This window comes from Cystobacter fuscus DSM 2262, assembly GCF_000335475.2.
GTDB lineage: Bacteria > Myxococcota > Myxococcia > Myxococcales > Myxococcaceae > Cystobacter > Cystobacter fuscus.
Genome location: NZ_ANAH02000018.1, coordinates 172,863 through 229,926, shown reverse-complemented (window position 1 = coordinate 229,926; position 57,064 = coordinate 172,863). Strand labels below are relative to the sequence as shown.

General features: G+C 68.4%; 47 protein-coding genes and 1 pseudogene (1 of these 48 running past the window's edge). 28 read left to right on the top strand and 20 right to left on the bottom strand.

The features are described from left to right. Positions 1–10: 10 nt before the first annotated feature. Complete coding sequence (locus tag D187_RS29290; protein WP_155893658.1) at positions 11–502, top strand: hypothetical protein; 492 nt, start codon at positions 11–13, stop codon at positions 500–502. Here D187_RS29290 and D187_RS29285 read toward each other — a convergent pair. Further along, positions 489–1,748: a peptidoglycan recognition protein family protein gene (locus D187_RS29285; RefSeq protein ID WP_002643347.1), complete on the bottom strand. Its 1,260-nt coding sequence runs from the start codon at positions 1,746–1,748 to the stop codon at positions 489–491. The two genes, D187_RS29290 and D187_RS29285, sit on opposite strands and share 14 nt — an antisense overlap. 165 nt (positions 1,749–1,913) lie before the next feature. Then, complete coding sequence (gene sitI6, locus D187_RS52765) at positions 1,914–2,255, bottom strand: SitI6 family double-CXXCG motif immunity protein (protein ID WP_245591857.1); 342 nt, start codon at positions 2,253–2,255, stop codon at positions 1,914–1,916. A 331-nt stretch (positions 2,256–2,586) separates the two neighbouring features. Between sitI6 and D187_RS29280 the strand changes: the two genes are divergently transcribed. Continuing rightward, a complete protein-coding gene (locus D187_RS29280) occupies positions 2,587–3,468 on the top strand; it encodes a LytR/AlgR family response regulator transcription factor (protein ID WP_002643345.1) in 882 nt (293 codons plus the stop codon). On the opposite strand, the gene D187_RS29275 is transcribed toward D187_RS29280, so the two are convergent. Then, entirely contained in the window at positions 3,469–4,005 is a 537-nt protein-coding gene (locus D187_RS29275) for a hypothetical protein (protein WP_043431952.1), read from the bottom strand. Positions 4,006–4,277: 272 nt separating this feature from the next. On the opposite strand from D187_RS29275, the gene D187_RS29270 reads away from it, so the two are divergent. The 9 genes from D187_RS29270 to D187_RS29230 all read left to right on the top strand — a co-directional run bounded on the left by D187_RS29270 (position 4,278) and on the right by D187_RS29230 (position 14,044). After that, positions 4,278–5,000 (top strand): RNA polymerase sigma factor, encoded by a 723-nt coding sequence (locus tag D187_RS29270; protein WP_002643343.1) that lies wholly within the window; start codon positions 4,278–4,280, stop codon positions 4,998–5,000. Next, a complete protein-coding gene (locus D187_RS50545) occupies positions 4,997–6,442 on the top strand; it encodes a serine/threonine-protein kinase (RefSeq protein ID WP_162159708.1) in 1,446 nt (481 codons plus the stop codon). Before D187_RS29270 ends, D187_RS50545 begins: the two co-directional genes overlap by 4 nt. Positions 6,443–6,567: 125 nt before the next feature. Further along, positions 6,568–7,014: a hypothetical protein gene (locus D187_RS29260; protein ID WP_002643341.1), complete on the top strand. Its 447-nt coding sequence runs from the start codon at positions 6,568–6,570 to the stop codon at positions 7,012–7,014. Positions 7,015–7,022: 8 nt separating this feature from the next. Beyond that, on the top strand, positions 7,023–7,565 hold the full coding sequence (locus D187_RS29255) for a thiol-disulfide oxidoreductase DCC family protein (protein ID WP_051256601.1): 543 nt from the start codon (positions 7,023–7,025) through the stop codon (positions 7,563–7,565). 47 nt (positions 7,566–7,612) lie between these two features. Beyond that, positions 7,613–8,737, top strand: coding sequence for an ABC transporter substrate-binding protein (locus D187_RS29250; protein WP_002643339.1), 1,125 nt, complete (start codon positions 7,613–7,615; stop codon positions 8,735–8,737). A 275-nt stretch (positions 8,738–9,012) separates the two neighbouring features. After that, positions 9,013–10,440 (top strand): DUF4832 domain-containing protein, encoded by a 1,428-nt coding sequence (locus D187_RS29245; RefSeq protein ID WP_002643338.1) that lies wholly within the window; start codon positions 9,013–9,015, stop codon positions 10,438–10,440. Positions 10,441–10,603: 163 nt separating this feature from the next. Next, a complete protein-coding gene (locus tag D187_RS29240) occupies positions 10,604–10,897 on the top strand; it encodes a hypothetical protein (RefSeq protein WP_002643337.1) in 294 nt (97 codons plus the stop codon). A gap of 124 nt (positions 10,898–11,021) precedes the next feature. Further along, positions 11,022–12,032, top strand: a complete 1,011-nt coding sequence (locus D187_RS29235; RefSeq protein WP_043431940.1) for an NADP-dependent oxidoreductase — start codon at positions 11,022–11,024, stop codon at positions 12,030–12,032. An 89-nt stretch (positions 12,033–12,121) separates the two neighbouring features. Continuing rightward, positions 12,122–14,044, top strand: a complete 1,923-nt coding sequence (locus tag D187_RS29230) for a hypothetical protein (RefSeq protein WP_002643335.1) — start codon at positions 12,122–12,124, stop codon at positions 14,042–14,044. A 56-nt stretch (positions 14,045–14,100) separates the two neighbouring features. On the opposite strand, the gene D187_RS29225 is transcribed toward D187_RS29230, so the two are convergent. Next, entirely contained in the window at positions 14,101–15,468 is a 1,368-nt protein-coding gene (locus tag D187_RS29225) for a class II 3-deoxy-7-phosphoheptulonate synthase (RefSeq protein ID WP_002643334.1), read from the bottom strand. A gap of 364 nt (positions 15,469–15,832) precedes the next feature. On the opposite strand from D187_RS29225, the gene D187_RS29220 reads away from it, so the two are divergent. Next, positions 15,833–17,533, top strand: a complete 1,701-nt coding sequence (locus D187_RS29220) for a VWA domain-containing protein (protein ID WP_002643333.1) — start codon at positions 15,833–15,835, stop codon at positions 17,531–17,533. 43 nt (positions 17,534–17,576) lie between these two features. Here D187_RS29220 and D187_RS29215 read toward each other — a convergent pair whose 3' ends face one another. Then, positions 17,577–20,105 (bottom strand): ABC transporter permease, encoded by a 2,529-nt coding sequence (locus tag D187_RS29215; protein ID WP_002643332.1) that lies wholly within the window; start codon positions 20,103–20,105, stop codon positions 17,577–17,579. Next, on the bottom strand, positions 20,102–20,833 hold the full coding sequence (locus D187_RS29210) for an ABC transporter ATP-binding protein (RefSeq protein WP_002643331.1): 732 nt from the start codon (positions 20,831–20,833) through the stop codon (positions 20,102–20,104). Before D187_RS29210 ends, D187_RS29215 begins: the two co-directional genes overlap by 4 nt. A gap of 74 nt (positions 20,834–20,907) precedes the next feature. Between D187_RS29210 and D187_RS29205 the strand changes: the two genes are divergently transcribed. Together D187_RS29205 and D187_RS29200 are read left to right on the top strand one after the other, a co-directional pair. Next, entirely contained in the window at positions 20,908–21,573 is a 666-nt protein-coding gene (locus tag D187_RS29205) for an arylesterase (RefSeq protein ID WP_002643330.1), read from the top strand. Positions 21,574–21,694: 121 nt separating this feature from the next. Next, positions 21,695–24,337: a PQQ-dependent sugar dehydrogenase gene (locus D187_RS29200; protein WP_002643329.1), complete on the top strand. Its 2,643-nt coding sequence runs from the start codon at positions 21,695–21,697 to the stop codon at positions 24,335–24,337. A gap of 82 nt (positions 24,338–24,419) precedes the next feature. Here D187_RS29200 and D187_RS29195 read toward each other — a convergent pair whose 3' ends face one another. From D187_RS29195 to D187_RS29170, 6 genes are all read right to left on the bottom strand, one after another. Further along, entirely contained in the window at positions 24,420–26,471 is a 2,052-nt protein-coding gene (locus tag D187_RS29195; protein ID WP_002643328.1) for a B12-binding domain-containing radical SAM protein, read from the bottom strand. A 141-nt stretch (positions 26,472–26,612) separates the two neighbouring features. Next, a complete protein-coding gene (locus D187_RS29190) occupies positions 26,613–26,876 on the bottom strand; it encodes a hypothetical protein (RefSeq protein ID WP_002643327.1) in 264 nt (87 codons plus the stop codon). A gap of 353 nt (positions 26,877–27,229) precedes the next feature. Continuing rightward, on the bottom strand, positions 27,230–28,273 hold the full coding sequence (locus D187_RS50540; protein ID WP_002643326.1) for a PKD domain-containing protein: 1,044 nt from the start codon (positions 28,271–28,273) through the stop codon (positions 27,230–27,232). Positions 28,274–28,439: 166 nt separating this feature from the next. Next, positions 28,440–30,851, bottom strand: a complete 2,412-nt coding sequence (locus D187_RS29180; protein ID WP_002622267.1) for a glycosyl hydrolase family 18 protein — start codon at positions 30,849–30,851, stop codon at positions 28,440–28,442. A gap of 106 nt (positions 30,852–30,957) precedes the next feature. After that, complete coding sequence (locus tag D187_RS29175; protein WP_002622266.1) at positions 30,958–32,430, bottom strand: putative metal-binding motif-containing protein; 1,473 nt, start codon at positions 32,428–32,430, stop codon at positions 30,958–30,960. After that, the gene (locus D187_RS29170; protein WP_002622264.1) at positions 32,427–33,185 is read right to left on the bottom strand and encodes a hypothetical protein; all 759 of its coding nucleotides are present in this window, start codon (positions 33,183–33,185) and stop codon (positions 32,427–32,429) included. The genes D187_RS29175 and D187_RS29170 overlap by 4 nt, the downstream gene beginning before the upstream one ends. A 168-nt stretch (positions 33,186–33,353) precedes the next feature. On the opposite strand from D187_RS29170, the gene tauA reads away from it, so the two are divergent. Genes tauA through tauD form a run of 4 tightly spaced genes read left to right on the top strand, consistent with a single transcriptional unit; the run spans position 33,354 to position 36,836 of the window. Next, positions 33,354–34,334, top strand: coding sequence for a taurine ABC transporter substrate-binding protein (tauA, locus tag D187_RS29165; protein ID WP_002622261.1), 981 nt, complete (start codon positions 33,354–33,356; stop codon positions 34,332–34,334). A 33-nt stretch (positions 34,335–34,367) separates the two neighbouring features. Continuing rightward, a complete protein-coding gene (gene tauB, locus D187_RS29160; RefSeq protein WP_043431829.1) occupies positions 34,368–35,150 on the top strand; it encodes a taurine ABC transporter ATP-binding subunit in 783 nt (260 codons plus the stop codon). Next, on the top strand, positions 35,147–35,980 hold the full coding sequence (gene tauC, locus D187_RS29155) for a taurine ABC transporter permease TauC (RefSeq protein ID WP_002622256.1): 834 nt from the start codon (positions 35,147–35,149) through the stop codon (positions 35,978–35,980). The genes tauB and tauC overlap by 4 nt, the downstream gene beginning before the upstream one ends. Positions 35,981–36,002: 22 nt before the next feature. Beyond that, positions 36,003–36,836, top strand: coding sequence for a taurine dioxygenase (tauD, locus tag D187_RS29150; protein ID WP_002622254.1), 834 nt, complete (start codon positions 36,003–36,005; stop codon positions 36,834–36,836). 10 nt (positions 36,837–36,846) lie between these two features. Here tauD and D187_RS50535 read toward each other — a convergent pair whose 3' ends face one another. The 3 genes from D187_RS50535 to D187_RS29135 form a co-directional block, all read right to left on the bottom strand. Beyond that, positions 36,847–37,983 (bottom strand): toll/interleukin-1 receptor domain-containing protein, encoded by a 1,137-nt coding sequence (locus tag D187_RS50535; protein WP_020918357.1) that lies wholly within the window; start codon positions 37,981–37,983, stop codon positions 36,847–36,849. A 14-nt stretch (positions 37,984–37,997) separates the two neighbouring features. Beyond that, on the bottom strand, positions 37,998–39,740 hold the full coding sequence (locus D187_RS50530) for a DUF4231 domain-containing protein (RefSeq protein ID WP_051256600.1): 1,743 nt from the start codon (positions 39,738–39,740) through the stop codon (positions 37,998–38,000). A 560-nt stretch (positions 39,741–40,300) separates the two neighbouring features. Next, positions 40,301–40,711, bottom strand: a complete 411-nt coding sequence (locus D187_RS29135) for a hypothetical protein (RefSeq protein WP_043431828.1) — start codon at positions 40,709–40,711, stop codon at positions 40,301–40,303. A 371-nt stretch (positions 40,712–41,082) separates the two neighbouring features. On the opposite strand from D187_RS29135, the gene D187_RS29130 reads away from it, so the two are divergent. Together D187_RS29130 and D187_RS29125 are read left to right on the top strand one after the other, a co-directional pair. Beyond that, entirely contained in the window at positions 41,083–44,379 is a 3,297-nt protein-coding gene (locus tag D187_RS29130) for a GH92 family glycosyl hydrolase (protein ID WP_002623781.1), read from the top strand. A 153-nt stretch (positions 44,380–44,532) separates the two neighbouring features. After that, a complete protein-coding gene (locus D187_RS29125; protein WP_002623779.1) occupies positions 44,533–44,826 on the top strand; it encodes a hypothetical protein in 294 nt (97 codons plus the stop codon). Between the two features lie 134 nt (positions 44,827–44,960). Here the strand turns inward: D187_RS29125 and D187_RS29120 are convergent, their stop codons facing one another. Further along, entirely contained in the window at positions 44,961–45,410 is a 450-nt protein-coding gene (locus tag D187_RS29120; protein ID WP_002623778.1) for a DoxX family protein, read from the bottom strand. A 25-nt stretch (positions 45,411–45,435) separates the two neighbouring features. Continuing rightward, entirely contained in the window at positions 45,436–46,368 is a 933-nt protein-coding gene (locus D187_RS29115; RefSeq protein WP_002623777.1) for an oxygenase MpaB family protein, read from the bottom strand. A 170-nt stretch (positions 46,369–46,538) separates the two neighbouring features. Here D187_RS29115 and D187_RS29110 point away from each other — a divergent pair, with 170 nt between their 5' ends. Further along, complete coding sequence (locus D187_RS29110) at positions 46,539–47,204, top strand: TetR/AcrR family transcriptional regulator (protein ID WP_002623776.1); 666 nt, start codon at positions 46,539–46,541, stop codon at positions 47,202–47,204. 199 nt (positions 47,205–47,403) lie between these two features. Continuing rightward, positions 47,404–47,610, top strand: a pseudogene (locus D187_RS58230) (integrase core domain-containing protein); the annotation flags it as partial. On the opposite strand, the gene D187_RS29105 reads toward D187_RS58230, so the two are convergent. Continuing rightward, entirely contained in the window at positions 47,520–48,305 is a 786-nt protein-coding gene (locus D187_RS29105; protein WP_002623775.1) for a CPBP family intramembrane glutamic endopeptidase, read from the bottom strand. The pseudogene D187_RS58230 and the gene D187_RS29105 sit on opposite strands and share 91 nt — an antisense overlap. Positions 48,306–48,659: 354 nt before the next feature. Between D187_RS29105 and D187_RS29100 the strand changes: the two genes are divergently transcribed. Continuing rightward, the gene (locus D187_RS29100; protein ID WP_051256599.1) at positions 48,660–49,703 is read left to right on the top strand and encodes a lysylphosphatidylglycerol synthase transmembrane domain-containing protein; all 1,044 of its coding nucleotides are present in this window, start codon (positions 48,660–48,662) and stop codon (positions 49,701–49,703) included. Positions 49,704–49,718: 15 nt separating this feature from the next. After that, the gene (gene mgtA, locus D187_RS29095) at positions 49,719–52,265 is read left to right on the top strand and encodes a magnesium-translocating P-type ATPase (protein ID WP_002623772.1); all 2,547 of its coding nucleotides are present in this window, start codon (positions 49,719–49,721) and stop codon (positions 52,263–52,265) included. Between the two features lie 23 nt (positions 52,266–52,288). On the opposite strand, the gene D187_RS29090 is transcribed toward mgtA, so the two are convergent. Continuing rightward, the gene (locus D187_RS29090; protein WP_002623771.1) at positions 52,289–52,498 is read right to left on the bottom strand and encodes a hypothetical protein; all 210 of its coding nucleotides are present in this window, start codon (positions 52,496–52,498) and stop codon (positions 52,289–52,291) included. A gap of 494 nt (positions 52,499–52,992) precedes the next feature. Here D187_RS29090 and D187_RS29085 point away from each other — a divergent pair, with 494 nt between their 5' ends. Next, the gene (locus D187_RS29085; RefSeq protein WP_002623769.1) at positions 52,993–53,604 is read left to right on the top strand and encodes a DUF6992 family protein; all 612 of its coding nucleotides are present in this window, start codon (positions 52,993–52,995) and stop codon (positions 53,602–53,604) included. 24 nt (positions 53,605–53,628) lie between these two features. Here D187_RS29085 and D187_RS29080 read toward each other — a convergent pair whose 3' ends face one another. After that, positions 53,629–54,207 carry a flavin reductase family protein gene (locus D187_RS29080; RefSeq protein ID WP_002623768.1) on the bottom strand — a complete coding sequence of 193 codons (579 nt, stop codon included), beginning with the start codon at positions 54,205–54,207 and terminating at the stop codon, positions 53,629–53,631. Positions 54,208–54,313: 106 nt separating this feature from the next. Between D187_RS29080 and D187_RS29075 the strand changes: the two genes are divergently transcribed. The 3 genes from D187_RS29075 to D187_RS29065 form a co-directional block, all read left to right on the top strand. Then, positions 54,314–54,706: a cyclic nucleotide-binding domain-containing protein gene (locus D187_RS29075; RefSeq protein ID WP_002623767.1), complete on the top strand. Its 393-nt coding sequence runs from the start codon at positions 54,314–54,316 to the stop codon at positions 54,704–54,706. A gap of 18 nt (positions 54,707–54,724) precedes the next feature. Further along, a complete protein-coding gene (locus D187_RS29070; RefSeq protein WP_002623766.1) occupies positions 54,725–56,311 on the top strand; it encodes a methyl-accepting chemotaxis protein in 1,587 nt (528 codons plus the stop codon). 184 nt (positions 56,312–56,495) lie between these two features. Continuing rightward, positions 56,496–57,064, top strand: the 5' portion of a protein-coding gene (locus D187_RS29065) for a TIGR04222 domain-containing membrane protein (RefSeq protein ID WP_002623765.1). The gene runs 313 nt beyond the window's last position; 569 of the gene's 882 nt are visible here — the first part of the coding sequence; its start codon is at positions 56,496–56,498; the stop codon falls past the right edge of the window.

The window sequence follows — 57,064 nt, the reverse complement described above, 5'->3', positions numbered from 1 at the left end:
CGAGTTGCGCGTGAGCCGACTCGTCCTCGTGGACGGAGCGGGCCGAGCGAGGGTGGAGTTGGAACTTGCTTCGGACTCACAGGAACCCCGGCTGGTGTTCACGCATCCGGATGGAAAGCCCTGGGCCACGCTCGAGGTCGCCGCGCTCCCCGGCGCGCCGAAAGAGCGTCGGAAAGCCACGTTCACCCTTCATGATGAGACGGGGGTGGCCAGGATTGGGATGGGCGCATCCAGTCAGGACAGTGGCGTGGCCCTCTATCAGTCGCAGGGCACGCCGGGACTCGCGCTCTATCATTCGCAGGAGTCTCGCGGGCTGGTCGTCTTGAACGGCCGCGTGCCGAGGATCCACCTGCGCTACAACCAGCACGACGACTCGGAGCTCTCCGAGCTGCTCTTCTGGGACGAGCAGAAACGGGTTCAGGTCGATGTCACCGCGGGTCGAGGCGGGACGTCCATGAGCCTCCAGAATCCGGACGGTCAGCGGGTCTTCAGTGCCCCCTGAACACCCTGTTCGGGCTCGGCGGCAGGTGGAGGGCGAGGTGCTCGGCGGTCTTGAGCTCCTTCTCGGCCGCCTCTATCTCCACGAGGAAGTCACGGGCCTTCTTTTTCATGGAGTCGATGTAGAGGCTCAGGTTCGCGCCCGGACACACCTTGGGAGCGCCATCCCGCTTGACCTCGGAGTGCCGCAAGATCCTGTTCGAATCGATCTTGTACTCGAGAACGAGGTGGTTTAGCAGCCGCTGAAGGCTCTCGAGTTGTCGCGCCGTGGGTTTGTCCGGATTCCAGCCGTTCTCCCACCTGTTCTCGAAATCGCCGCACAAGACAATCCCGATCGAGCCGTAATCGGGGTCCTTCTTCTTGTCTTTGTTCCCCTCGAACTGCCCCGCGTGCGCCCCCATGGCCCCAATGATGCGGCCCTCATTGATAGTGCCGTCCGAGGTGATCACGAAGTGATAGGGCATGTCGGAGTAGCCGTCCTTCATCTCCTTGACTTGTAGCTCCTTGACCGTCTGTTTGAGCGAGTCCGTCGTATGGTGGACGACGATGTTGGTGAGAGGCAGAGGCGCACCAGTGGGATACTCATACCAGTCCTTGTCCTGCTTGCGCGCAAGGGCGCCCCAGGCGGCACGAGAGACCACGGACACCGTGGCATTGGCCCCGACCTCCAATCGCTTCACCTTGGCGGCAGCCCAACGCTTTCCCGCGGTGGCCGCGGTGGGATCCAAATCGGTGATCGTCTTGGTGACGCGCGCGAGGGCGCTGGGCTGGAAGAGGAAGCCAGGCCGGAGACTGACGTCGAGGGCTGGCATGGTCAGGAGCACCGCGTTCATCATCTGAGCCAGTTGGGCGGAATTCAGCTCCTTGAGCAAGGTCTGACGATCCGTCTCGCTGAAGGTGGTCAGAGGGCCAACAGCCAAGGGCCAGAACCCCGACTTCACGAAGGCCCTGTACTGGGCCACGCTGTTCGTTGAAGCATTGAACTTCGGGGAGACATATTGGATCAACTCCTGGGACACGTAGCCCTTGTACGGCTTGCCGCCTACGTTCGCCTCGAGCTGGAGCCAGCCCTGCTCGCAACCACTTACCGTGACGATGGTGTCTTGGGGGATGTCAATGATTCTTCCAGTATAGGTCGCGCGGGGATTCTTGACGGGTTTCTCGCGGAGCACCGCGCTACTGGGGAGAGCCCTCCCAATCCAAGGATATGAAGAACGGTCACCCGAAGCAGACCCCTTCTTGCCGCTCATCGCAACCCCCCATTGGTAGGCGCCTTCATCGACCTGACGTCAATGCATGGAGCGTAGCACGAAAGCGCTTCGCCTGTGCGGCTGACAGCCGCATCCAAGCCTGAACGAGCCACGCCTCCCATCCTCCTTGGACACATACTCGGTGGGTGTGGCCCAGTGTCGGGCTCAGCGGGCCTCCAGCTCCTTGAAGACGACCCCATCCAGTTCCAGGCGGCGTACCGCGTCCACCAGGCGCTCGTTGGCAATGATGCGCGTCGAGGCGTCGGCCAGCCGGAAGATGTCCACATGCCGCGGCAGTGAGGCAGCGTCGAGACAATACGGGTCTGGGACGCTGGAGCCCATGGCGACACCACAGGTGGGGCACGGAGGGTTCGGAGGCGGTAGACAGTCCGGGTGGAATCGACCGTGGATTTCGAGCTGGATGTCCCGCAGGTCAGGAGCGTGTCTGGTCCGGAATCGCACCTGGGTGGGGCAACCGGTCAGACCACGTACGCCCTCGCTCTGCATGAGCCAGATGCACTTCGTGGGCCAGCTCCAAGTCCTCCGTTCTCGCGCAAGTCCCTCTTTTCGGGTCCTTTGACACCGTCTCTGGCCGTCTCTGGCAAGGGGCCCCCTCCCTCACCCTCCACGAGGCCCTCATCCCTCTTCCTCCTGGCTATGGGGGAATCCTTTATAGGCGGTTGTTCCAGAATTAGGACTGGTTGATGTGTCGAGAAGATTCTAGAAACGCTCACCGGAGGGGGCTCACGTTCCGACCTTCCCTGGGCCCCGACCGTCACGCCCCCATCACGCGGTCCGCGTAGAGCAACCCGCCCAATCCCGATTCGAGGAGGCGTGCATGGCTCTTTCCGTGGAGGCACTGAAACAACGTGGCGACATCCTGGGGCAGTTACCCAGGGATCCCGCGCCCATCCGGGTCCTGCTGGTGGATCCGGAGCGTGCGACCCGCCAGGGACTGGGGCTGCGGCTGGCCGCGGATCCCGAGGTGGAGCTGGTGGGCCTGTGTGCCAGTGGTCCCGAAGCTCTCCGGCTCCTGCGCCAACACCCCATTGATGTCATCTTCCTCGATGTGGAGATCTCGGGCATGGATGGCTTCCAGGTGCTGCGGGAAGCGGGTTCCGAGCGCACGGGCGCCATCATCTTCGTCACCGCGACTGCCACCCATGCTCTCAAGGCCTTCGAGGTGCATGCGCTCGATTATCTCCTCAAACCCATCGAGGACGAGCGCTTCACCCGGGTGCTGGCCCGCGCCAAGGAGCACGTCCGGGGCGAGCGGATCCAGGTGCTGGCGCGCCAGCTCGTGGGACTCCTGGGCATGACCTCCGGGGCGGCGCTCGCCGCCCCCTCCCTGGTGCCACCGCCCTCCGCGCCGCACTATCTGGAGCGGCTGGTGCTCAAGGAGGTCGGCCGGGTGGCCTTCCTTCCCGTGGGAGAGGTGGACTGGATGGAGGCCGAGGACTACTACGTCCAGGTGCACTCGGAGGGACGGACGCACCTGCTCCGCCAGTCCCTCCGAGAGCTGGAGGGGCGATTGGATCCCCACCAGTTCGTGCGCATCCACCGCTCGACCATCGTCAACGCCCACCGGGTGCGGGAGATGCGCCCCCTCTTCCACGGCGAGTACCAGGTCATCCTGCGGGATGGCACGTGTCTCAAGCTCAGCAGGAGCTACCGCCAACGGGTGGATGTCCTGCTGGGCCGTGCTCGGAGTCGCGCGTGACTACCAGGGAATCCACGTGCCATTGCAGGTGGAGCCGTTGAACTCATAGTTCTGAGCCCTCGCCTGGGAGACCTTCCCATCGAGGCCGTTGTAATGGCAGAAGCGCAGCGAGTAGGCGGCGTTGTCCATCACGTCCTCGAAGGAAGGGATGCAGAGCTGATCCGCGTATTGCTTGATGCGGATCTCCGCCCAGTCATCGCCATGGGAGCCGGAGCCGCTGTCGTAGACCCGGATGATCATTCCCGCCGGCGCCCTGAACAGCATCAGGGACCTGGCCTCGTCATTGGACCAACCCGAACCGCTGCTGTTGGGCATGATCGTCGGCGTGCCGTTATAGAGGTACCAGCCGACCTGATCCGCCTGACAACCATTGTTCTCCCAGAACGTGATGACAGGTGGGTCGGCGAGCTGGCTGACCTGGGTCTTCATCTCGGAGGCCGGGAGTTCCTCGCCCGTCCTGTTCGCGGCGGGTTCGGACTCAGGACCGCAGGCCGTGGCGAACACCATGAAGCAGAGCAAACCCATTCGACGGTTCATGTGATGATTCTCCTCGTGAGGATGGAACATGGGGACACCATGGGCCGTCTCCGGCGACATGGGCACACCGGTGTTCTCCGGTTCGCGAGAACCACCGTAGGGGAGTCGTGAGGGGGTGCACAGGAGGATGCCGTGAGGCGGCCTCGTGATGCGGCGAGCCGGCCCGCCACGACTCCACCTCTTGGGCTCGGGAGGCGATAGGAGCAGCCCGCCGGGAGCGGACCCGTGTCCGTGCGCGAAGGAGGACACGGAGTTGGGCTAGAACCCACCCCATGGACGCGGACGCACGAGACGCGGGGCCTGGGCTCTTTCCTCCCACGCGCTGGACCCTCATCCGCTCGGCACGGGCTTCGCCGGAGGCGCGCCGCGCGGCGCTCGAGTCGCTGCTGGGCACCTACTGGCGCCCGCTCTACGTCTACATGCGCCGCCAAGGCCTGGACACCGAGGCCGCGCGCGACGCGGTGCAGGAGCTGCTCCTGCGGCTGTTGGAGCACGGCTTCCTCGAACGGCTCGACCCCGAGAAGGGCCGGCTGCGCGGCTACCTGCTGACCGCGGCGCGCAATCACCTGTCCCACCGGCACGAGCGCGAGAGCGCCGCCCGACGGGGCGGTGGGGTCGCCGCGCTGCCCCTGGACTTCGAGCTGGCCGAGCGCATCGCCTCCCAGGACGCGCGGGGTCCGGACGAGGCCTTCGAGCGGGAATGGGCCTCGAGCGTCATGGAGCGGGCCCTGGAGCGGCTCCGGGCGGAGTACGAGGGAGGCGAGCGCAAGGGCCCCTTCGCCCTGGTGCTCCAGTTCTTCCGTCCCGGCGAGCCGCCGAGCTACCGCGACGCGGCGCGGGCGCACGGCATGTCCCTGCCGCAGCTCAAGACGTTCCTCCACCGGGCGCGGGTGCGCTACCGGGAGCTGGTGCGCGAGGAGGTGGCGGACACGGTGGACGCGCCCGAGGAGGCGGAGGCCGAGCTCGCCGAGTTGCTCCGGGTGCTGAAGCGATGAGCGAGACGTGTCCACGCTGCGGTGCCCCGGTGGACGTGGAGCGCCTGGCGGTCTGCGCCAGCTGCCTGCTGGGTGAGGACAGGGCGGGCCCGGAGCGCATTGGCGCGCTGGAGCTGGAGGAGGAGATCGGGCGCGGGGGCATGGGCCAGGTCTTCCGGGCGCGGCACGTGCGCCTGGATCGGCCGGTGGCGGTGAAGTTCCTCATCGGGGAGGCGGCCTCCAGCCCCGAGGCCCAGGCCCGCTTCGCCCGCGAGGCGCGGGCCCTGGCGCTGTTGGATCACCCCCACATCGTCCGGGTGCATGACTTCGGTGAAGAAGAGGGCGAGCGCTACCTGGTGATGGAGCTGGTGGAGGGCCGTGGCCTGTCGGAGCTCTTGCCCCTGCCACCCGCGGAGGCCGTGCGCGTGGCGCTCCAGGTGTGCGACGCGCTGGCCTACGCGCACGCGCGCGGCGTGGTGCACCGGGACATCAAGCCCGCCAACATCCTCGTGGACGGGGACGGACGGGTGAAGGTGACGGACTTCGGCATCGCCCGCATCGTGCGCTCGGAGGGCCGCCGCGACACCCTCACCGCCGTGCACACCGTGGTGGGCACCCCCGAGTACATGGCCCCGGAGGCGCTCGCCGGGGCCGCGCCGGATCCGCGCATGGACGTGTACGCGGTGGGCGTGCTGCTGCACGAGATGGTGACGGGCCGGCCGCTGACGGCGGGCTCACCCACCCTGACGGGGGCGCTCGGGACGATGGTGCGGCGCGCGGTGGCGTTGGATCCCACGCGGCGCTACGCCAGTGCCCACGCCCTGGGGTTGGACTTGCGGCGCTTGGCGGACGGCGCGGCGGAGGCGGCCCTGCCTCCGGACGAGGCCGTCTGGTTACGCACGGTGGCGCTGCTCCAGGCGGTGGCGTGCGCGCTGGTGCTCTGGGCGCTCGTCGTCTCGGTGACGCCGCGGGTGTTGGCGCCAGAGCAGTTGGATCTGCTCACCATGCAGCCCGTGGCGCGGCTCGCGGACGGCCGGTGGGTGACGAAGGCGCGCTTCGAGACGGGCCCCATCCTCGGGGCGGTGGCGGGGCTGGCGGTGGCGCTCGCGGCGTATGGCCTGCTGCGCCGGCACTGGCGCCAGGAGGGCCTGGATGCCCCCGCCCCGGAGCTTCCCCTGCGCGAGGCGCGCGTCTTCCTGGGAGTGGCCAGCGTGAACTCGACATTGTTCGCGCTGCACCTGGGGCTCGCGTGGTCGGCGGGCCTGTCCTTGCCCCACTTCATGCCGCTGCTTGGAGGGCTGCTGGAATTGGGGACGCTCTACCTGCTCTGTGTCGCCGTCCTGGAGGCCTGGCGGCGCCAGCGGGCACTCTCCCGCGAGCCCTGGCTGTGGTGGGGGGTGGTCCTGATGCTCCTCCCACCGGCCATCGAGCTGGGCCTCCAGCTCCACGCCTGGCGGCCCTGAAATCAAAAGGCACCCCGCAACCGCGAATTTCCCTCCCGGTATTCCCCCGCGAAAGGGAAGAGCGGCACCCCACCACGAGGGCACTGGAGCCCCGGGCGGCCGCGCTTCCCCGAGGGAGAGAAGCCATGGAGACGAACATCACCCCGGGAGCCGTGTCGAGCCAGTTCATGGTGGCGGCCTACCTGGTCTACCTGCTCGTGAGCATCACGCTGACCATCTGGGTGGCGCGCACGCTGCAGCGCAACGGTGCGCCCTTCCTGCATGAGGCCTTCCTGGGCAAGGAGGTGCTGGCGGACTCCGTCAACCACCTGCTGGTGGTGGGCTTCTACCTGATGAACATCGGCTTCGTGGCCCTGGCGCTCAAGGAGCACCAGACCATCTGGACGTTGCAGGAAATCATCGAGCTGGTCTGCGCCAAGCTCGGCAAGGTGCTGGTGATGCTCGGCGGCATGCACTTCTTCAACCTGTACGTCTTCAACCGCATCCGCCGCTCGGCCATGGTGCGCCAGATGCCGCCCCCCGTGGCGCCGCGCGAATTCACCAGGATGCCGGCCACCGTGAAGGCCACGTGAGGTGAGCCATGCGAGCCCTCTGCGTGCTGTATGACGAGACATGTGGCTTCTGTGTGAGCTGCGCGCGGTGGTTGGAGGCGCAGTCCACGTGGGTCGCGCTCGAGTGCCTCGCCTCGGGAGGCGAGGAGGCGGCGCGGCGCTTTCCCGAGCTGCGGCGCTCTGGCGGCCGGGAGGAACTGCTCGTGGTGGATGACGAGGGGGGCGTCTACCGGGACACCCAGGCATGGCTGATGGTGCTCTGGGCGTTGGAGGACTACCGGGAGTGGGCGCTGCGGCTGTCGAGCCCCGCGCTGATGCCGCTGGCGCGCAACGCCTTCGAGCTGCTCTCCAGCAACCGCCGGAGGTTGTCCGGCTGGTTGCACCTGGAGGACGAGGCGGTGCGCCAGCACCTGGCGCGCGAGGCGGGGCCGCCGGGTGCGCCCAAATGCGGCCCGGACGACGCGGCCTGCCGCCTGCCCTCGCTGGAGCGATGCGGCGGCTGCGGCCAACCCCTGGTGAGGGGCCGCGAGTTCTGCCCGCACTGTCTCGCGGAGGTGGTGGCGCGGGGGTAACCTCCGGGCGGAGCGACCGGTTTTCCCCCACTCCAAGAGACCCACGCATGAGCCCAACCCCCCCCCTGTCCACCCGCCGCACCGCGGGCCTGCTCGCCGCACTGCTGCTCGCGGCTCCCGGATGCAAGCGCGAGCAGCCCGAGGCGCCGGGCGCCACGGCCCCGGCCAAGGCCCCCTCGGGCGGGAAGATCGCCCTGCTGCTGCCGGAGTCCAAGACGGCACGTTACGAGAGCCATGATCGGCCGCACTTCGAGCGTCGCGTGAAGGAGCTGTGCGCGGACTGCGAGGTGCTCTACAGCAACGCCGACCAGAGCGTCGCCAAGCAGCAGGACCAGGCCGAAGCCGCCCTGGTCAACGGCGCCAAGGTGCTCGTGCTGGATCCCGTGGACTCCGGCGCCGCGGCGGCCATCGTCGCGCGCGCCCGCCAGTCGAAGGTGGCGGTGCTCAGCTACGAGCGCCTCGTCCTCAACGCGGACGTGGACTACTACATCTCCTTCGACAACGAGCAGGTGGGCAGGCTGCAGGGCCAGGCCCTGGTGGACAAGCTCAAGGCGGACGGCAAGACGCAGGGCACCCTCGTGATGCTCCACGGTGCGCCCACCGACGACAGCTCCCGGTTCTACAAGTCCGGCGCCCACGGCATCATCGATGGCAGCGGGCTCACGGTGGGCGCCGAGTACGACACCCCGGACTGGAGCCCCGACAAGGCGCAGCAGCAGATGGAGCAGGCCATCACCCGGCTCGGCAAGGACAAGATCATCGGCGTGTACTCGGCCAACGACGGCATGGCCGGTGGAGCCATCGCGGCGATGAAGGCCGCGGGAATGGACCCCCTGCCCCCCGTGACGGGCCAGGACGCGGAGCTGACGGCCGTCCAGCGCATCCTCACGGGCGAGCAGTACATGACGGTCTACCTGGCCATCAAGCTCGAGGCGGGGATCGCCGCCGAGGTGGCCGTGGCGCTGCTGCGCGGCGAGAAGCCACCGGCCGAGCGCATCAACGGCAAGGTGAACAACGGAACCAAGGACGTGCCCTCCATCCTGCTGACCCCCGTGGCCGTCACCAAGGAGAACGTGAAGAGCACGGTGCTCGCCGACAAGTTCTGGACGGCCGCGCAGCTGTGCGAGGGCTCGTACGCGAGCGCCTGCGCCAGCGCGCAGCTCACTCCCTGAGCGTCCCAACGCTCGCGGGCACCCCGTGGACGGGCGCCGCGAGCCTCGTGGTCCAGGGACGCGAGAACCAGACCTTCCCGCGGCCCCCGAGCACGTGGACGATGCTCGGGCCCCAGCGTCTTGTTCCCCCACGAAGACGGGCTGGTCGCAGCGGGAGAAGCAGAAGGTGAAAGATATCAGTTCGACCATTCCGTCCGAGAAGGTTTTCACTGGAATTCAAGGAAGAACTGGAAGCATACTTCGCCTCGAACCCCCTCTGCTTCGAGGAGAACGACATGTCGCTGTCCCCGCCGCGCGCCCTCGCGCTCACGCTTTCGGTGGCGCTCGCCACCTCCACCTCCGCCCCCGCGGCCTCGGGCGCATGGGAAGGCCAGACCTACAACGCGAACGCACCGGGGCTCGAGTCCAATCCCCTCAAGGGCTTCGTGCCGTTCGGAGCGGCCACCAATAACGTCCCGTACAGCATGGAGTGGTATTACCTGCCATTGAATTCACTGATGACGGGAGGCAACTCCTCGTCGGGGACCTACTCGTATAACTGGGCCGGGCTCGACAGTGCGATGGCCGCGGCGGCCAGCCGGGGCAATCAGATTGTCTTTCGCATCTACCTCGACTACCCGAGCCAGGCCGTGGCCACGCCCCAGTTCCTCATCAACGAGGGCCTGCCCATGCGATCCTACTCAGACTATGGAAACTCGAGCAGCAAGGCGCCGGATTGGAATAACGGCAATCTGATCAAGGCGCTGGAGTCTTTCATTGGCGCGCTCGGCCAACACATCGACGGGGATGCGCGGGTCGCCTACGTGACGGCGGGCCTGTATGGGTACTGGGGCGAGTGGCACACCTACCCGCAGGACTCGGACACGTCCGATGGCAAGCCGAACTGGGAGATGTCCCAGGCGAACAAGGATCGGCTGCTGGCTCGGTACAAGTCCGCCTTCACCCGGACTCACGTGCTGGTGCGCGACCCGTTGGCCAGCTCGACCTACAAGAATGACTTCGGCTACCACGATGACTCGTTCGCCTATGAGACGCTGCCAGGCGTGAGCTGGCACTTCTGGCCCAAGATGCAGAGCGCCGGCCTCACGGAGAACTGGCGCCGCCGACCGATGGGGGGAGAGCAGCGGCCGGAGATGCAGTCCACGATGTGGAACAGCTGGCCCAACCCGGTGGAGTACTACTACGGCACGCCCACCGAGAACGAAGAGACCGCGATCAAGACCACTCATGCCACGTGGCTGCTCAACAACTGGATGTTCAACAACGCGCTGAGCTCCACGCAGAGGAACAATGCCCTCCGGGCGCAGAAGCTGCTGGGATACGAGCTGTTCGTCTCCTCGGTCCGGCTGCCCAATCCCACGACCTCCACCCAGCTGTCCGTGGACATCAACCTCGAGAACCGGGGGGTCGCCCCCTTCTATTATGACTGGAAGTTGGAGTTCATCGTCTTGAACGCGTCCAACACCGTGGTGAAGACCCTGGGGACGACCCAGGTGAACCTGCCCGGAATCCAGCCTGGAAGCGCGGCCTCCACGAAGAGCTTCAGTGCGGCCCACGGGCTGAGCGCGGGCACCGGCTACAAGCTGCTCATGCGGGTCGTGAATCCGTTGTCCAATGGCAAGCCCGTCAGCTTCGCCAATGCGAAGCAGGGCCAGGACCGGGGGGGCTGGTTGACGTTGGGCTCCTTCGACGTGACGATGTAACGACGAGACGCACAGGGTCCCTCCCCTCGGGAGGGAACCTCATCGGCGGGGCATCTTGCCTCCGAGGTGAGCCGCGAGCCCCAAGTGGTTCGGCGATGCCAGAGAGGGTGTCTGGGAACTCGAGTGACACGGCCCGGAGCAACACGCGGCTCCCAGCCCTTTCGTGCATCGCTTCGATCCCTTTGACACCGTCTCCGGCCAGCCGGAACTCGATACCTCCAGTGAGACGGCGGTCCCGTCCACCGCTCAGAGCTCGGATGGAACAATCACGCTGGAGAGGAAGAGCGGCACCCCCTTCGACGCCAACCGCAACGCGCTGTCCTCAGGAGACCTGAGCGTCATTGGTTTGGCCGGGGTGCCCTTCGCCACCCTGGAGGCGGTCGAAACCGCGCGGTATGAGGACACATCATCGTTGCGACGAGACCTGGTTGTCTCTCAGGACCGGCGTCGGCTATGACGCGAGCTATTGAACGCTAACGACTCATGAAGCGATGGGGCTGCCCGAGGACCTGCTCGGGGGCCCCGGACTCCAGCAATCGCTTCCATTGATTGGGATGCCGGAGCGTTATAAGCCCGCCATCATGAACACCACCAATCATCAATTCCGCCTCGCCGCTCGTCCGGTGGGCATGCCGAAGCGCGAGGACTGGAACTACACCGAGGAGCCTGTTCGCGAGCCGGGGGACGGCGAGCTGCTGGTCAAGGTGCTCTACCTCTCGCTCGACCCGGCCATGCGCGGATGGATGAACGAGGGCAAGTCCTATATCCCGCCCGTGGCCATCGGCGAGGTGATGCGCGCCGGAGGCGCGGGCCGGGTCGTCTCCAGCAAGCACCCTGGATTCGTGGCGGGTGACTACGTCATCGGCCACTTCGGCGTGCAGGAGTACGCCCTCTCCAATGGGAAGGACGTCGCCAAGGTCGACCCGCGGGTAGCTCCGCTGCCGGTCCATCTTGGCACCCTCGGCATGCCCGGCTTGACGGCCTATTTCGGCCTGCTCGACATCGGCAAGCCGAAGCCGGGGGACACCGTCGTCGTCTCGGGGGCGGCCGGTGCCGTGGGCACGGTGGTCGGGCAGATCGCCAAGCTCAAGGGATGCCGCGTCGTGGGCATCGCCGGCGGGGCCGACAAGTGCCGGTACATCGTGGACGAGCTCGGCTTCGACGCCGCCATCGACTACAAGTCCGAGGACGTCAAGAGCGCGCTGCGCACGCACTGCCCCAAGGGCGTGGACGTCTACTTCGACAACGTCGGCGGTGACATCCTCGATGCGGTGCTCACCCGGCTCGCGCGCGGCGCGCGTATCGTCATCTGCGGTGCCATCTCGCAGTACAACAACACGGGTCCGGTGAAGGGTCCGGCCAACTACATGTCCCTGCTGGTCAATCGCGCCAGCATGACGGGCATGGTGGTGTTCGACTACGCCGAGCGCTACGGCGAGGCGGTGCGCGAGATGGCCGGCTGGAGGGCCGCCGGCAAGCTCAAGTCGCGCGAGGACATCGTCCAGGGTCTGCAGACCTTCCCCGACACCCTGCTGAAGCTCTTCAAGGGCGAGAACACGGGCAAGCTCGTGCTCCAGGTCGCCAAGGAGTAGCAACATCGCCCCTCGGTCGCCGAGAATAGAGGGTTCGATCGGGTCCGAAATGACCTCACGGTCGGTGAATCGGTCAAGGAGATGACACCATGAGTGCTGGACGCGTGGGGGATGGAGGCGCGGCGGCGGCGGCAGCGGCACGGCGTGCGGCGGAGGAGGCGGCGAGACGGGCGGCGGCGGAGGCGGCAAGGCGGGCGGCGGAGGCCGCGGCTCGGCAGGCGGCGGCGGAGGCCGCGAGCCGCACGGCGGCGCAGCAGAAGTCCACCTTCGAGCCGGCTGCCCCGAAGAACACGCTGAACCTGGACGGCCAGGGCGCGCCCGCGTCCTCGCTGTTCACCGAGAACTCGAAGGACGGCCAGGTCAACTGCCTCGACCAGGCAGCGGACTGGGTGAACAAGAGCACCCCCGAGCAGCAGCGCCGCTCGGAGCTGGTGTTCCTCGAGGACTCGCGCGCGGGCACCGAGGGCCAGACGGGCCACGTGGTGGTGCGCGAGGGCGAGCGGGTGCACGACCCGAGCAGCGGCAAGAGCTACGAGGACATGAAGGCCTACCTGCGCGAGCAGCCGCACTACCGCGAGGCCGGCTCCATGTCGGGCACGGCGGCCGCGGAGGTCTTCTCCACCGAGCCCGGCTCCTTCGAGCGCGCCCAGGCCCTGGCCGACGCGAAGGTGTCTCCCGAGCTTCAGCGGATGATGGTCGCCGACCCGCCCATCACCGAGCTCGCGCCCAACCCCGCCACCGTCGAGCCGCGGAACATCACCGTCCCCGGCCAGCCCGGGCCGGTGTCCGTGGAGTTCAGCGACACGCTCGAGAAGGACGTGAAGAAGGAGGACGGCTACGTCACCGTCTCCATCAACGCCGAGACGAACATCTCCGCCTCCGGCACGGTGGAGTTCGGCAAGGCGAAGGTGGGCGCGTCCGTGGGTGGGGGCGTCTCCGCGGGCAAGGACATGTCGTACGAAGTGAAGATGAAGGAGGAGGACTTCGAGAAGCTCAAGCGCGGCGAGATTCCTCCACCCCACCCGCTCAACCCGGAGACGCTGCCGGACGGGGCCTCCATCAAGATGGAGCAGCGCCAGTTCAAGGGCTACTCCATGGAGGCGGGCCTGTCCTACCACGAGGTGGAGCTGGGCCTGTCCGGCGAGGTGACGGAAGGCAAGGGCATGTCCGTCGAGATCAGCCGGAACGGGGACAAGGTGCAGGTGACGGCGGGCCCCACCGAGTTCATCGAGAACGACGGCAAGGCGAGCATCGGTGCCGGGCCGGTGTCCGTGAGCGCGGGCCGCACCGACACGCTCGAGGAGTACAAGCTGCGCACCGCCGAGTTCGACCTGTCCAACCCGGAGGGCCAGAAGGCATTCGAGTCCTTCCGCGAGGACGGCCGCATGCCGGAGAAGGAAGGGCCGGGCGTGTCCAACACGCTGCGCTTCGACAAGCTCAACTACGAGTCGGTGGGCGGCAAGTTCGGCATCGAGGCGGGTCCTTTCAGCGCGGAGTCCGAGGGCACCACCAACACCGGCGACTACCTCATCACCCACCACCCGGACGGGACGAAGTCGCTCACCGTGGACGTCACCTACGGGGGTGATCACCCGGACCTCACCTTCGAGCAGAAGTACGGCAAGGACGGCAAGCCCATTGCCGGCACGGACAAGTACGCGCTGAAGTTCGACACCCAGGACGACGACGCCCGCGAGCTGCTCGTCTACGCGTACACGGGCGACGAGGCCCAGGCGAAGGCCGCGCGTGGCAATGACGAGCCCATCACCCTCAACCTCACCGCCAATGACGTGAGGGAGCTGCAGCGGCGCGCCTTGGACCGGCCCATGGCCCACATGGGGCTGGGCGGGCTGTTCTCGGGCTACGACGGCAAGCCGACGGAGCCGATGATGGCCATGCGCAACCTGGCCTGCACGCCGAGGTTCAACGAGCGAGGGCTGGCCGAGAGCCTCTACGGCATCGTGATGCAGGACGGGCGCAAGCCCTTCCCCGGCGAGGTGAAGGTCGGCTGAGCTTCACCCCGTATGACGCGGGAGGCCCGGCTCCACCGACAGGGGAGCCCGGGTCTTCAGGGCCGGGGCGCGCGGGGAAGGCGGCTCATGCGCCGGGCGATGTGGAAGCTCATCTCCAGCGCCTGCCGGTAGTTGAGCCGCGGATCGCACAGGGTGGCGTAGTTGCGCTCCAGGTCCTGCTCGGTGATGCCCACGGCACCGCCCACGCACTCGGTGACGTCCTCGCCCGTGAGCTCGAAGTGCACCCCACCCAGGTAGGAGCCGAGCTTCTCGTGCACGTCGAAGCTCTGCTCCACCTCGCGCAGCACGTCCTGGAAGTTGCGCGTCTTGATGCCGGAGGAGGTGCTCACGGTGTTGCCGTGCATCGGATCGCACACCCACAGCACGAGCCGGCCCGCCCGCCGCATGGCCTCCACCACCCGGGGGAGCGCGTCCGCCACCTTCTGGGCGCCCATGCGGGTGATGAGCACGAGTTTGCCCGGCTCGTTGTCCGGGTTGAGCGCCTCGGCCAGGCGCACGGCGTCCTCGGGAGACACGCTGGGGCCCAGCTTCACCCCCACCGGGTTGCGGATGCCGCGGAAGAACTCCACGTGCGCCCCGTCCAGGGCCCGGGTGCGCTCGCCAATCCACGGCAGGTGCGTCGTCAGATCGTACCAGCCCTCGCGCCACGGCACCTGGCGTGTCTGGGCCGATTCGTAGTGGAGGTTGAGGCCCTCGTGGCTGGTGTAGAAGTCCACACGGGTGAGGTCCGCCACGGTGCGCTCGCCCAGGGCCTCCATGAAGCGCAGGGCCTCGCTGAGCTTGCGGGTGGTCTGCTCGTACTCCTCGCGCAGCTCGCCCGGCACGGCGGCCTGCCGGAAGAAGCTCAGGTCCCAGTACTCGGGGTGGTGCACGTCGGCGAAGCCACCGTCGCTCAGCGAGCGCACGAAGTTGAGCGTCATCGCCGCGTGGTGGTAGCAGGCCAGCAGCAACTTCGGGTCCGCTCGCCGCGCCTCGGGAGTGAACTCCGGCCGGTTGACCAGGTCCCCGAAGTAGCTGGGCAGCTCCACGCCCCCGCGAACTTCCGTGGGCTTGGAGCGCGGCTTGGCGTACTGGCCGGCGATGCGTCCCACCCGGATGACGGGCCGGTGCCCCCCGTGGATGAGCACCAGCGACATCTGCAGGATGATCTTCTGCCGGTTGGTGATGATGTCCGAGCGGCAGTCGGAGAGCGACTCGGCGCAGTCTCCGCCCTGCAGCAGGAAGCGGCGGCCCTGCTGGGCCTCCGCCAGCAGCTCTCGCAGCCGCTCCACCTCCCAGGAGGTGACCAGTGGAGGCAGGCGGCCGAGCGCCGCGACGACGTCCTCGACCTCCTTCGGCTCCTCGTAGCGGACGTCTTGGGTGATGGGCTTCGTCTTCCAGGAACTGGGGGACCAGATGCTCATACACAGGTAGGCATATCAGACCAAGGGCATGACGCGTGATCGGGGCTCCCGGTGGCCCGGCAACAATCCACGCGGAGCGCCTCTGTCGCCGTTGACATCCGCGAACCGCACGGGACGGCCTGGGTTCAGCTCAGGGGATTGGGATCGGACGGCACGTCCTGCCGTCAAAGTAAAACCCATCGGAAGGTGGGCTGACCCATCTCCATGACAAGGCAACGCCCTGACACGCGAGTGGCGCAAGCCTGTGTGACGAACCCGTCACGCGCGCGCAAGAAGCAGGTGAGGTGAGTCGTGGACGGTTGAGAGGGCGGCGGCGCCGCGTCACACAGTCGTGGCGAAGGTGCCCGAGGGGAGGACCGTCCGGATGTGGAAGCTGCGGTGGGGAGTGCTCGCGGTGGTGATGTTGCTGGCCGCATGCAAGGAGTCCAGCCAGGGAACATCCAGTCCACCCGAGGCCACGCGCAAGCCCCAGGGGGCGAGCGGCGCGCAGTCCGTGGTGCTGACGGTGGCCTACGGCAGTGAGAAGAAGAGCTGGTTCGAGGAGCAGTCACGGGCCTTCGAACGGAGCGGAGCGAAGACGAAGTCGGGCCGGCCCATCCGGGTGGAGGGCCGGGCGATGGGCTCGGGCGAGGCGGTGCAGGACATCGTCTCCGGCAAGCTCCGGGCGCACGTCTACAGCCCGGCCTCCAGCGCGTACCTGCCGCTGCTCAACAACGCGTGGATGACGTCCAGGGGCAAGACGACGCCGGTGGTGGGCGAGGGCGAGCCGCTGCTGCTCTCGCCCATCGTCATCGCCATGTGGAAGCCCATGGCGGAGGCGCTGGGCTGGCCGGGCAGGACCCTGGGCTGGGCGGACCTGATGAAGGTGGCGGCGGACAAGCGGGGCTGGGGCGCGTACGGGCACCCCGAGTGGGGCCGCTTCAAGCTGGGCCACACCCACCCGGACTCCTCCAACTCGGGCCTGCTGTCGGTGCTGGCCGAGGCCTACGCGGGCTCGGGCAAGACGCGCGGGCTGACGGTGGCGGACGTGGAGGGCAAGAAGACGAAGGCGCTCATGACGGAGATCGAGGGCACGGTGGTGCACTACGGCAAGTCCACCGGCTTCTTCTCGGACAAGATGTTGCAGCGGGGGCCGGGCTACCTGTCGGCGGCGGTGCTGTACGAGAACCTGGTCATCGAATCCCACGGCAAGCGGACGGACGCGCCGTTCCCGCTGGTGTCCATCTACCCGGTGGAGGGCACCTTCTGGTCGGATCATCCGTACGCGGTGCTGGACGCGGACTGGGTGGGCTCCGAGGAGCGCGAGGCGGCGCGGGCCTTCATGGCCTTCCTCAAGGCGCGGCCGGCACAGGAGCGCGCGCTGGCGCTGGGCTTCCGTCCGGCGGACCCGGCGGTGGCGATCACCGCGCCGGTGGACGCGGCGCACGGCGCGGATCCCAAGCAGCCGCGGACGCTGCTGGAGGTGCCCGGCGCGGACGTGCTGGAGAAGCTGCTGGCCGTGTGGCGCGAGACGAAGAAGCCCACGGACGTCACCTTCGTCTTCGACAAGTCCGGCAGCATGACGGGCCGCCCGCTCACCGAGGCCAAGGTGGGGGCGAAGCGCTTCCTGGAGTCGCTGTCGGACCGGGACGAGGTGACGCTCGTCCTCTTCGACAACAACGTGTACCCGCCCCTGGGGCCGATGGTGCTCGGCAAGGGCCGCGCGGAGCTGCTCGGCCGCATCGACAACATCATCGCCGACGGGGGCACGGCCCTCTATTCGGCCACGCGGACCGCCTACCTGCTCGCTCGGGAGCGGGCGCGGAAGGAGCCGGGGAAGATCCACGCCGTGGTGGTGATGACGGACGGCATGGACGATAGCAGCCCCCTCACTCTGGGGGACCTGGAGCAGGGCCTGAACACTTCGAGCGGGGAGAACCCGGTGCGCATCTTCACCATCGCCTACGGCGAAGACGCCGAGGGCAAGGTGCTCGAGCGCATCGCCGAGGCGGCCAGGGGCTCCAGCGCGAAGGGGGGCGTGGAGGACATCGTCCAGGTGTACCGGGACATGGCGTCCTTCTTCTGAGGCGCGGGATGAGGGGACTGGCCAGGAGCCGAGCCCCCCGCGCTCAGCCCTGCAACTCGCGCAGTGTCACCGAGGGCGGCGCGTCCAGTACCCGCCGGGTGGCGAACATGCCCGCGCTCACCGCCGCGAGCACCCCCAGCCCGCCCCCCACTCCCACCAGCCGCCAGTCCGCCTGCCATGGCAGTTCGAACACCTGCGTGGCGATGACTCCCGCCAGGACGGAGGCGGCGAACGCCGCGGTGAGGCCCGACAAGAGGCCAATGGCCGCGAACTCCGAGGCCTGCGCGAGCCGCAACTGCCGGCGGCTGCCGCCCAGCACCCGCATCACGCCACCTTCCAGCAGGCGCTCGTCCTGGCTGGCGCTGACCGCGGCCATCAGCACCAGCAGGCCCGCGAGCAGCGAGAAGTAGAACACCACTTCCACCACGGTGGAGACCTGGTCCGCGGTGCCACGCACCTGCTTGAGCATCGCATCCACATCCACCACCGAGAGGTTGGGGAAGCGGGACACCAGCTCCGCGGTGAAGCGCGTGCGCTCGGGGGGCACGTGCATCGCGGTGATGTAGCTGGCCGCATAGCCCGTGAGCGAGCCCGGCGACACCAGCACGATGAAGTTCGGCCGGAAGCTCTCCCACTCCACCTCGCGCAGGCTGGTGACGGTGGCCTCGAGCCGCTGGCCCGCGATGTCGAAGGCCACGCGGTCTCCAAGCTTCCAGCCCATCGAGGAGGCGAAGCCCTCCTCCACGGAGAGCTCCGGCTTCTCCGCGGGCCGCGGTCCCCAGAACGTGCCCGCGGTAACGCGGTTGTCGTCGCGAAGCGTGGTGACGCTGGAGAGGTTGTACTCGCGCTCCCTCCGCCACTGCCCGCGACGCTCCTCCTCGGTGTTGGCGGTCCCCTCGGCGGGCGTGGCCTTCACCGGCTCGCCGTTGTGCGCCACCAGGCGGCCGCGCACCATGGGGAAGAGGTCCGGAGGGAGCAATCCCCGCTCGGCCATGAACGCACGCACCGGCTCGAGCTGATCCTCCTGCACGTTGACGATGAAGCGGTTGGGGGCCTCCCTGGCGAGCGCCACCTGCCAGCGGTCGAGCAGGTCGGTGCGCACGAAGGTGAGCAGCAGCAACGCCATCAACCCCAGGCCGAGCGCCGACACCTGCGCGACGCTGGTGGCCGCGCGCCGGCTCACATTGGCCAGCCCGTAGCGCAGGCTCCCGCGCAGCCGCGAGCGCAGTCGCCGCACGACGGAGATGAGCCCCCACGCCAGGGTGGCCAGCACGCCCAGCGTGGCGACGATGCCGAGGAGCATCGCGAGCGCCAGCCCCGCCGAGCCGGCCTTCCACCACAGCAGCGCGACCAGCCCCGCCACGCCCGCGAGCCCCACCAGCCAGGAGCTCGGCTCGGTGCGATCGAGATCCCTGCGCAACACGCGCAGCGCGGGCACCCGGCGCAGCGCGAGGATGGGGGGTGCACCGAAGGTCAGCAGGACCACCAGTCCCACCCCATACCCCTGCACCGCCGGCACCCAGCCGGCCGCCGGAATGTCCAGCTTCAGCGCGTCGGCGAGCCACCTGCCCACCAGCCACTGCAGGAAGAAGGCGAGCAGGACGCCGATGGAGCTCGCGATGAGGCCGGCGAGGAGCAGCTCGCCCCCGTGGGTGGCCACCAGCGTGCGCTGGCTCGCGCCCAGACACCGCATCACCGCGGTGCTCGACAGGTGCCGCTCGCTGTGCCGGCGCGCCGCCATGGCCACCGCCACCGCCGCCAGCACCACCGACACCAACGCCGCCAGGCTCAAGAAGCGGTCGGCCCTGTCGAGCGCGGAGCGCATCTCCGGACGCGCGTCCTTCACCGTCTCCAGGCGCTGGCCTCGCGCGAGCCCCTCACGGGCGGTGCGCACGAAGCGCTCCACCGCGTCCGGCTCTCCGGCCACCACCAGGCGGTAGCGCAGCCGGCTGCCCTCCTGCACCAGCCCCGTCGCGGGCAGGTCGGCGAGGTTGAGGAACACCCGGGGCGCGATGTTGAAGTAGTCGATCGCCGCGTCCGGTTCCTGCACCACCAGCGCGGAGAGCCGCAGCTGCGACTCGCCAATGCCAATCATGTCCCCCAGTCTGGCATCCAGCGCGTCCGCGCCAGCGCGGCTCAACCACACACTGCCCTGCTCGGGAATGCCCGTGGCGTCGCGCTCGGGGCCGCCCACCGAGTCCACGATGCGGAAGCGGCCCCGCAGGGGAAAGCCCTCCCCGAGCGCTCGGAGCTCTCCGAGCTTGAGCCGCTCATCGTCCGCGTCGCCGACCCGGATCATGCTGGGCAGCTCCTGCGTCTCGGTGCGTCGCAGCCCGGGCGCCTTCGCCGCCTCGCGCACCACCCCATCGAGGGGCGTGTCGCCGAGTACCACCGCATCTCCGCCGAGCAGCCGGTTGGCCTCGAGCGCCAGCGCGCGCTCGGCGCGGTCGGTGACGAAGCCGATGGCCGTCACGGCCAACACCGCGAGCACCAGGGCGGCGAGCAGGATGCGCAGCTCTCCGGCGGCGAAGTCACGGCGCAGCTGGCGCCAGGCCATCTTGAGCAGTCTCATGAGGCTTGCCGCTCCTCGGTGATCAGGCGGCCCCCGTCGATGCGCAGCCGCCGCCCGCAGCGCGCCGCGAGATGCTCGTCATGGGTGACGAGCACCAGGGTGGTGCCGGCCTCCGCGTTGAGCGAGAACAGCAGCTCGACGACGGCCTGGCCGGTGCGGGTGTCGAGGTTGCCGGTGGGCTCGTCGGCGAAGAGCACCGCCGGCCGGGTGACGAAGGCGCGCGCCAGGGCAACGCGCTGCTGCTCTCCGCCGGACAGCTGGCGCGGGTAGTGGCCCAGCCGCTCCCCCAGCCCCACCTTCCCGAGGATGGCCCGGGCGGGCGTCTCCACGTCCGCGTCTCCGCGCAGCTCGAGCGGCAGCATCACGTTCTCCAGCGCCGTCAGCGAGGGCAGCAACTGGAAGCTCTGGAAGACGAACCCCACCTTCTCACCGCGCACACGCGCACGGCCGTCCTCGTCCAGGGAGGACAGCGGCTCGCCGTCCAACAGCACGCTCCCGCTGGTGGGCGTGTCCAGCCCGGCCATCAGCGACAGCAGCGTGCTCTTTCCCGAGCCGGAGGCCCCGACAATGGCCACGGTGTCGCCATGGGAGATGGAGAAACCCACCCCGTCGAGGATGGTGAGCGCGCCGGACGGCAGGGACACGCGTTTGCCCAGTTCCGACACCTGGAGGGCCAACCGCCGCGGGTCGGGCTGGACTTTGATGTGCATCGCGAGGTCGTGGGGCATATTGGGGTTCTTCGTCAGCGGAGCGTCTGCTCGCGGAGCAGGCTTGTAACGGCGGCCCGGAGGAGTTGCAGCGGATGAGGCAAGGATACATGAGGGAGCGCACCCGGACCGTCGGTGTGCTCGGTTATCTGGTGATGACACTGGCCATGGGACTGGCCACGCTGGGAGCACCGGTCGCGGAGGCCGGGCCCGCGCGGACGGTGCTGGTGATGGGGGACTCGCTGTCCGCCGCCTACGGGCTCGCGCCGGAGGAGGGCTGGGTGGCGCTGACCGCCGAGCAGATGGCCAGGCAGACGCCTGGATGGCGGGTGGTGAACGCCAGCGTCAGTGGAGAAACCACCGCGGGCGGAGCCGCGCGAATCGAAGGAGAGCTCGCGCGCAACCAGCCAGCGGTGGTGGTCATCGCCCTGGGTGGCAACGACGGGCTGCGGGGCCTGTCGCTCAAGCAGACCCGGGCCAACCTGGAGAAGCTGGTGAGCGCGGCCAAGGCCTCTGGAGCCCGGGTGTTGCTGGTGGGCATGCGCATGCCGCCCAACCTGGGCAAGGCCTACACGGAGGGCTTCGCGGCCAACTACCGAGCCGTGGCCGAGGCGCACAAGGTGTCCCTGCTCCCGTTCCTGCTGGAGCCCATTGCCATGGAGCGCGCCTCCTTCCAGTCCGACAACATCCACCCCGTCGCCGCCGTGCAGCCCAAGCTGCGCGACCATGTCTGGCCCGCGCTGGCTCCGCTGCTGAAGTGAGGGCCCTCGTGCCCCTCGGTCCCTCGAGGCCCGCGACCGTGCACCCATGCACGGGGGCACCCACCGTTCTCGGGCATTCAGGGTCTGCCCGAGCGGTGATTCGAGCGCGTACGATGGCGCCATGCTCTCGTTCCGCTCTCATCTGCTCCTGCTGGGGCTCCTGGCGTCGCCCGTGCTGGCCGCGGTCCCCACTGGCTTCCAGGAGACGGCGTACACCTCTTCGGCCCTGACCCCCGCGACGGGACTGGCCTGGGCACCCGATGGCTCGGGGCGGCTCTTCATCACCAACAAGAACGGCCAGGTGCTCGTCGCGGTGATGCGCGATGGGGCGCTCGTCGTGCAGGACGCGAAGCTGGTCACCTCCGTGTTCACCACGGAGAGCGTCTACACCTCCGCGGAGTGTGGCCTCCTCGGGATGGCGTTCGATCCGAACTACACCGTCAACCGCTACGTCTACCTGTTCATCACGGCCACCGGCTCCAAGCAGCAGATCATCCGCTATACGGACGCCAACGGAGTGGGTACGGCGCGCACGGTGCTCGTCGACTACCTGCCGACCGCCCAGCAGAACCATAACGGCGGAGCGATCGGTTTCGGCCCGGATGGAAAGCTGTACTGGGCCATCGGAGATCTGGGCACGGGCGCGGGTGTGGACGCGGATCTCACCTCGATGGCGTCCAAGGTGAGCCGGGCCAATCTGGACGGCACTCCCGCCAATGACAACCCCTTCAATGATGGGGTGGGCCCCAACAACGAGTACATCTGGGCGCGCGGCTTCCGCGATCCCTTTACCTTCACCTTCCAACCGGGCACCGGGGCGCTGTGGGTGAACACGGTCGGAACGAGCTACGAGCAGATCTTCGTGACGAGGAGAGGGGCTCATGCGGGCTACGACGACTACGAGAACAACCAGCCCGCGGGGTACATCACCCCGGTCATCAAGTACCGCACCAACGGCACGGACACGCGCGACATCACCGCGGGGGGCGCCGTGCGCGGCGCGGGCCGCGTCACCTTCACCACCAGCGCGCTCCACGGCTTCCGCAAGGGGGAGAAGATCACCGTGGCCGGCGTGACGGACACGAGCTTCAACGGGGAACTCTACGTGTCCAGCGTCCCGAGTGGCACGACGTGGACCGCGGTGCAGGCGGGGGTGGATGCGACGAGTGGCGGGGGCACCGCGACGACGCAGTCCCTGGGAAGCTCCCTGACGGGAGGGATCTTCTATGACTCCACGCTCTTTCCGAGCGACTACCGCGGCAACCTCCTCTTCGGGGACTACGGCTCCGGAAGGCTGGTGCGAGCCACGCTGGCCGGGGATGGCTCGGTGGCCACCGTGGATGCATGGGCCAGCGGCATCACCCAGGCCGTGGACATGGACGTGGGACCGGATGGCGCGCTGTATGTCGTGGGGGTCGCCTCGGGCACCCTCCGGCGGATCTCGCCCACCGCGTCCGGGCAGAAGCTCCTCGTCTCGGCGCTGCACGTGACAGTCGTCGAGGGCGGCAGAGCCGTGTTCACGGTGAGGCTGGCCGAGGCGCCCACCGCGGAGCTCACCGTCCGCGTGGCGAGGGCCTCGGGCGACGCGGATCTGACGGTGAAGGACGGCGCGGAACTCACCTTCACACCGGCCAACTGGAACCAGCTTCAGCGCATCACCCTCGCCGCCGCCGATGACGCGGACGCGGCGGCGGACAGCGCGGCCTTCACGGTGTCCGCACCCGGGCTGAGCCCCGAGACGATCCAGGTCGCGTCCATCGACGACAACACGGCGCGCCTGGTGCTGTCCTCCACGGCCTTGACGCTGAACGAGGAGGAGACCGCGTCCCTGACGGTGGCGCTCTCCAAGGCCCCTTCCAGCAATGTCTCGCTCACGGTGGTGCGGACGGCGGGGGATGCGGATGTCAAAGTCTCCAGCGCCGAGACCCTGACCTTCCGTCCGGCCAACTGGAGCACTCCGCAGACCGTCACGGTGGCGGCCGCGAAGGACGTGGACTTCCTGGCGGACTCCGCCACGCTCACCCTGGCCCTGGCTGGAGGGGACGCGCGCACGGTGTCCGTCACCGTGCGGGACAATGACGCCGCGGCCCCGGTCATCTCGTCCACGCCTGGCACCTCCGCGGTGGTGGGTGCCCCGTACCGCTATCAGGTGGTGGCCGACGGACTGCCCGCGCCCTCGTTCTCGCTGACGAGCAGCGTGGCGGGTCCGGTCATCGACTCCAGCACGGGCATCCTCGTGTGGACGCCGGAGGCCGTGGGCACGGTGGACATGACGGTGAGCGCGAGCAACGGGGCCCCTCCGGACGCGCAACAGTCCTTCCAGGTGCTCGTGAAGGCGGACGAGCCGCCGCTCGCGGTGCTCACGCGGCCCACGCAGGAGGAGCGGGTCTCGGGAGCGACGGCGGCGTTCTTCGGGGACTGCGTGGACGACGTGGGCTGCACGAAGGCGGAGTTCTATGTGGACGGGGTGCTGGAACGCACGGATGCGCGGACCTCCGGGCCCTACCATTACGGGGGCGAGCCCAACCGGTGGGACACGACGTCGCTGAGTCCTGGCGCGCACCAGGTGCGCCTGGTCGTCTACGACACCGCGGGGCGGAGCGCCGCGGCCGAGGCCAGGGTGTGCGTGGGTGAGGGGGCGTGCGTTGTGCCGGCGGAGGACCCGCCGGGCTGTGGTTGTGGCGTGGGCCCTGGAGGCGCGCTGGCGTGGGGAGGGCTGGTCCTGGGTCTGATGCTGCGTCGAAGGCGGCCGAGCGACGCATAGGAGGGCGCACGGAGAGCCCTCTCGCCGGGGTGAGGCCCACACCTGCCTCGTGCGGGCCCTCCCCTCCCCTCTCCACCTCGGCTCAGGACGCCTCTTTCATCGCCTCGTCTTCCATGTCCTCGAGAACGGGCTCGAGCGCTGCTTCGAGCGCCGGGTAGATGCCGAGTAGATCCTCGACACTGGAGTTCAGGCTGAGCCAGTTCACGATCCGCACCGCGTCCGCATTGGTGATGCACACGCGCCGCAGGTGGCGGTTCACCACGAAGTGGCGCTTGCCCTGTGGCGTGTCGAACTCATACCCACGCAGCAACTGGGCGGCGGAGTACTGGCGGGTCGCCGATTCCACCTCGGCGAGCTGTTTCTTGAGCTCCGCGCGCCCGTAGCGGCTGAGCAACAGCAGCAGGTGTTCGCGATCGATCCAGTGTCCGTTCATGTAGACACCCCGCGCGCGCTTGAGCTTGTTGTAGCGCTCCAGCGCGCGCTGAGCTCCCTCGGCGCTCAGACCCGTGGTCGTCTCGTAGTCGTAGAAGAGATCCAGCACGGTGTCCGTCCGGGCCGTGAACGAGCTCACGCCGAACTGATCCGGCGCCTGATGGATGGGCGCGTTGTGCTCGAACACGAAGGTGCCGGTGCCCTCGGAGTGCAGGATGTCCGCGTGGTTGAGGAGGAACTGGATCGTCTCCTCCGCCTCCGCTTGCGTCTCGGTGGGGAAGCCGAAGAAGTTGAAGGTGTGGCTCCAGATGCCCGCGTCATGGGCGAACTGCAGGTTGTCCACCATCACCTTCTGCGTGTTGTTCTTGCGCATGTGCTTCTGCACGCGCTCGGACGCCGTCTCCAGGCCGATGTAGAGCGAGCGGAAGCCAATGTCATACATGTTCTTGAAGTCTTCCCGCGTGAAGTACTTCTCGAACTTGTAGAGGGCGGTGAAGAAGTATTTTTCCTTGGGCATCGCCGGGGGGAGCATCCGGAACAGCTTCGGCGGCAGGGCCTCGTCATTGAAGGCGAAGTGCAACACGCCGTGGCGCTGGTTCAGCAGCTCCACATCCCTGGCGATCAGCTCCGGGGCCCGCATGCGGTAGCGGTCCTGGTAGATCATGCCGTGGTAGCAGAAGGCGCACTTGCCCCAGTAGCAGCCGCGCGTGGTCAGCAAGGGGAGGACGATCTGCGGCGACAGGTAGTCCTCGAGTGGCAGGTCCGAGAAGTCTGGCGTGGGCACCTCGCTCATGGGGATGGTGTCGCCCAGCGAAGTGAGCACCAACTCCCCCCCGTCGAGGAAGGCGAGGTTCGGGGTCCGATCCCGACGGGGATCCTCGCTGGAGAGGAAGCGTTCCATGGGCCGCTCGCCCTCGTAACGGCAGACGTAGTCGAAGCAGGTGCCGAACAAGCGCGTGACCCAGGTCTTCTCCTTCTCGACGAGGCGGGAGAACACGCTGCCGCCCACCAGCACCGGCACGTTCGGGAAGGCCCGCTTGAAGATGCGCCCGAGGGTGAGGCCCGCGACGATCTGCTCGGTGCCGATGATCGAGACGCCGAAGAAGCGCGGGACCTGGGTGATCGCCGCGACATGTTGCTCGAAGAAAGGGATGAAGGGGTTGGCGTGGCGATCGTCGATGAACTCCATGAGCGATTCGATCGAGTTGAGCACGTCCCCGTCGGACAGCGACGTCGTGCCCACCTCGATCACCGGCTCCGCGGCCGAGAAGGCGGCCAGCAGGCTCTTCAGGGCGTCCACGCTCTCCTTGAAGTGCTCCAGCGTATCGTAGGTGTCGCCGGTGCGCAGTCCCTCCACCAGGGCAAGGAGCTGCTCGTACTCCTCGAGCGTCGCGAGCGAATGCAGGCATTTGGCCCGGTACAGGCCCTCCTCGTCTGTCATCGACTGCACGTAGTGCGTCAGGCGCGTCCTCGCGAGCGGAAGACGCTCGGGGCCAATGAACCAGCGGTAGAACGCGATGTTCCAGTCGTCCTGGCGGATGTGGAAACCCCGCTCCTCGAGATAGGCCTTGAGCGACGGCGTGCTCAGGAAGGGCTGCAGCGGCGACCACTGCGGTGGGAAGACGAGGTGGAGATCAGGATGTTCGGCGCGGGTGCGGACCGGGCTGGTCTCGCGCGAGACAGGCGGGGCTGGAATGGTCATCTGCGGGGTCCTCCGTTCATGCGTGCGCACAGCGCCGGGGCGGACTCCGCTCCTCGGCGAAAAGACGGGGAGCGCCCCTGGAAGAGGACCCCCCGCGGACTGCACATCACCAGGCTGACGCGGTGTTCCGCGTCCCGCGGACTAGCCGATGGCGGCGGCGAGCTGCCGCAGCATCTTCGGCTTGGCTCCGGACGCCTGGGCCACGCTCTGCTGCTGCTGCTGCTGCTGCTGCTGCTGCACATCGGTCTGGATGCGGCTGACACTGCCGATGCCGATGGAGTCGTTGATCACCGGCTCCAGCGTCGCGGCATTGCCGGCGAAGGAGCCGAAGAGCAGCGACAGCGCGGCTGGGGATGCGAGAGCCCGCCCAGCACGTTGGGCCGACTTCTTCTTCTTGTTGTCCATGCATACCTCCTACTCGGGGGAGTGACACCTCGACGACCCGGTCATGCGCTGAGGGACCCACGAGAAGTCCTTCTCGATGCACTTTCCGGGTCAGAGGCATTATCCATTGATTCTCGTTTTTTTATCAATTGAAGTGCCTGGAACGTTCAGTTTCGCTTAACTACATTGTAGGATCGAAACCGAGCCTTCAGCGGTACCCACCGCACCTGGTGGGAGGTATTCCAAAGCACGATCGCGGCCAACCAGCGGCTCGCGCCTCCCAGACTGGGCCAGGGCCCTCGCCCCTTCCCGCCAGTCTTTGGGATGAGGGGCGTGGCGGTGGTGAAGCCTGTGCTGGAAGCGCGCGCCGAGGATCAGTTGTTGGGCGCGTCGGCGAGGATCCAGGAGCGGATGCGGGTGAGTTCGCCGGGGTGCTCGTCGAAGTAGGCCAGGTTGTCTTGCGGCATCCTGGTACCGCAGAGGGGATTGGCGATGAGCTTCTTCACGAGCAGCGAGTCGTCGGGCTGCTTCGGCAGCACGCGCGCGAGGTTGGTGCTGATGCAGGGGGCGTTGTTGCTCTTGATGTTCACCATGGAAGCCCAGGACTTGCCCGCATCGAGGTTCAGCCCCCCGCGGCTCGCGGTGCTGCTGTTGTGGCACCGCGTGCACTGCGCGTCCCAGATGGGCTGGATGTCCCTGGCGTAAGAGGGGATGGACACCTCCACGTTCACCGAGCGCGTCACCGAGTCGTGCCCGTCGGAGACCGTGACCAGGAAGGAGTAGCTCGTCGCCGCGGCGAGGTCGCCGGAGCGCCACTGCGCGGCGGCGGCCGTGGGGTTGGTGAAGGTGCCCGCGCCCGCCGGATCGACCGTCCAGGCATAGGTGAGGATGTCCCCGTCCTGATCCGTGGCACCAATGGAGAGGTTGACGGTGTCACCCGCGATCACCGAGCCAGGCGCGGTGATGGCCGCGTCCACGGTGGGGGCGCGGTTGACGGTGGGAACGTTCTTCACCCCCACGTCCACCGAGCCCTCGGCCGTGCCGTCCTTCCCATCCGAGACCGTCACGTGCAGGGTGAAGGTCGTGTCGGCCGGCACCGCGGGCGCCGTCCAGGTGCGGCTCGAGCCGGTCTCGGTGCCGAAGGTGCCGACGGGAGTGGCCGGGGTCTGTGTCCAGGTGTAGGTGAGCGGATCCCCGTCCGGGTCGGTGGCGGTCACCGCGAGGGTGGTGCTCGCGACCTCGTTGACGGAGGCCGGCGTGGCGGTCACCTGGGTGAGGGAGGGGGCGTGGTTGGAGTCCTCCGGGGAGTTCTGACCGAACAGACCGCATCCGCTCCACCCCAGGCTCAGGAGCAGGAGCGCGTGGAACGACTTCCGCGGGGGCCGCCACGAGGACGGGGTCGGCTGAATCGTGTGCATGACTCTCCCTTGTTCGGGCACCACTCGCGAGTCCGGTGCCAGCGACCATCGTATGCCGGGCCCACTCCAAGACACGCCCGGGCAAGGAAAGGTTCGCTGGCCCTGTGAAATCGCAAACAACGCCACGCCCGGAGTGTGCCCCCCGTCAGCTCCACGAGCCCGGTGGCTACTTGATGCCCTGGTTGAGCTGCGCGCACTCCGCGGCGGTCACGTTCTCACCGCAGACCGCGATCTGGTCCTGTGGCTTCGCGTCCGACAGGTTGCTCACCAGCGCGTTGCCGAGCACGTGGTTGAGAGCGTTGAGGTTGTAGCCGTTGTCCTGCTCCATCTGCCACCCGAACACGCCTGCCAGGCCGTTCACCTTCGCGTAGGCGGCCTTCAGCGCCACGGTGCGCGGCGTCTCGACGGTGATGAACGAGCCGAGCGGGTTGACCAGGTAGTCCGCGTTGGACGCCTTGTCCGTGTAGAGGTGGTAGCCATTCCTGGGCTTCAGGTCCTTGTCGAGGAAGTTCTGATACAAATCATAGCCCTCCACCACGCCGGCCTCCCACGAGCCGACGCCGGCGACGCCCAGGACGAGCCCGACGCCGGTGGCGTTCAGGTCGCCGAAGGTGGAACTCCCCCTCAGGCCGTTCGTGTACTCGGTGATGTCGCCGAGCTTGATGGCCTTGGCGCGGTGGTAGTTGGCGATGCCAATCATGATCTTGTTCGCCGGCGCACCCTCCTCCCTCAGCGTCCGGACCGCCGCGTCCACGGAGAGGGGCGCGGTGTTCCCCTGGGCATCCTTGAAGTTGGGGTTGGTGAGGAGCGGCGTGTGGTGACTGAACTGGCGCTCCCAGGCACCGGAGAAGTCGTACGTCATCAGGTACAGGCGGTCGAGGTACTTGCTCGTCTCCGCCCAGTCGATGAGCGTCAGCTTGCTCGGGATCGCCGCGATGGCGCTGGAGAGGCGATACTGCTTGCCGGTCTTCCTGCTCAGCCAGTCCATGCCGGCGCGCAGTTCCTTCAGCAGTTGCAGGTAGTTCTGGGGGTCGTCCGGGCGGGACATCCCGGGCACCGCGCCGTCCGCGCCCGGGTACTCCCAGTCGATGTCGATGCCATCGAAGTCGAACTGCTCCAGGAAGCGGACCACCGAGTCCACGAACGCCTTGCGCCGCGTCGGATCATACGCCATCCACGGGAAGCCCTCGCTCAGGGTCCACCCGCCCACCGACAGATCCAACTTCAGGTGCGGGTTCTCCTGACGCAGCTTGTAGAGGACGCCAAACACGCCCGCCACGTCCTTCGGGTCCAGGTCATACATGGGCTCCGTGCCCGTCACCTTGCCTCCGGTCTGGCCCGGCAGGACGCGCAGGAAGGCCGCCTCGAAGTCCGCGACAGCCATCGCACCGTCTGGCAGGTGGCTCTGCTTGCACGTCCGATTGACCGCCGCGGGCGCGGTGGTGGGAAAGCCCGGGTCCTGCGTGTTCTTCGCGGCCGGGAAGCAGATGCCCGCGAACCCGTAGACGAGCCGGTGCACGTTCTTCACCGGCAGCTTGTTGAAGTCGAAGCGACGGCCATAGATGGCCCAGTCCCCGAGGTACTCGACGATCTCCTGTCCGGCGCTCAGTTGATAGACATTGTGCTGGAGTGGCAGGGTTCCGGGAGGAAGCTTGGAGACGCGCGCGCCCGTGTCCGCGTCGAAGCCGGGGTGGTTGCCACCCGGATCCTTCGAGGGATCGATACCACCCCGGGTGCCGCCGGTGCCGGTGCCGGAGACCGGGTGGGCCGCGCCGATGGGTCCCGAAGGCGCGGCGCTGCCCGCGCGCTCGTTGCCCGTCACCACCGATGGCTGGCCATAGTCGATGGTGTTGGGGATGGACACCGGGCACAGGGCCTCGTCCGGAACGCCGACGAGTTGCCACATGTTGTAGACGGTGTCGTCGGGCCTGATTCCGTGCACGTCGGCCAGGGCGCGGTAGGCCCTGCCGTTGTATCCGACGACCTTCCCCTTCGAATAGATCTTGGTGGCCACCCACGCGGGTGCGCAGAAGGGCGTCGTGGGGCCGCCTCCTCCCGTGTCGGGCGGAGCCACCTTCCACAGGGAGGGGACATTGGGCGGCTCCCAGCCTGGCCCGGAGGTGTGGGCGAAGATGCACTGGTACTTCACACCACCGTAGGAGACGACGTCGCCCACCGCGTACTGCGTGTTGGCGGCCCAGGGGCTGGCCGTGCTGGTGCCAGCGTCAGTGCCAGTGCCAGCATCGGTGCCGGTGCCAGCATCAGTGCCGCCCCCCGTACCTCCGTCGGTGCTTCCTCCACCGCAGCTCCCTCCTGCCTGCCAGAGCGTGGCCGTATCCCTCGGGTTCCAATTGGCCCCGGGATGCGCGGTGTGAGCCACCCGTGCGGTGTACGTCGCCCCCTGGTAGGTCACCACCTGCCCGGCCGTGTAGCTCGTCCCTTCGGCCCACTCGGAGCAGGCCGCGGCCAACGGACTCTCGCTCTTCGCCAGCGGGGCGGCATCACGCTCACCGCAAGCAATTCCCAAAAGCAGGATGGCCGCCACCGTGGCGGACAAACCACACGCACGACGCCGCATGACGCCTCCGAAATGCATGATGTCTGGTCAAGCGGCCCGCCTCGGGCCACGCCGCCAGGTTCAGGCAGAAGGAGACGGGTGATTCATTTTTCGGGTCATCGCGCGGCTACGGCCCCCAGTGAAAGCCGGTGCCGTCCTCGGCCACGCTCCAGATCTCGTCCGACGACAGCGCCTCGAGGCTCGTGAAGCCCTGCGTGCCGAAGCGGAAGTCCAGCCACCGCGTCCCGTCGAAGCGGACGATGTCGTCCGTGTCCAGGCGTCCGAAGACGGCGCCCTTCCCGAAGGACACCACGTCGAGGATGTCCGGGGCGACGCCGCCGTCCACGAAGATGGGGTACGCGGGCTTCGTGGTCCACGTGCCCCCCTCGCGCTCCAGCAGCAGCCCCTGGTCTCCCGAGGCGTAGGCGAGACCCGGGCTCACCACGTGCACGGACTGGAGGGCGAACTGCCCCGCGGAGGACGGCGGCAGCGATTCCGGCAGCCACGTGCCACCATCCGGGTTGGCGTGGTAGGCGACCGGCACCTTGCTCCCGGCCGTCCCCACGGCGATGAGCGTCCGCGGGTCGAGCCCGTGGATGGAGCGCAGGTCCGCGTCCACGTGCGCCACCCGCACCGGGTCCTCCGGGTAGTCCCAGCGGAGGATGTCCCCGGACTCGCTCACCGCGTAGAGCGTCGTGCCCCCGTCTCCCTCGAACCCCACGATGTCCTGGATGGCCGCGCCGCCCCCGTCGAAGGGCGCCACCGTGCAGGGCTTCCCGACAGTGGTCGTTCGCGTGGCGAGCTGACCCAGCCAGGAGCCCATGAAGACGCGCCCGTCGCTCGGCCGCGCCCAGGCGGTGGACCACGCCCCCTCGCAGTCGGTGAACCGCCGCACGTCGAAGCCGCCGTCGGCCTCGCGGCTGACGTAGGCGAGCACGCCCGTGTTGTCGCTCACGAACCAGGCCCGGCCGCGCGCGTGAGGGGCCACATCCCGGCGAGCCACTCCGCCCAGGGGCGGTGTCGTCCTCCACTCGACGCCGGCGCACACGGGCTCCGGGTCCACGCGGGTGTCGCAGTTGTTGTCGAGGAAGTCGCAGCGCTCCTCCAGACCGGGTGCGATGGAGGCGGAGCGGTCATCGCAGTCCGTGCCCTCGGAGAAGGTGCTCACGTAGCCGTCCCCATCCTCGTCGCGCGCGCTCAGGCCCAGGGACACCTCCGCGCTCCCCTCGTTGGGAACGTCCACCCGGCCCGTCGCGGTGGCCACCTCCTGTCCGGTGCACGAGTGCTCGCGGGCGGAGGCCGACACCACCACGGTGTGGCTCCAGCCGGCCCTGCGGATGAAGCCCACCTCACGGGTGCCCTTCCCCTCCAACACCGGAGGCTCCACCGGGAGCTCCAGCGTCCTCGAGGACGCCTCCGCGTCCTCGAGCCGCAGCGTGACGCAGCCCGGACGGAAGCCGTCGTAGGTCAGCAGCACGCGGACCTGGCAGGGGTGGTCCGCGTCGCAACTGCTCGGGCGCTCGGACTCGAGCTCGTCGATGTCCGGCACGGTGCAGGTGATGCAGAGCAACCCGAGTCCCACGACCACGGCGCGCTTCATGGCGACACCTCCGCCCGCGGCGACGGTGTCCTGTCCTTGAGGAACCAGGTGACGGCCGCCCCCGCGGCGGCGGTGACGGCCGCGCCCAGCAGGACGTTGGCCACGAGCGCCTGTCCCCGCGCGCTGTCCAGGTGAGCCAGCCGGTCGCTGTAGAAGTCGGCCGCGCGCGCGTCGCTCACGTTGCCGTGCGACCGCAGGCCGAAGTAGCCGCCCACGCCGCCGAGCACCACGCCCGCCCCCAGCAGCGCCAGTGGGAGCACCGGCGTGGAGCGCGAGGCGCGCACCTCCGCTTCCGCCCCGGCGGAGGGGACGAGCCCCGAAGCTGGCGTCGGCGCGAGCTTCGCGTCCGGCACCGCGCGCGGCGCGTCCGACGGGGGGCGCGGGTTGAGCGCCAGCACTTCACGGCGCACGGCCTCGAAGTCGCGCGCCACCTTGGGGGACACCTTCACCGGGAGGCTCGCATCGGGCCGCAGCATCAGGCCCGCGCGGAAGGCAGCCTGGGACGCCTGGCGCCGCCTCAGGTCCCCGAGCACGAGGCCCCGGTAGATGGCCACCCGGGCCCGCTCTCCATCGTCGCGCGCGAGGAGGCTGGCGCCATCGAGCTCCTGGAGCGCGTGTTCATAGTCGAGGTCCTCGTAGGCACGCGCCGTGGCCGCCATGCGGCCCTCGAAGTCCGAGGCGGTGGAGGCCGACGACTGACTCCACGCTGGTGACACCAGCATCAGCACGAGGCCGAGCACGATTCGCAGATCCATGGGCTGGCAGGATACTCACCCGGCTCCAGGCCGCGAGACGTTCCGTCGTCATGGTGCGGTTGTCACCGGCGCTGTAACCCGCCGAGCATATGCTCATGCGAAAAAGTTATTTATCTCCAGACGAGTACTCGAACACGCTGATTACTCCGTGTTCGAGGAGCGTCGCGCATGAGCGCATCCCTGATTCCCCATCGGCTGCTGGCGGTCCTGGTTTGGAGCTGTCTGGCACTGTCCGCCCAGGCGGCCGACATCGTCATCGGATACCAGACGGGCATCGACCCGACCAAGGTGCCGCAAGCCGACGGCACCTACGAGAAGGCCATCGGCCAGAAGCTCGACTGGCGGCGTTTCAACAGCGGCGCGGAGGTGATCACCGCCATGGCCTCCGGTGCCGTGCAGCTCGGCAACCTCGGCTCCAGCCCGCTGGCCGCTGCCGCCACCCGGGGCCTGCCGCTCGTCACCTTCCTGGTCTCCGCGCAGATCAACTCCGCCGAGGCCCTGGTGGTACGCCATGGCAGCAACATCAACACCCCCCAGGATCTGGTGGGCAAGACCATCGCCACCCCGTTCGTCTCCACCTCCCACTACAGCCTGCTCGGCGCGCTCAAGCACTGGAAGCTGGACGCGACCCGGGTGAAGGTCATCAACCTCAACCCCACCGAGATCGCCGCGGCCTGGAAGCGCGGTGATATCGACGGTGCCTTCGTCTGGTCTCCGGCCCTCGGCGAAATCAAGAGGAGTGGCAAGGTGCTCACCACCGCCGCCGAGGTCGGCGCCTGGGGCGCGCCGACTTTCGAGGTCTGGGTCGCGCGCAAGGACTTCGCGGAAAAACATCCCGAGGTGCTCGCCCGGTTCGTCAGGGTCAGCCTGGAAGCCTTCGCCGACTACGCCTCCCACAAGGAGTCCTGGACCGCCGACTCCGCTCCCGTGCGGAAGATCGCCAGGCTGACCGGCGCGAAACCGGAGGACGTGCCGGAACTGCTGACCGGCGCCACCTTCCCGGATGCCAGGGCCCAGGAACGACTGCTCGGAGGCGAGACCGCCAGGGCCATTGCCGCCACCGCCCTGTTCCTCAAGGAGCAAGGCAAGACCGACACGGTACGGCCCGACTACTCGCCCTACGTCAGCGCGAAGTACTTGAAGGAATGACGCCGTTGCGCCCCTCCCCTCCCTGAGACGACGATGGCCCTACTCCAACTGGAGCGCATCAGCGCACGCTACCCTGGCACGACCGGTCCGGTCCTGACAGACATCTCCCTCAGCCTCGGGCCACGGCAGTTGCTGGTCGCACTCGGCCCGTCCGGCAGCGGAAAGACCACGTTGCTCAACCTGATCGCTGGCTTCGTGCCACCCAGCGGCGGACGCATCACCCTCGACGGCCTCCCGGTGCGCGGCCCCAGCGCCGAGCGCGGCGTGGTCTTCCAGGACGACGCCCTGCTGCCCTGGCAGGACGTGCTGACCAACGTCGCCTTTGGCCTCGAGCTGGCCGGCATGCCGCGTGACCAGCGCGAGGCCCGGGCCCGCGAACTGCTCGCCCTGGTCGACCTGGCCGGTTTCGACACGCGGCGCATCTGGCAGCTCTCCGGTGGCCAGAAACAGCGCGTCGGCATCGCCCGCGCCCTCGCCGCGGACCCGCGCATCCTGCTGATGGATGAACCCTTCGGCGCGCTGGACGCCTTCACCCGCGAGCAGATGCAGGAGCTGCTGCTCCAGGTGTGGAAGCGCACGTCCAAGCCGGTGTTCCTGATCACCCACGACATCGAGGAGGCGGTGTTCCTCGCCACCGAGCTGATCCTCCTGTCGCCCCATCCGGGACGTATCAGCGAACGACTCGAGCTCGACTTCGGCCAGCGCCATGCCGCCGGAGAGAGCGCACGGGCGATCAAATCCGACCCGCGCTTCATCGAAACCCGCGAACACGTCCTGGCCCAGGTCTTCGCCGAACGGAAGAGGAGAACGGCATGAGCAGCCTCGAACTTCCAGCCGTGGCGACCCCCCCCGAGCCCACGACCCGGCCTCCGCGCCGCCCGCTGAGCCTCACGGTCATCAGCGTCCTGACGGTCTCCACCCTGCTGTTCCTGTGGTGGGCGGTGACCACCGCCGGGCTGGTCGAACCCCTGTTCCTGCCTGGCCCACAGGCCGTGGCGCGCAAGGGCTGGGAGCTGCTGACCCAGGGCTACATGGACGCCAGCCTCTGGCAGCACCTGGGTGCCAGCCTGGGGCGCATCGGCGTGGCCCTGCTCGCCGCCGTGCTGACCGCGATTCCACTGGGCATCGCCATGGGTCGCAGCCGCGTGGCCCGAGGCATCTTCGACCCGTTGATCGAGTTCTACCGGCCGATCCCTCCACTGGCCTACCTGCCGCTGATCGTCATCTGGTGCGGCATTGGCGAGCTGTCCAAGGTGCTGCTGATCTTCCTGGCCATCTTCGCTCCCATCGCCATCGCCACCGCCACCGGCGTGCGCCATGTCGATCCGGCCCGGCTGCGTGCCGCGCAATCCCTGGGCGCCACCCAGGCGCAGCTCATCCGCCATGTCATCCTGCCCAGCGCCCTGCCGGACATCCTCACCAGCGTGCGCATCGGCCTCGGCGTGGGTTGGTCGACCCTGGTGGCCTCCGAGCTGATCGCCGCCACCAGCGGCCTCGGCTTCATGGTGCAGTCGGCGGCGCAGTTCCTGGTCACGGACGTGGTGATCCTCGGCATCCTGGTCATCGCCCTGATCGCCTTCGCCCTGGAACTCGGCCTGCGCGCCCTGCAACGCAGGCTGGTTCCCTGGCATGGGCACCCGCACTGAACCTTCCGAAGAGGTAGAGAAGATGTCCCTGAACATTACTCCCTTGAACCCCGCCCTGGGTGCGGTCGTTGAAGGCATCGACCTGCGCGAGCCCCTGAGCGACTCCCACCGGGACGCCATCGAACGAGCGCTGCTGCAACACCAGGTGCTGTTCTTCCGAGACCAACCGCTGACGCCCCGGCAGCAGGCCGCCTTCGCCGCGCGCTTCGGAGAGCTGCACATCCACCCCATCTACCCGAACATCCCCGAGCAACCGCAAGTGCTGGTGCTCGACACCGCCGTCACCGACGTGCGTGACAACGCCATCTGGCACACCGACGTCACCTTCCTGGAAACTCCCGCCCTCGGCGCCGTGCTCGCCGCCAAGAAACTACCCCCCTACGGGGGTGATACCCTGTGGGCCAGCAGCAGCGCGGCCTTCGACGCATTGTCGAAGCCGATGCAGAAACTGCTCGACGGCCTCACCGCCACCCACGACCTGACCCGCTCCTTCCCCCTGGAGCGCTTCGGCACCACCCAGGAAGAGCTCGCCCGGTACGAGGAAGCCAAGCGGAACAACCCACCGCGAAACCACCCGGTGGTGCGCACCCACCCGGTGACCGGACGCAAGGGCTTGTTCGTCAATGACGGCTTCACCACCCGCATCAATGAACTGGAGCCGGCGGAGAGCGATACCCTGCTGCGCTTCCTCTTCGCCCACAGCACCCGCCCGGAGTTCTTCATCCGCTGGCGCTGGCAGGAGAATGACGTGGCCTTCTGGGACAACCGCATCACCCAGCACTACGCGGTCGACGACTACCGCCCGCAGCGGCGAATCATGCACCGCGCCACCATCCTCGGTGACAAGCCGTTCTGACGTCATGGAGTCATGGACCCGAATCCGGCTCGGGTTCCGGCTGAGGCGGTGGGGGTGACTCGGGTTCTGGAGCGGGTTGTGGTGATGACTCGGGTTCCGGAGCGGGAAGCACTTCACTGCCTCCGGTTCCACCATCCTCGTCCATCGTTCCCGCATCGGAGGGAGATGGCGTTGCGATGCCCGCGTCGGTCCCCGCGTCCTCCTGCGTGGGTTGCACCACACCCGCGTCGGTCCCCGCGTCCTCCTGCGTGGGTTGCACCACGCCCGCGTCGGTCCCCGCGTCCTCCTGCGTGGGTTGCACCACACCCGCGTCGGTCCCCGCGTCCTCCTGCGTGGGTTGCACCACGCCCGCGTCAGTCCCCGCGTCCTCCTGCGTTGGCTGAACCACGCCCGCGTCGGTCCCCGCGTCCTCCCGCGTGGGTTGCACCACGCCCGCGTCGGTCCCCGCGTCCTCCCGCGTGGGTTGCACCACGCCCGCGTCTCGTGGCGACGGGGAACGCTGTTTCTTTTCCCTCGATACCTTCCCGGCCACTCCCGCGTCCCCGGCTGTCGGCTTGGACTCGCGCCATGGCCCCCACAGAAGCCCAGCAAGCACCACCACGGTGAAGGTGATGACGAACCCGACCGCTCCCCACCGACGCCGCTGGACTCCGGGCCGTGGTACCCCGGCGGCTGGAGTGGGCTTCTCACCGAGCGCGCTCTGGATGGCGCGGATGAGGTGCGCCATGTCGGAACGGAAACGGGGATCGCTGATCTCGATGGCGTTGCGCCGAGCCAGCGGGGCGAGATCGGGGGGAAGTTCCTCCTCGGAGGGGACGGTGGCGCCACCCACCAGTACTGGGATGACCCGCACGTCGCGCGACAGCGCCGTGGCCACCTCCAGCCGGACGAAGTCCTCGGGGTTGTCCAACCGTCGCCGTCCCTGCTTGTCCCGGGCACCAAGCCACTGCGGCCCGATGACGGCGAGCAGCACGCCGCACGATTCGACCGCCTCCTCGATGGCGTGCACGAAGTCGGCTCCGGGCTCGATGGTCTCGATGTCCCGGAAGACGAGCTTCTCACCGAAATGGGTGACCAGGTGGTCATAGAGCCGGCCTGTGTGTCCTGGGCTGTCGTCTCGTCGATAGCTGACGAAGATCCGTGCCATACCTGCCCCTGCGGTCAGTGTTTGGTCGTCTCGGCCTCTCCGGGTTTCTTGTCGCGCCGCGTCTGCATCCGGGCCAGGGTGTCCCTCATCTCCTGCAACCAGCCCGTCAGCTCCGATTGGAGGACGAATTCAGTGCTGTCGATGAGGTTCTCGAAGTTGCGGCGTCTGCCCTGCTCTTCGAGGGAGAGGGCGCTCCACCAGGCCTTGATGTTGTCCAGGTCGGTCGTGGACTGGTGGTACTTCGTCAGGTGGCTCTCGGCCTGCTGGTAGCCCAGCCAGGCGGTGACGGACGTCACCAGCGACGTCGTCAGGGCCACCCAGAGTTCCGCCCCCATGGCCGCCAGCACCGTGCCCATGCCGCTGGCGATGATGGTGAGCCACTGCAGCCGGCGGGCACTCCGGTCGAGCCGATCGATCTTCCGCCGGTAGTAGCCGAGCTGATCATCCAGGCGGTAGCGGATGTAGCGGAAGGGGGTGAGCGAGCTGAAGCCGTCATCGCCGGGGGCCAGTGAACCGGGCGGGGGCAGCGGGCCTCGGTAGGTGCGCGGTGCGGAGAGGGCGGCCTCCGCCTGCAGGAGCGGGCGGCAGATGGACTTCATCCGGCTGGCCAACCGGCGCTCACTGGACAACCGGCCCGGCCTGGGCTCGCTCCGGATGCCGATGCGGCAGCGATAGCGGAAGATTTCCCGCTTGATGGCCTCGGCGTGCGCACGCAGGAGGATCCACCGGGTGCCGGCCTTGAACTGGCTGGAGGCGGCCACCAGCACGGTGACCAATGCGGCCAGGAGCACGATGAGTATCCTCAACAGCCCATCCACTCGTCCCTGCTCCACGATGAGCCCCAGGAGGCGCAGTTGCGTATCGAGCAGGGCCAGGAGCGTGCCCAGGACGCCCAGGGTCAAGCTCCAGAACTGCAGTCGCCGGAAGACGCGCTGCTGCCGGGTGGAGTTGGCGTCGTAGAGGGCGAAGCGCTGCCAGGCCAGCTTGAGGATGGAGTCCTCACGTAGCTCACGTTTGAGCAGGTGCGTGAGGTCGCGCGGCGAGCCCTCCACCGGGAAGAGGCAGAGGTCACCCTCGGAGAGGATCTCCGCGAGGACCGGGTCGGCGATGTTGGAAGAAGGCCGGGACACCTGGGTGGAGATCTCGTCCGCCAGCCGGCCGGAGCCCTGGAGGACCACCAGGGGCCAGTGGTGACGGACGGCGGCGAGCGCCTCCTGCCGGGTGACGTCCCCGCCATTGGCGAGCACCACGACCACGGGGATGCCCCCCTCGGTGAGCGCGGAGGCGAGCGTGTAGAGGAGGGGCGTCTCCCCTCCCCAGGTGTTGCCATCCACCAGGACGAAGTGGGTGTGGTTCTCGTCGAGCGGCGTGCGTTCCCCGGCGCCATCCCCGAAGGGGCTTCCGGGCCAGGTGACGAGCTGCGCGGGGGCCACACCGACGAGCTGCGAGTGGTACCCGCGCTCGGCCACCCCCTCGCCCATGAGGGCCATGATGCCGGACCAGGTGCCCCCATCGAGAATGAAGGCTCCCGTCTCCACGGCGCAGCAGGCCACCCCTTGGCTGATGAGTTGCCGCAGACTCGCGTTGAGTTCGGGCGCCAATCCGTCCGCACCTCCGAGCAGGAGGATGAGGGCTCGAGGCCTGGGCAGATCGAGCGCGCGGAGGAGCGCGTGGGGATCATCCCCGGGCGACGCACGTACCCACTTCGCACGGTTCCCATTGGGGAAGGGAATGTCCCCGGTGTGAGACTCCAACATGGACGGAGGCGTGTTCACCCTTGCGCGCACCAGTCCTGCGCTCGTCTGACTGCCCCGTTGCGCTTCATGACCGGCCTCCGGTGTCGTTCAGGTGGAAGGTAATGCCACCTCCGACATCCTCCCATCCGTCCGCGGGAGGCGGCGGTGTCAGCTGTCGGGTGTGATTGGGTTCGACCAGGAGGGATGAGCGTGCCGACGAATGTGACGGGCGTCGTACGCGCGCCTCGTCATTCCTTCTCCAAGCCCTTCAGCAGAAGGCCGGTAACGCCAGGAACGGACAGGGCCGCGCCCGCCAGCCTGGCCCCGAGACCCTTATCGCGATTGAGCTCGAGGTGCGCGACGAACTGTCCTGGTGGTCGGGATGGAGATGGTGACAAATCCTGGCGTTGCAATGGCTCACGCGAAGAGCCTCCGTGCAGAGCGTGGCAATCGAGCTGGGCGACGAGAGCGCGAGCAGCTTCGTGACCATGTTTCGAAAGGCGCTCTCCGATGCTGGCGACTGACTGCCCCGCGGGGACACAAGGGCCCCGCCGGGCGAGACCCTCGATCCGTGTTCCGTGTCAATGCTCGTCGGTCGCTGGCTTGTCGGCGTCCCTCGTCAGGTGCGTGTCCTGGTCATTGGACCAGACAGCACCTCCGGGCGTTTCGACCTTCACCGAGACTCCGGACTGCCTGGCGTCGATCGGCCCTCGCACCGTCGCATTGAAGGTTTTCACGACGCGCTCATCATCGGTGACCCGTCGACCGGAGTGCCTCAGCTCCTCCTCGTTCCATTCCTGCCTGCCCGCCGTGGTCCGGGGAATCATGGCAACCGCCCGGTCGACCCGACCGCCGTCGGCGATGTCCCGGCCGAGCTTCTCCTCGTCGACCTCCACCGAAATGCTGGTCGCCGCGGGTCCCTGCACCGTTGTGGCTGTCTCGACGTGAATGGCCTTGGACGTAACGTGGGGTTGGGATTTGGTCTTTGACATGGTTCGCCTCGGGTTAGCCAAGCCATGAAATTAGGGATTCGCACGCCAACTTCAAGTGGATGGGCGAGCTGAAATCTTGTCAAGGCGACGCGCTGTCAAGGTGAAAAGCCATCGGGGTGAAAAGCTGTCAAGCGACCCGAGACGTCCAGGGATTGCTCCTCGCCGAGGCTCCACTCCGGAGCTTGCGCCCATGGGCGGAGCACCCGAACAGGGCTCCACCCCACCCGCCCGTGTTCAGGCCCGAGATGCACTGGAGAACATCAGCGCGAGGCGGCGCTGCTCGAGGTGGTATCGGCGCGCACGACTCCGGCCACTCCGCATATAAAGTGCGCGTTTCCCCGACAACGTCGTCACGACGAGGAGTTCCGTTCATGTGGTTGCGCAGCAAGAGAAGAATGGCGGGTCTGGCGGTCGCTGGACTGCTCGCTGGTTGCAAGAGCACCGTGCCCCCCCCGGTCGACGAGCCCGAGGTCCCCGGGGTGGAAGAGCCCGAGGTGGACCCCACCCCCTTGGTCAACCCCTTCATCGGCACCCAGAACTTCGGCAATACCTTTCCCGGCGCGAGCGCGCCCTTCGGGATGGTACAGGTCAGCCCGGACACGGGCGGACAGGGCGGATACGACTACCAGCAGGACTCCATCTACGGCTTCAGCCAGACGCACCTGTCCGGTGTCGGCTGCGGCGTCGTGGGTGAGTTGCCCATCATGCCCACGACCGGCGCCGTCGAGACCGTCGACGTCAATGGCTACAAGTCGAAGTACTCGCATGACGACGAAGAGGCCACGCCCGGGTACTACCGCGTCGGCCTCTCCCGTTACGGCATCAAAGCCGAACTCACGGCCACCGAGCGGACCGGCTGGCAGCGCTTCACCTTCCCGGCCACGGCCGCCGCGAATGTCCTCTTCAACACCGGGAAGGCCAACCAGGCGGTTCATGAATCGGAAATCCATGTCGTCGGGGACCGGACCCTCGAGGGCCGGGTCAGGGCCGGCGGCTTCTGCGCCGGGCGTGACCAGCACACGGTGTACTTCACGGCCACGTTCGACCGGCCCTTCGCGTCCCACGGCACCTGGCGCGGCTCCACCCCGACACCCGGCTCGCGGGACGCGGCTGGCACGGGGAACAACGGCGCCTGGGTGACGTTCGACACGACCACGGATCGCGACGTCACGGTGAAGGTCGGGCTGTCCTATACCGGGCTCGACGGTGCCAGACAGAACCTCGCGAAGGAGACGGGCGAGTCCTTCGACTTCGATGCCACGCGGACCCGGCTGCATGACGCGTGGGTCGACAAGCTCCGGGCGATCAAGATCAGCGGAGGTTCCCGAGATCGGCAGGTCGCCTTCTACACCGCGCTGTACCATGCGCAGTTGCACCCGAACCTGGCGGGTGACGTGGACGGCCGGTACGTCGGCTTCGACAACCAGGTGCATGTCGCGAGCGGCTACACGCCGTACCAGAACTTCTCGCTGTGGGACACGTACCGCCCCCAGAACCAGTTGCTGGAGCTGCTCGAACCCCAGGTCGCCCGGGACATCGCCCTGTCGATCCTCGCCATCGGTCGGGAGGGGGGCTGGCTGCCACGCTGGGCGCTCGCCAACAGCGAGACCAACATCATGACCGGGGATCCCGTCACGCCGTTCCTCGTCGAGGCCTGGGCCCGGGGGCTGCTCGAGGGTCATGAACAAGAGGCCTACGCGCTGCTGCGGAAGAACGCGCTCAGCACTCCCCCCTCCGATTCGCCCTACAACGGCCGCTCGGGGGTCGAGTACTACAACACCCGCGGATACCTCCCGTCCGGTCTGAGCCTGGGCGTCGACTGCGCGCACAAGGGCGGTGACAACGACTGCGTGCACCCGGCGTCGGCGACGCTCGAATACTCGGCGGCCGACGCGGCGCTCGCGTTGATGGCACGGGGGCTCGGGCACGAGGACGATGCACGGATGTTCGCCGGGCGCGGGCAGTGGTACCGCAACCTGTGGGACTCCTCCATCGGCCAGTTCCGTCCGCGCACGGCCGATGGCACGTGGCTGACGCCGTACGATCCGGTGGCGGCCTCCCACCAGTTCCACGAGGGAGGGGCCTACCAATATCAGTGGCTGGTGCCACAGGACCCCGCCGGGCTGGTCGCGCTCATGGGTGGTGAGCGCGCGACCGAACAGCGGTTGGATGCCTTCTTCGCCTACGACAAGCTGCTCGCCGATCCCTCGGGGACCGCTCGCGGTGAATGGATCACCCAGCCCTACGACTACTACGGCAAGCCCACGTACAACCCGAACAACGAGCCCGACCTGCTCGCGCCCTACATGTACCTGTGGGCGGGAGCTCCCGCGAAAACGGCCACGGTGGTGCGCGCGGCGATGACGTTGTTCACCACGGGGCCGGACGGAATGACGGGCAACGACGACCTGGGCACGATGTCGGCGTGGTATGTGTTCTCCTCGCTCGGGCTGTACCCGACGATGAGTGGCGCGAACTTCATCGCCCTGTCCAGCCCCCAGTTCGAGTCCGCCGTGGTCCGCATCAGGCCCTTCGGCACCCACCAGGGCGGCACGCTGAACATCACGGCGCCCGGTGCCAGCGACACCCAGCGGTACATCCAGCGCGTGACGCTCGACGGGCAGGATGTGCCACGAACCTACCTGGAGTGGAACGAGTTCGTGCGGGGCGGCACCCTGGCACATACGCTCGGCGGCGAGCCCTCGAGCTGGGGAACCGCGAGCGCCGCGAGGCCACCGTCGATCAATCAGGCCGAGGGGGACGCCCGCAGTCACGTCGACGCGTCCCTGCGGCCTTCCTCGGCTGTCATCGCGGCGAGCAACGAGGCCCAGACGGTCGAGCTGACCCTGGACGTGCTCGGCCAGGCGCCTCTTGGGTTGGACGTTTCCGTGACGCCGACCGTCCCGGCGGGCTGGTCCGCCACGGCGCCCTCGTTCCAGCTGTCGTCACAGCGTCTGCCCGTGCAGTGGACGGGGCCCCTCACCCTCACCGTGCCCGCGAACACTGCATTGGGCGTGTATCCGCTCCAGGTGGCCATCTCGGCGAATGGCGCGAACACCGTGACCCGAAACGTGACCATCGAGGTGCGGCCGGCGGGGACCTGCCTGCCCGGCATTGCCGGGCAATGCGCCGTGGATCTGACGAACGAGCGCAACCATGACGGCACCGCCACGGTCGCCCAGTCGCGAGAGGGCAACTTCGACGGTGGGGGCTGGAGCTTCGACGGAGACCTGTTCCCCGCGGCTGGATCCATCACCTGGTCGGGCGTGACGTATTCGGCACCCGATCCGAGAGGGAGCGCGAACAACTTCGTGGAGGCTCGCGGTCAGGGAATCCTTCTTCCGCGGGGCAATTACCAGACGCTTCACCTGGTCTCCGTGTCTCACCATGGTCCCGTGACCACGACGATCACCGTCCGCTATTCGGATGGCAGCCAGACGGACATCCCGGCCACGGCGGGCGACTGGGCGGGAAGCACTCCGTCCGGCACCACCGTGGTGCTCGACATGCCTCATCGGATCAAGGCCGGGAGCGGCGTGGACGGGCCGCCGGTGCGGTTGTTCGGCCAGTCCCTCGCACTCGACCCGGCGAAGCAGGTGCACTCCATGAGCCTGCCGAACGACGCGCGGTTCGAGGTGTACGCCATCTCGCTCAGCGAATCCAAGTGAAGCACGGCGCACCCAATGGACTGGCTCATTGGGTGCGCAATCCATTCCCTCCGCCCTGCCCTGGCGTTGTCCCTTCGGCCTCGACTCCAAGGAAGACACAGGAGTAACGTGTTCCTGGCCGTCCCCCCGTAGACGAACCCAGGAGCTTCCTCCATGCGTATCAAGTCCTTTCTCGCTGTCTCCATCGCGGGCATCACCCTCGGCCTGATGGGTTGTGGCACCGAAGCCGTGGTGGTCCCGCCGGCCGAGCCCGCCGCCGTCGAGGAGCAGGCCTCCTCCGGAGAGCAGGAGTCCCGGCAGAGCACGGCCCTGGTGGGCATCTGCCCGTTGAAGTGGACGTGCAACTTCCAGAACTTCTACAGCACGCAGACGCAGTGCGCCGCCTCATGTGGCGGCTCCGAGTGCTGGCGTGAGTACGCGTGTACGGGCACCTGCGTCTGTCCTTGATGAGGGCTTGAGCCACTAAACCCAAGCCATCAAACCGAACGGATCGTCGCTCGAGCGGGCCGGCTGGGTGAACAGGCCGGCCCGTTTTGCGTCATATAAAAGAGCGCCAGGTTCACGGCGAGTCGCCCGATGCGTCACTTCGAGCGCTTCGACGCGCGATAGGCCGCCCACGCGCCGGTCGACCAGAGGGCACAGGCGATGAGGACGGGCTGGAAGAAGAGCCGGATGAACCGCGCCCTGTCGGTGTCGAGACCGAACGCGCTGATGCCATGGACGTACTGCGAGATGTTGCCCGGGAAGACCGCGACGAAGAACGCGGCCGCCGCCCACCCGACCTGCGGGCGCAGGCGGCGCGCGAAGATGAGCGCCGCGCCGAGCACGAGCTCGACCACGCCCGAAGCGAGGACGACGAAGTCGCCGTCGAGTGGGAGCCACTTCGGAACCTGGGCCAGGAACTCGGTGCGGGCCCACGTGAGGTGGCCCGCTCCCGCGAGGAGCAGGGAGGCTCCCAGCCAGATGCGTGCAATGGTCTGTGCAACGGTCTTCAGGAGACTGGGGTGTGCCACGGCAACGTCTTGAGACATGAATCCTCCAAGGGAAAGGTGAGCGTCAGCTCTTGAGCAGGCTTCGCTGCATCGATGGCGACCGCCAGGCGAAGTCGCCTGGCAGACCGTGACGCAGCGCCGACTGCCAGGCTGGAGAGTCGCGATCGCGCCAGTGGTCAGCGAGCCGGCCAGCGGAGATCAGCGCCAGACGGTCAAGCGCGGTCAGGTCCCATTCCGCACCGAGCTCCAGTTTCTTCCGGACCACCGGCGGGAGGATCGCGACCGCGCCGCGGGCCATGGCGCGGTGCAAGAAGCGCGGCACGGAAGGCGCCGAACGGCCCGATTCGATGATGTTCAGGAACTCGAGGTTGATCGGGTGCGGCTCGAAACCTGGTAGCAGCCCTTCCATCATCGCGACGAACTCGGCTTCGGACCCAACGCAGTGCGTGACGCCGTAGAGCTCGCCGACTGGCTTTCCCTCCCTGAAAAAGCGCGCCTGATCTTCCGGCGAGAGCGGACGAACGAACATGTGGTAGGCCTTGAAGAAGCCGAAGAGGGCAGTCGCATAGACCCAATTGAGCAGCACCGGGTCGAGTGCACGGTACGACTGCCCGTCGGGTGTCTCACCCGACACGCGCGCGTGCATCTTCGTGACGCCGGAGATGACCTTGCGCGCCACCGAGGCGGGGCCATACACCCCCACCATCGCCGCGACCCCGGTACGTCGCGAGCGTCCGATCGGATCCACCTTGTAGACAGAATGGTCCCATACCCCGCTGCGGATCCGCGGGTCGGCGAACTCGAGCAGCACGGCGGCCACTCCGCCAATGCCCATGACGATCGGGTTGCGATAGACCCGCCACTGCACCGAGTCCGGCGGGACCAACGAAGGCTCTCCGGCGGGGGAGCGATAGTCGATCTTCCACTCGCGCGCGGCCGCCGGCTTCGCCGTCGGCGCTGCTTCGCGCTCCGCCGGTACCGGATCACGTAAAGCCATATCGTCTCCCCTATCAGGCGATATACGCCGTATATCAGGCGATAGGAGCAGCCGCAACAGCCTGAGCGCCTGTTCCGTCCGTGAGGACGTTCCGCCTCCTCGCCCGAGGAGAAACCCACCAGGCGTGCGCCCTACCGGAACAGGCTCCTCCCTGCCTATATGGGCTGACCATGAGCCTCGAGACCAAAAGCCCCCTGACGCCGGCGGAGATGACCAAGGCCCGGATCCTCGAGGCGGGCATGCGCTGTTTCGCGCGTGAGGGCTTCGCGGGCGCGACCACCCGGATGATCGCCGCCGAGGCGGGGGTCACCCTCCCGGTGATCGCCTACCACTTCGGCAACAAGGAGGGGCTGCACCGCGCATGCGCGCAGGAGATCGTCGAACAGCACAGTCGCCGGCTGTTGCCGCTGGTGTGCGCCGCTCGCGAGGCGGCGAACAAGGGTTCGCTCTCGGCCACGGAAGCGAGGGACTGGCTCGACCGTATCCTCGAGGCGCTCGTCAACGCGGTCACCGCCGATGCCGAGCAACGGCTCACCACCGACTTCGTGCTGCGCGAGATGAGCGAGCAGGGCCCGGGCTATGCGTTGCTGTTCGAGGGGCTGTGGAGCCCCGGCATCGGCCTCGTCGCCGACCTGCTGGCCATCGCTCGCCAGCGCCGCCCCGGGAAGGAGGAGGAGCGCGCGGGCGCGGTGATGCTGATCACCTCGCTCTCCGCCTTCACGGCGATAGAGCCCGTGTCGCTCGCGTTCCTCGGGTGGGAGCGGCTCGACGGGACCCGCCGCGATACCGTGACGGCCCTCGCGAAGCGCCTGCTCGACGGTCTCGTCGGGGGCTGACCCCCGGTGTGCTTCATGTGCGAGCAACTGGGCGAGTGGCCCGTGTCATGGGAGAGCAAGGCCTGGCCGCACGGAGACGACGGCGCGATGTCACCACGACGGACTCGCGTCACCAGCAGCCCGTGGCCCCCAAACGTCCTCGAGCGCCGCTTCTCCCCCCGGCCAGCCCAACAGGCAAGCCCTGGCTGCTCGAGGCATTGAGTGGAGCATGTCGCGCAAGGGCAACTGCTGGGACAACGCGGTGGTGGAGAGCTTCTTCAGCACTTTGAAGCAGGAGCGGCTCAGGGGCCGTAGACGGCAGGCCTCTGGGGCTGCTCAGGACCTGGCCGCGCCCGGCCAGACCCGCGACCGCGCCGCGACGGCGGCGGCCAGGGCCGCGGCCACGACATCGCCCGTGGCCTGGTAGGCGGTGCTGTAGTGCGCGCCCGCCGCCGGATAGAGCAGGATGCGACCGAGGTTCAGCAGGGCGTGGAAGAGCACTGCGGCGAAGAGGCTGCCGCCGGTTCCCTCGTAGAGCCAGGCGATGAGGACGCGCAGGGCGGCCGCGCCCAGGATCCACCAGGCCACGTCGGCCGCCGTCGTGCCTATCGCCGCCATGGACGGCAGGTGACCGAGCCACCAGGGAACCGCCAGGACCAGGGCCGCCCGTAGGGCACCCCACCGATCCCGCATCGGGCCGTAGGCGTAGCCCATCCAGCCAACCTCCTCGCCCGCGGCCAGGACCAGGAACAGGACGAACAACAGGAGGGTGCGCAGGAGGTCCGGACGGAGCGGCGCACCGTCCACGCCCGCCAGCCGCATGAGCGCCCAAGCCGAAAGACAGATGGCCGGCGCCGTCAGCAGTGCCGCCGCAACCCAGCGTCCGCGGCCCAGCGAGCGGGGATCGAAGGCCCGCGCCAGCAGGGCCACGGCGGCCCCGCCGCCCTCGGCGCGCGCGGCGAGGATCAGGGCGGCGGCCATGGGCGTGAACGCCAGGGCCAAGTCGCTCACCGGAATGCGCAGCGCGCCGATCACGCCCAGCCGCCCGCCGGCCAGCCAGAGCGGAACGGCCAGCGCCAGCAGCAGGAGGAAGAAGACCAGGGGCGATCGCTGGGCGCGCATTGGCGTTTGATCATGAACGCGAGCGTAGAGCGCAGCCCTTTCAGCCATCATCGGCTCCTCTCTCGTGGCCCAACTCAACGACGTCGGAACTTGTTACTTCGCCTCCCTCGGCTGGAGGCGCGAGAGTCCAATCGTGGCGTGCGCTCCTTCTTTGCTTGCGCCTTCGCTGCTGCCTCAGGCGCGGGGCTCGCCTCTTGCGGCTTCGGCTCTACCCCCGCTTGGGGAGCACGGAAGGAGCACCGTCCCCTCTAGCGCCGGTGGCGGCGGAGAGCACTTCGCGGCGCGAGTGTCCATCCTCCAGGCGAGAGGAAGTGAGCATGTGGGCCGTACCGCGCACGGCCCGGGGAGGACGCGATGCCTGAGCCGACGGCCGGGGCACCGGACCAGGGTGGATTGCTGGACAGCCCACTGCCCCTGCGGCGCAGGCGGGGGTGGTGGTTGCCCGGAGCCGTCCTGTTGATAGCCCTCGTCGTCTTCGTGCTCGCGCGCCACGCAGAGGAGAAGCAGTTCCTCCACCTGTTGCGCCAGGCGCGGCCGGGGTGGTTGCTGATGGCGGTGCTGCTCCAGCTCGCGACCTACCTGTGCGACGGCGTCCTGTGGCAGCGCGTGCTGGCGCGAGCGAGCGTGCGGGCCTCGGTGTGGGGGCTGGCGCGGCTGTCGTTGATGAAGCTCACCTTCGATCAGGTCATCCCCACGGCGGGCATCGGCGGCTCGATGATGGTGGCGCGGGGACTGCGCAAGGAGGGCGCCTCCTCGGGGGCGGCGGTGGCGGCCATCCTCCTGACGCTCCTGTGCTTCTATGTGGCCCAGGCGCTCTCCGTGGGGTGGAGCCTCGTCTACCTCTGGATGCACCAGGAGCTGGACGCGCTGGTGAAGTGGATGGCCACGGCCTTCTCCGTGGTGGCCATCGCCGTGCCCGTGGGCATCCTGCTGCTCGCGGGCCGTGGGAGCTGGCGGCCGGGGAGGTGGTCGCGGCGCCTGCCCGGGCTGGCGAACCTGCTGCGGACCATGTCCGAGGTGCCTCCGGCCTTGCTCCGGGACGGGCGGCTGCTCGCCGAGGGCTCCGTGCTCCAGGTGGCCATCTTCGTGCTGGATGCCGCCACGCTGGGCGTGCTGGTGCTGGCGCTGGGGGAGGCCGCCTCGCTCGGCACCCTGTTCGCGAGCTTCATGATGGCGTCCGTGGCGCAGACGGTGTCCTTCATTCCCGGAGGGGTGGGCACCTTCGAGGCGGCCTCGGTGGCGATGCTCTCCTTCCTCGGCTTGCCGGTGGAGGCCGCGCTGACGGCCACGCTGCTGTTCCGGGGCTTCACCCTCTGGCTGCCGCTGCTGCCCGGCTTCTATCTGTTGCACTGGAGCATGCGCCGTGGCGAGCCCTTGGGCGGGATTCCATCGCACTGAGCTGGGAGGCGGGATGTGAAGCATCGCAGCAGCGCGCCGAAGCTGAATGAGCCGCCCGCGTGGTGTGAGACGCCGGAGGCGTTGCTGTCGCGGCTGGCGTCCTCCGCCTCCGAGGGCCTGTCGCGGGCCGAGGCGGAGGAGCGGCTCGAGCGTGTCGGGCCGAACACCACGGAGCAGCGCGGCCGGCGCCCGGCGTGGGTGGAGTTCCTCGGGCGCTTCGCCAATCCGCTCGTGCTGGTGCTGCTGGTGGCCAGCGGGGTGTCCTTGCTCACGCATGACCTGACGAGCTCCGCCATCATCGCCGGCATCGTGCTGATGAGCGTGACGCTGGACTTCGTCCAGGAGCACCGGGCGGGCAACGCGGCGGAGGCGCTGCGCAGCTCCGTGGCGTTGAGGGCCCTGGTGGTGCGCGGCGGCACCAGGCAGGAGGTGCCCGCGCGCGAGCTCGTCCCCGGCGACGTGGTGCTGCTGGCGGCGGGCAGCCTGGTGCCAGCGGACGCGCGGCTGCTCGAGGCGCGCGACCTGTTCGTCAACCAGGCGCTGCTCACCGGCGAGCCCTACCCGGTGGAGAAGCAGCCGGGCGAGTGCCCTCCGGAGACGGAGCCCTCCGAGGCGCGCAACGCCGTCTTCATGGGCACCACCGTCATCAGCGGCACGGCGCGGGTGCTCGTCTTCGCCACGGGGACGCGCACCTCGATGGGGGGCATCGTCCGCTCCCTCGCCGCGCCGGTGCCCTCCACGACCTTCGAGCGGGACACGCGCCACTTCGGCCTGATGCTGATGCGGCTGACGGTGCTGCTGGTGCTCTTCGTGCTGCTGGTGGCCGTCCACGCGCACCGGCCGCTGCTGGAGTCCTTCCTCTTCGCGGTGGCGCTGGCGGTGGGGCTGACGCCCGAGCTGCTGCCCATGGTCATCTCGGTGACGCTCTCGCGCGGGGCGATGCGGATGGCGGCGCGGCAGGTCATCGTCAAGCGGCTGAGCGCGGTGCACGACCTGGGCAGCATGGACGTGCTGTGCACGGACAAGACGGGCACCCTCACCGAGGCTCGCATCCGCCTGGAGCGGCACGAGGACGCCTCGGGCCAGGAGAGCGCGCGGGTGCTCCAGTGGGCGTGGCTCAACAGCCACTTCGAGTCCGGGGTGCGCAGCCCCATGGACGAGGCCATCCTCGCGCACGAGGAGGTGCACGCCGACGGCTGGCTCAAGATGGACGAGGTGCCCTTCGACTTCGAGCGGCGGCGGGTGTCCGTGCTGCTGGAGGGCGAGGGCCGCCGGGTGCTGGTGGTGAAGGGCGCGCCGGAGGACGTGCTGGCCTGCTGCACCCGGTACGAGGAGGACGGTGTGCAGCGCGAGCTGGACGCCGAGGCGCGGGGGCGGGTGAGGGCGCGCTTCGAGGCGCTGAGCGAGGAGGGCTTCCGGGTGCTGGCGGTGGCCTGGCGCGAGGAGCCGCCGGACATGCGGGTGGCGCACCTGGGGGACGAGGCGGCGCTGGTGTTCGCGGGCTTCGCCGCCTTCCTGGACCCGCCCAAGCAGAGCACGCGGCCGGCGCTGGAGGCGCTCATCCGCGCGGGCGTGAAGGTGAAGGTGGTGACGGGCGACAACGAGCGGGTGGCGCTCCACGTCTGCCGCGAGCTCGGGCTGGAGGTGGAGGGGGTGCTCACCGGCACGGAGGTGGGACTCCTGGACGACCACTCGCTCCAGGTCCGCGCCGAGCGCACCACGCTCTTCGCCCGCGTCTCCCCGGGGCAGAAGAGCCGCGTCATCTTCGCGCTGCGCCGGCGTGGGCACGTGGTGGGCTACCTGGGGGATGGCATCAACGACGCTCCCTCGCTGCACGCCTCGGACGTGGGCATCTCCGTGGAAGGCGCGGTGGACGTGGCGCGCGAGGCGGCGGACCTGCTGCTGCTGCGCCAGGATCTGGCCGTGCTGCACGAGGGGGTGCTCGAGGGCCGGCGCAGCTTCGGCAACGTGATGAAGTACATCCGCATGGGGACCAGCTCCAACTTCGGCAACATGCTGAGCATGGCCGGGGCGTCGGTGCTGCTGGCGTTCCTGCCCATGCGCCCCATTCAAATCCTGCTCAACAACCTGCTCTACGACGTGTCGGAGCTGGCCATTCCCCTGGACGAGGTGGACCCGGAGCAGCTCGAGCGTCCCACCCGGTGGGACTTGCACTTCGTGCGGCTCTTCATGACGGTGTTCGGCACGCTCAGCTCGCTGTTCGACGCGGCCACCTTCGGCGTGCTGCTGCTCTTCTTCCACGCGGGCGAGGCGCTCTTCCAGACGGGCTGGTTCATGGAGTCGCTCACCACGCAGGTGCTCGTCATCTTCATCATCCGCACCCGCCGCAACCCGCTGCGCAGCCGGCCCTCGCGCTGGCTGGTGGCCAGCTCGCTCGGGGCGGTGGGGGTGGCCAACGTGTTGCCCTTCACGCCCCTGGGGGCCTGGTTCGGCTTCGTGACTCCACCGCCAGCGCTGCTCGGAGCGCTGGCGGTCCTGGTCACGAGCTACCTGTTGTCGGCCGGGCTCCTCGTGCGCTGGTTCTTCCGCCGCTACGGCTGAGGGCCGGCCCCGGGTCGGGGAGCCTACTTCGTGTGCTTCTCGATGGAGATGGCCTTGTTCTGCATCTTCTCGAGGTCGAAGGAGGCACGGACCTCGGCGCCCGGCGAGAGCTCCTTCTTCAGGTTGGACTCGATGTTCTCGCCCTTCTTGAACGACTTGCCATCGATCTGCGTCTGGTGGTCCACCTTCAGCGAGACGATGGGGCTGGGCTCCTCATTCAGCCGCTTCCGCACAGAGCCAGCCCGGCGATCAGTCCCAAGGTCTTCACGTTCATGGTCTTCCCTCTCCTGTATCGGGACGGGCTTCGTTCCGCCCGGAAACGTGGGTCCACGGCGCGATGCGTGCTCGACGGCCTCACGGCTCTCCGAGGGGGAGGAACTGGCGCTCAGGCCCGGCGCGCTTCTCCGGCGCTCGGGCCGGGCGGTGACCGCCCTGTCCGCCCCGGACCTCGGGGAGGGGCGACTCCTGCCCTGGAGGGAGGGGCCGGTGCGCAGTAAGGATAGGCTCGCACCTGCGGCGGCAACTCCGGCACGGGATGACGAACCCGAGGGGAATCAAGGCGATAGCGGTCACGGCGCGTCCTGCTTGGGGTTTTCCATTGCCCTGCCCACGGGTTCGAATCCCGTCGGGTAAACGTGGGGTACCGGGCACTCCGGCGCTCCCGCCCACCGCGAGACCCCAAGGGCCGTGAAGAATCCGGGCACGCCCCTCGACTCCGGAGCCGTCCATGATCGAATCACCCGCTCGCCGCGCGCGACTCGTCTTCGTGTTCCTTCTCTGTCTGTCCTTCGCGGCCCAGGCGGCGGAAGTGACGTCTCCGGAGTCCTTCCTCGCCACGCACAACATGGAAGCGGCGCGGATGAATCAAACGGCCATGACGGTCCTGCTCGGCTGGGCCGCGCTCAACATCGCCACCGGCACGGCCGGACACTTCGTCACCAAGGATGAGACGCGGGCCTTCTGGCAGGCCAACGCGGCCTGGAACGTGGTGAACCTGGCCATCGCGGGCTTGAGTCTCCACGGGCAGGCCACGGCCTCTCCGGGGTCCTGGGACCTGGCGCGCAGCCTCTCCGAGGGACAGAAGATGGAGAAGCTCCTGCTGCTCAACGCCGGGCTGGACGTGGGCTACATCGCCTTCGGGGGCCTGCTGCTGGAGCGGGGGTATCGCACGGACTCGGCGCGGCTGCGGGGCTGGGGCAAGAGCCTGCTGCTGCAAGGCGGATTCCTGCTGCTCTTCGACACCGTGCTGTGGGTGCTCAACTCGAGCATCAACTCGAGGCTCACCGCCCGGCTGGCGCCCGCCCCCAGCGGTGTGGGCCTCGTCTTGACATGGCCATAGGGCTCAACGCCCACTCAGGGGCTGCTACTTCTTCGCGCCCTCGGGCTTGTGCGCCTGTATCCGCTCACCCGTGGCGAAGAACACGCCGCCAGCCAGGTGGTGGATGGGGCGGTACTCCTCTCCGGCGCTGAAGTCCCATCCCCCCTCCTTCCACACCGAGTCCTCGACCCATGCCGCGACGACCTCGACGATGAACAGGTCGTACTTGCGCTGGACATCCGACTCGGGCAGCACGCGGCATTCCAGCCACCCCACGCAGCCCTCCACGAGCGGCGCTTGCACGCGCGAGGCGGGAGCGGCCCTCAGCCCCGACGACGCCCACTTGTCCTCGTCGCGCCCGGAGTCCGAGCCCACGGCGTACACCGCGTCCAGCTGTGCGCGAGTGGGGACGCACAGGGTGAGCTCACCCGAGTCCTCCACCAGCTCGCGCGTAAAGGTGCCCTCGGCGATGACGACGGCGACCTTGGGCGGCTCGAAGTCGATGGGCATGGTCCAGGCGGCGGCCATGACGTTGGTGCGGCCATTCGCGGCGCTCGTGACGAGCGTGGTGGGTCCGTGATTGAGCAGCTTGTAGGCGCGGCGGAGCTCGAGTGGGACTCTCATGGTCCGAGCACTCTATCCGCGATAACGGCTCCTCGCGCACGCCCCGTCCAAGCGGCCCCCCTGTGATGGCGCCCTGCACGGCCTGGCCGCGCACGCGGAACTCCTCGTGCTGCCCGCGGGCAGGGACGTCTTCCAGGCGGGAAGTGCCAGTGACGAGCTGTACCTGCTGGAGGCCGGCGTGGTCCATGTCCTGGCCCAGGGAGGGAAGATCATGGACGAGCTGGGCAGCGGCGCCGTGTTCGGGGAGCTGGCCCTGCTCACCCGCGAGCGCCGCTCGGCGACCGTCCACACGGCGACGGCCTCGACGCTCATCCGCATTCCCCGCTCGGCGCTCCTGCCACTGCTCGAGGAGAATGATCGCCTGCGCGAGCGGATGTGGAAGACGCTCGCCGAGCGGCGCTTCGATGACCATGCTCCGCGCTGGGGGTCCCAGTGGCCACTCACTCCGTGCCCGTGGCGTCCTCCCCTCGGGCTCTCGTCCTGGTCCCGTCTGGAATAATGGAGCACGCTCCCACCCATGCGCTGGTTCCACGACCTGAGTATCTCCTCGAAACTCCTTGTCGCCTTCCTCGTCTTGCTGGGGTTTTCCACCTTCCAGGGCCTCTTCGCCATCGCGCGGATGGATGCCATGCGCGGTGCGTCCGATGAGGTGTCCTTGGAACGGCTGCCGAGCATCATGCTTCTCGCTGACGTCACCGATCGCGCGACGAGCTTCCGCCGTGTGGAACTCTTGCACTGCCTCACTCGGGATGAAGCGATCCAACGCGATTACGAGCGGCGGATGCGTGACGACCTCGAGAAGCTCGAGCAAAGCCTCGCACGGCTCGAGTCGCACAGCGCCTCCGAGGGGGAGCGTCGCGCGCTCGAGGAGTTCAGGATCCTCTGGAAGGACTACGTGGTCGAGCACGACAAGAGCATCGAGCTCTCGAGGGCGAAGAAGTTCTCCGATGCGCTGGAACTCATCACCAATGACTCGCACCACAGCTTCTACGCCGTGAACACCCAGCTACGGACGCTGAGGGACATCAACTACAAGGCCAGCCAGAAGGCGGTGGGAAACTCGAACGCCACCCACGAGGACGCACGCAAGTGGATCCTCGGGGTCCTGGGGGGCAGCCTCGCCGTGTGCCTGCTGTTCTGCTTCTTCGTCGCCCGGGCGATCTCCAAGCCCCTGAGACAGGCGGTGAGGGTGGCGGATCGCCTCGCCGAGGGGGACTTCACCGTGCGCATCTCCTCGGACGCGCGGGACGAGACAGGCCGGCTGCTGATTGCCCTGGAGCGAATGGTGCGCAAGCTGGCCCAGGTCATCCGCGAGGTACACGAGGGAGCCAACGCGTTGGCCTCGGCGTCGGCACAGGTGTCGCTCTCCTCGCATAACCTGGCGCAGGGCACCAGCGAGCAGGCCAGCAGCGTGGAGGAGACCACCTCCAGCCTGGAGCAGATGACGGCCAGCATCACGCAGAACCGCGATCACGGCCGGAGGATGGAGCAGATGGCCGTGCAGGGCGCGCGGGACGCGGAGGCGAGCGGCAAGGTGGTGAAGGAGACGGTGGAGGTCATGGGCTCCATCGCGGAGAAGATCTCCATCATCGAGGAGATCGCCTACCAGACGAACCTGCTGGCGCTCAACGCGGCCATCGAGGCGGCGAGGGCGGGAGTGCACGGCAAGGGCTTCGCGGTGGTGGCCACGGAGGTGCGCAGGCTGGCCGAGCGCAGCCGGACGGCGGCGCGGGAGATTTCGGGGCTGGCCTCCGGCAGTGAGGAGGTGGCGGCGCGCTCGGGGCGGTTGCTGGAGGGGCTCGTGCCCTCCATCCGGAAGACGGCGGACCTGGTGCAGGAGGTGGTGGCGGCGTCGGTGGAGCAGGCCGACGGGGTGACGCAGCTCAACAAGGCGATGGGGCTCGTGGACCAGGTGACGCAGCGCAATGCGTCGGCCTCCGAGGAACTGGCGTCCACGGCGGAGGAGCTGTCGGCGCAGGCGGAGGCGCTGCAGCGGCTGGTGTCCTTCTTCCGCGTGGGGGATGACTCCGAGCGCGGTGGTTCTCATCCCAGCGACCTCTCTCCCGCGGGCTTCGCGGAGCACAGGCGGAAGGTGGCGGCGTGAGCGAGGGCCTCCGGGAGGCCTGCCCGCGCCGCGTCCGCGCGAGGGTGTCCGCTGCTTCGAACTCCTCGCGAAAGAGTCCCGGGAATGTCACGGCAACGTCACGCGGGCCCCGTATAGAGTGGGGACACGCGCTACCCCCGTTCAGGCGGAGTGCCAGGGCCGGGGGGGTGCCCAGGAGCGCTCGATGGATCCACTGGATTGGAATGGGCAGCAATTCCTCACCCTGTATGGACCGTTCCTCCTTCTCTCCTTCGTGGGGGCGGTGTTCTGGAAGAAATGGCTCAACCAGCCGGGAGACGCCCCCACCGCGGTCCAGCTGGACATGGACCCCTACCAGGTGGCCGCGCTGGAGGGAGAGGCCACGACGGTGATGACGGCCGTGGTGGCGCTCGTGCACGGCGGTGCCCTGCGCTTGGAGGAAGAGGCCTTCAGCGTCGTCACCGCTCCGCCCACGGGGGCTTCGGGGATCGAGCGCGCCGTACATGCCGCGGTGGCCGCCGGCTATAACTCGCTCGAGGCACTGCGCGAGGCGGCGCGGACGGAGTTCTCCCGGCTCGAGGAGTCCCTGCGCACGCGGGGCTTCCTGCGCACACCCGAGCAGGACACCGGGTACACCCAATATCCCCTGTGGTTCTTCGGCGCGGTGCTCAGCATCGGAGCGATGAAGGCGATGATGGGCATGCTTCGCCAGAAGCCCGTGGAGCTGCTCGTGCTGCTGCTCCTGCTGGGAGCGTGCGGGCTGCTCTTCCTGGG

What these genes read in the sequence shown, in the direction of transcription:
- D187_RS29195 (WP_002643328.1), bottom strand. Translation starts at nt 26,471, where the DNA reads ATGACCATTCCAGCCCCGCCTGTCTCGCGCGAGACCAGCCCGGTCCGC.
- D187_RS29275 (WP_043431952.1), bottom strand. Translation starts at nt 4,005, where the DNA reads ATGAACCGTCGAATGGGTTTGCTCTGCTTCATGGTGTTCGCCACGGCC.
- D187_RS29250 (WP_002643339.1), top strand. Translation starts at nt 7,613, where the DNA reads ATGAGCCCAACCCCCCCCCTGTCCACCCGCCGCACCGCGGGCCTGCTC.
- D187_RS29255 (WP_051256601.1), top strand. Translation starts at nt 7,023, where the DNA reads ATGCGAGCCCTCTGCGTGCTGTATGACGAGACATGTGGCTTCTGTGTG.
- D187_RS29200 (WP_002643329.1), top strand. Translation starts at nt 21,695, where the DNA reads ATGCTCTCGTTCCGCTCTCATCTGCTCCTGCTGGGGCTCCTGGCGTCG.
- D187_RS29085 (WP_002623769.1), top strand. Translation starts at nt 52,993, where the DNA reads ATGATCGAATCACCCGCTCGCCGCGCGCGACTCGTCTTCGTGTTCCTT.
- tauC (WP_002622256.1), top strand. Translation starts at nt 35,147, where the DNA reads ATGAGCAGCCTCGAACTTCCAGCCGTGGCGACCCCCCCCGAGCCCACG.
- D187_RS29225 (WP_002643334.1), bottom strand. Translation starts at nt 15,468, where the DNA reads ATGAGCATCTGGTCCCCCAGTTCCTGGAAGACGAAGCCCATCACCCAA.
- D187_RS29230 (WP_002643335.1), top strand. Translation starts at nt 12,122, where the DNA reads ATGAGTGCTGGACGCGTGGGGGATGGAGGCGCGGCGGCGGCGGCAGCG.
- D187_RS29110 (WP_002623776.1), top strand. Translation starts at nt 46,539, where the DNA reads ATGAGCCTCGAGACCAAAAGCCCCCTGACGCCGGCGGAGATGACCAAG.
- D187_RS29175 (WP_002622266.1), bottom strand. Translation starts at nt 32,430, where the DNA reads ATGAAGCGCGCCGTGGTCGTGGGACTCGGGTTGCTCTGCATCACCTGC.
- D187_RS29170 (WP_002622264.1), bottom strand. Translation starts at nt 33,185, where the DNA reads ATGGATCTGCGAATCGTGCTCGGCCTCGTGCTGATGCTGGTGTCACCA.
- tauD (WP_002622254.1), top strand. Translation starts at nt 36,003, where the DNA reads ATGTCCCTGAACATTACTCCCTTGAACCCCGCCCTGGGTGCGGTCGTT.
- D187_RS29245 (WP_002643338.1), top strand. Translation starts at nt 9,013, where the DNA reads ATGTCGCTGTCCCCGCCGCGCGCCCTCGCGCTCACGCTTTCGGTGGCG.
- D187_RS29100 (WP_051256599.1), top strand. Translation starts at nt 48,660, where the DNA reads ATGCCTGAGCCGACGGCCGGGGCACCGGACCAGGGTGGATTGCTGGAC.
- D187_RS29280 (WP_002643345.1), top strand. Translation starts at nt 2,587, where the DNA reads ATGGCTCTTTCCGTGGAGGCACTGAAACAACGTGGCGACATCCTGGGG.
- D187_RS29135 (WP_043431828.1), bottom strand. Translation starts at nt 40,711, where the DNA reads ATGTCAAAGACCAAATCCCAACCCCACGTTACGTCCAAGGCCATTCAC.
- D187_RS29270 (WP_002643343.1), top strand. Translation starts at nt 4,278, where the DNA reads ATGGACGCGGACGCACGAGACGCGGGGCCTGGGCTCTTTCCTCCCACG.
- D187_RS50535 (WP_020918357.1), bottom strand. Translation starts at nt 37,983, where the DNA reads ATGGCACGGATCTTCGTCAGCTATCGACGAGACGACAGCCCAGGACAC.
- D187_RS29115 (WP_002623777.1), bottom strand. Translation starts at nt 46,368, where the DNA reads ATGGCTTTACGTGATCCGGTACCGGCGGAGCGCGAAGCAGCGCCGACG.
- D187_RS29235 (WP_043431940.1), top strand. Translation starts at nt 11,022, where the DNA reads ATGAACACCACCAATCATCAATTCCGCCTCGCCGCTCGTCCGGTGGGC.
- D187_RS29205 (WP_002643330.1), top strand. Translation starts at nt 20,908, where the DNA reads ATGAGGCAAGGATACATGAGGGAGCGCACCCGGACCGTCGGTGTGCTC.
- D187_RS29080 (WP_002623768.1), bottom strand. Translation starts at nt 54,207, where the DNA reads ATGAGAGTCCCACTCGAGCTCCGCCGCGCCTACAAGCTGCTCAATCAC.
- tauB (WP_043431829.1), top strand. Translation starts at nt 34,368, where the DNA reads ATGGCCCTACTCCAACTGGAGCGCATCAGCGCACGCTACCCTGGCACG.
- D187_RS29125 (WP_002623779.1), top strand. Translation starts at nt 44,533, where the DNA reads ATGCGTATCAAGTCCTTTCTCGCTGTCTCCATCGCGGGCATCACCCTC.
- D187_RS29220 (WP_002643333.1), top strand. Translation starts at nt 15,833, where the DNA reads ATGTGGAAGCTGCGGTGGGGAGTGCTCGCGGTGGTGATGTTGCTGGCC.
- D187_RS50545 (WP_162159708.1), top strand. Translation starts at nt 4,997, where the DNA reads ATGAGCGAGACGTGTCCACGCTGCGGTGCCCCGGTGGACGTGGAGCGC.
- D187_RS29210 (WP_002643331.1), bottom strand. Translation starts at nt 20,833, where the DNA reads ATGCCCCACGACCTCGCGATGCACATCAAAGTCCAGCCCGACCCGCGG.
- D187_RS29190 (WP_002643327.1), bottom strand. Translation starts at nt 26,876, where the DNA reads ATGGACAACAAGAAGAAGAAGTCGGCCCAACGTGCTGGGCGGGCTCTC.
- D187_RS50540 (WP_002643326.1), bottom strand. Translation starts at nt 28,273, where the DNA reads ATGCACACGATTCAGCCGACCCCGTCCTCGTGGCGGCCCCCGCGGAAG.
- D187_RS29260 (WP_002643341.1), top strand. Translation starts at nt 6,568, where the DNA reads ATGGAGACGAACATCACCCCGGGAGCCGTGTCGAGCCAGTTCATGGTG.
- D187_RS29070 (WP_002623766.1), top strand. Translation starts at nt 54,725, where the DNA reads ATGCGCTGGTTCCACGACCTGAGTATCTCCTCGAAACTCCTTGTCGCC.
- D187_RS29130 (WP_002623781.1), top strand. Translation starts at nt 41,083, where the DNA reads ATGTGGTTGCGCAGCAAGAGAAGAATGGCGGGTCTGGCGGTCGCTGGA.
- D187_RS50530 (WP_051256600.1), bottom strand. Translation starts at nt 39,740, where the DNA reads ATGTTGGAGTCTCACACCGGGGACATTCCCTTCCCCAATGGGAACCGT.
- D187_RS29120 (WP_002623778.1), bottom strand. Translation starts at nt 45,410, where the DNA reads ATGTCTCAAGACGTTGCCGTGGCACACCCCAGTCTCCTGAAGACCGTT.
- D187_RS29180 (WP_002622267.1), bottom strand. Translation starts at nt 30,851, where the DNA reads ATGCGGCGTCGTGCGTGTGGTTTGTCCGCCACGGTGGCGGCCATCCTG.
- D187_RS29215 (WP_002643332.1), bottom strand. Translation starts at nt 20,105, where the DNA reads ATGAGACTGCTCAAGATGGCCTGGCGCCAGCTGCGCCGTGACTTCGCC.
- tauA (WP_002622261.1), top strand. Translation starts at nt 33,354, where the DNA reads ATGAGCGCATCCCTGATTCCCCATCGGCTGCTGGCGGTCCTGGTTTGG.
- D187_RS29105 (WP_002623775.1), bottom strand. Translation starts at nt 48,305, where the DNA reads ATGCGCGCCCAGCGATCGCCCCTGGTCTTCTTCCTCCTGCTGCTGGCG.
- D187_RS29285 (WP_002643347.1), bottom strand. Translation starts at nt 1,748, where the DNA reads ATGAGCGGCAAGAAGGGGTCTGCTTCGGGTGACCGTTCTTCATATCCT.
- sitI6 (WP_245591857.1), bottom strand. Translation starts at nt 2,255, where the DNA reads ATGCAGAGCGAGGGCGTACGTGGTCTGACCGGTTGCCCCACCCAGGTG.